This is a genomic window from Streptomyces sp. NPDC006463 (assembly GCF_042870715.1).
Lineage (GTDB): Bacteria > Actinomycetota > Actinomycetes > Streptomycetales > Streptomycetaceae > Streptomyces.
The window spans coordinates 14,648-71,092 of sequence record NZ_JBIAHP010000031.1 but is presented as its reverse complement, the minus strand read 5'-3'; the positions used below and the strand labels follow the sequence as shown (position 1 = coordinate 71,092).

The 56,445-nt window shown below is 70.9% G+C and carries 52 protein-coding genes and 3 pseudogenes (1 of these 55 running past the window's edge); 30 read left to right on the top strand and 25 right to left on the bottom strand.

The annotated features are described in order from the left end of the window. A protein-coding gene (locus tag ACFYOB_RS36725; RefSeq protein ID WP_388568051.1) for a hypothetical protein crosses the window boundary here: on the top strand, positions 1–140 show its 3' end. The gene continues 1,075 nt to the left of window position 1, outside the view; the window shows 140 of its 1,215 coding nt (coding positions 1,076–1,215); its start codon lies beyond the left edge, outside the window; the stop codon is at positions 138–140. 94 nt (positions 141–234) lie between these two features. Here the strand turns inward: ACFYOB_RS36725 and ACFYOB_RS36720 are convergent, their stop codons facing one another. The 4 genes from ACFYOB_RS36720 to ACFYOB_RS36705 all read right to left on the bottom strand — a co-directional run bounded on the left by ACFYOB_RS36720 (position 235) and on the right by ACFYOB_RS36705 (position 4,190). After that, positions 235–1,308, bottom strand: coding sequence for a M14 family metallopeptidase (locus ACFYOB_RS36720; protein WP_388568048.1), 1,074 nt, complete (start codon positions 1,306–1,308; stop codon positions 235–237). 10 nt (positions 1,309–1,318) lie between these two features. Further along, a complete protein-coding gene (locus tag ACFYOB_RS36715) occupies positions 1,319–1,633 on the bottom strand; it encodes a hypothetical protein (protein ID WP_388568045.1) in 315 nt (104 codons plus the stop codon). A 77-nt stretch (positions 1,634–1,710) separates the two neighbouring features. Continuing rightward, positions 1,711–2,454 (bottom strand): TetR/AcrR family transcriptional regulator, encoded by a 744-nt coding sequence (locus ACFYOB_RS36710; protein WP_388568042.1) that lies wholly within the window; start codon positions 2,452–2,454, stop codon positions 1,711–1,713. Between the two features lie 140 nt (positions 2,455–2,594). Further along, positions 2,595–4,190, bottom strand: coding sequence for a hypothetical protein (locus ACFYOB_RS36705; RefSeq protein WP_388568039.1), 1,596 nt, complete (start codon positions 4,188–4,190; stop codon positions 2,595–2,597). Positions 4,191–4,628: 438 nt separating this feature from the next. On the opposite strand from ACFYOB_RS36705, the gene ACFYOB_RS36700 reads away from it, so the two are divergent. Then, positions 4,629–6,170, top strand: coding sequence for a phospholipase D-like domain-containing protein (locus ACFYOB_RS36700; protein ID WP_388568036.1), 1,542 nt, complete (start codon positions 4,629–4,631; stop codon positions 6,168–6,170). Between the two features lie 314 nt (positions 6,171–6,484). Here ACFYOB_RS36700 and ACFYOB_RS36695 read toward each other — a convergent pair whose 3' ends face one another. Together ACFYOB_RS36695 and ACFYOB_RS36690 are read right to left on the bottom strand one after the other, a co-directional pair. Next, a complete protein-coding gene (locus ACFYOB_RS36695; RefSeq protein WP_388568033.1) occupies positions 6,485–7,735 on the bottom strand; it encodes an NAD(P)/FAD-dependent oxidoreductase in 1,251 nt (416 codons plus the stop codon). A 34-nt stretch (positions 7,736–7,769) separates the two neighbouring features. Beyond that, a complete protein-coding gene (locus ACFYOB_RS36690) occupies positions 7,770–9,824 on the bottom strand; it encodes a LodA/GoxA family CTQ-dependent oxidase (protein WP_388568030.1) in 2,055 nt (684 codons plus the stop codon). Positions 9,825–10,093: 269 nt separating this feature from the next. Between ACFYOB_RS36690 and ACFYOB_RS36685 the strand changes: the two genes are divergently transcribed. From ACFYOB_RS36685 to ACFYOB_RS36670, 4 genes are all read left to right on the top strand, one after another. Next, complete coding sequence (locus tag ACFYOB_RS36685) at positions 10,094–10,792, top strand: hypothetical protein (protein ID WP_388568027.1); 699 nt, start codon at positions 10,094–10,096, stop codon at positions 10,790–10,792. Between the two features lie 110 nt (positions 10,793–10,902). Continuing rightward, positions 10,903–11,505 (top strand): TIGR03086 family metal-binding protein, encoded by a 603-nt coding sequence (locus ACFYOB_RS36680; RefSeq protein WP_388568024.1) that lies wholly within the window; start codon positions 10,903–10,905, stop codon positions 11,503–11,505. 150 nt (positions 11,506–11,655) lie between these two features. After that, a complete protein-coding gene (locus ACFYOB_RS36675) occupies positions 11,656–12,243 on the top strand; it encodes a hypothetical protein (protein WP_388568021.1) in 588 nt (195 codons plus the stop codon). 409 nt (positions 12,244–12,652) lie between these two features. Then, positions 12,653–13,108, top strand: a complete 456-nt coding sequence (locus tag ACFYOB_RS36670; RefSeq protein ID WP_388568018.1) for a transglycosylase SLT domain-containing protein — start codon at positions 12,653–12,655, stop codon at positions 13,106–13,108. 142 nt (positions 13,109–13,250) lie between these two features. On the opposite strand, the gene ACFYOB_RS36665 is transcribed toward ACFYOB_RS36670, so the two are convergent. The 4 genes from ACFYOB_RS36665 to ACFYOB_RS36650 all read right to left on the bottom strand — a co-directional run bounded on the left by ACFYOB_RS36665 (position 13,251) and on the right by ACFYOB_RS36650 (position 18,942). Then, positions 13,251–16,535 carry a hypothetical protein gene (locus tag ACFYOB_RS36665; RefSeq protein WP_388568015.1) on the bottom strand — a complete coding sequence of 1,095 codons (3,285 nt, stop codon included), beginning with the start codon at positions 16,533–16,535 and terminating at the stop codon, positions 13,251–13,253. Positions 16,536–16,823: 288 nt separating this feature from the next. Next, positions 16,824–17,057, bottom strand: a complete 234-nt coding sequence (locus tag ACFYOB_RS36660) for a hypothetical protein (protein WP_388568012.1) — start codon at positions 17,055–17,057, stop codon at positions 16,824–16,826. 232 nt (positions 17,058–17,289) lie between these two features. Then, a complete protein-coding gene (locus tag ACFYOB_RS36655; protein ID WP_388568009.1) occupies positions 17,290–17,961 on the bottom strand; it encodes a 4'-phosphopantetheinyl transferase superfamily protein in 672 nt (223 codons plus the stop codon). Between the two features lie 180 nt (positions 17,962–18,141). Further along, on the bottom strand, positions 18,142–18,942 hold the full coding sequence (locus ACFYOB_RS36650; RefSeq protein ID WP_388568006.1) for a BTAD domain-containing putative transcriptional regulator: 801 nt from the start codon (positions 18,940–18,942) through the stop codon (positions 18,142–18,144). Positions 18,943–19,043: 101 nt separating this feature from the next. Here ACFYOB_RS36650 and ACFYOB_RS36645 point away from each other — a divergent pair, with 101 nt between their 5' ends. The 3 genes from ACFYOB_RS36645 to ACFYOB_RS36635 are packed head-to-tail and all read left to right on the top strand — an operon-like array spanning position 19,044 to position 22,550. Then, positions 19,044–20,576: an FAD-dependent oxidoreductase gene (locus ACFYOB_RS36645; protein WP_388568003.1), complete on the top strand. Its 1,533-nt coding sequence runs from the start codon at positions 19,044–19,046 to the stop codon at positions 20,574–20,576. Between the two features lie 13 nt (positions 20,577–20,589). Beyond that, complete coding sequence (locus tag ACFYOB_RS36640) at positions 20,590–21,711, top strand: DUF1611 domain-containing protein (protein ID WP_388568000.1); 1,122 nt, start codon at positions 20,590–20,592, stop codon at positions 21,709–21,711. After that, positions 21,708–22,550, top strand: coding sequence for an SMP-30/gluconolactonase/LRE family protein (locus tag ACFYOB_RS36635; RefSeq protein WP_388567998.1), 843 nt, complete (start codon positions 21,708–21,710; stop codon positions 22,548–22,550). Before ACFYOB_RS36640 ends, ACFYOB_RS36635 begins: the two co-directional genes overlap by 4 nt. 6 nt (positions 22,551–22,556) lie before the next feature. Here ACFYOB_RS36635 and ACFYOB_RS36630 read toward each other — a convergent pair whose 3' ends face one another. The 3 genes from ACFYOB_RS36630 to ACFYOB_RS36620 are packed head-to-tail and all read right to left on the bottom strand — an operon-like array spanning position 22,557 to position 24,791. Next, positions 22,557–23,759, bottom strand: a complete 1,203-nt coding sequence (locus ACFYOB_RS36630; protein ID WP_388567995.1) for an MAB_1171c family putative transporter — start codon at positions 23,757–23,759, stop codon at positions 22,557–22,559. Beyond that, positions 23,756–24,301 carry a toxin gene (locus tag ACFYOB_RS36625; protein WP_388567992.1) on the bottom strand — a complete coding sequence of 182 codons (546 nt, stop codon included), beginning with the start codon at positions 24,299–24,301 and terminating at the stop codon, positions 23,756–23,758. The genes ACFYOB_RS36630 and ACFYOB_RS36625 overlap by 4 nt, the downstream gene beginning before the upstream one ends. A gap of 7 nt (positions 24,302–24,308) precedes the next feature. Further along, positions 24,309–24,791, bottom strand: a complete 483-nt coding sequence (locus ACFYOB_RS36620) for a helix-turn-helix domain-containing protein (RefSeq protein WP_388567990.1) — start codon at positions 24,789–24,791, stop codon at positions 24,309–24,311. 177 nt (positions 24,792–24,968) lie between these two features. On the opposite strand from ACFYOB_RS36620, the gene ACFYOB_RS36615 reads away from it, so the two are divergent. Continuing rightward, positions 24,969–26,150: a sensor histidine kinase gene (locus ACFYOB_RS36615; RefSeq protein ID WP_388567987.1), complete on the top strand. Its 1,182-nt coding sequence runs from the start codon at positions 24,969–24,971 to the stop codon at positions 26,148–26,150. Beyond that, positions 26,129–26,854, top strand: a complete 726-nt coding sequence (locus tag ACFYOB_RS36610) for a response regulator (protein WP_388567984.1) — start codon at positions 26,129–26,131, stop codon at positions 26,852–26,854. Before ACFYOB_RS36615 ends, ACFYOB_RS36610 begins: the two co-directional genes overlap by 22 nt. Positions 26,855–27,030: 176 nt before the next feature. Here ACFYOB_RS36610 and fabG read toward each other — a convergent pair whose 3' ends face one another. Together fabG and ACFYOB_RS36600 are read right to left on the bottom strand one after the other, a co-directional pair. Next, positions 27,031–27,735 (bottom strand): 3-oxoacyl-ACP reductase FabG, encoded by a 705-nt coding sequence (gene fabG / locus ACFYOB_RS36605; protein ID WP_388567982.1) that lies wholly within the window; start codon positions 27,733–27,735, stop codon positions 27,031–27,033. Positions 27,736–27,793: 58 nt separating this feature from the next. Continuing rightward, the gene (locus ACFYOB_RS36600; RefSeq protein ID WP_388567980.1) at positions 27,794–28,849 is read right to left on the bottom strand and encodes a ketoacyl-ACP synthase III family protein; all 1,056 of its coding nucleotides are present in this window, start codon (positions 28,847–28,849) and stop codon (positions 27,794–27,796) included. Positions 28,850–29,127: 278 nt separating this feature from the next. On the opposite strand from ACFYOB_RS36600, the gene ACFYOB_RS36595 reads away from it, so the two are divergent. From ACFYOB_RS36595 to ACFYOB_RS36565, 7 genes are all read left to right on the top strand, one after another. Then, a complete protein-coding gene (locus tag ACFYOB_RS36595; protein ID WP_328923731.1) occupies positions 29,128–29,400 on the top strand; it encodes a phosphopantetheine-binding protein in 273 nt (90 codons plus the stop codon). Further along, positions 29,393–30,628: a beta-ketoacyl-[acyl-carrier-protein] synthase family protein gene (locus ACFYOB_RS36590; RefSeq protein WP_388567977.1), complete on the top strand. Its 1,236-nt coding sequence runs from the start codon at positions 29,393–29,395 to the stop codon at positions 30,626–30,628. The genes ACFYOB_RS36595 and ACFYOB_RS36590 overlap by 8 nt, the downstream gene beginning before the upstream one ends. Further along, positions 30,625–31,776, top strand: a complete 1,152-nt coding sequence (locus ACFYOB_RS36585; protein WP_388567974.1) for a beta-ketoacyl synthase N-terminal-like domain-containing protein — start codon at positions 30,625–30,627, stop codon at positions 31,774–31,776. The genes ACFYOB_RS36590 and ACFYOB_RS36585 overlap by 4 nt, the downstream gene beginning before the upstream one ends. Before the next feature lie 55 nt (positions 31,777–31,831). Further along, complete coding sequence (locus ACFYOB_RS36580) at positions 31,832–32,899, top strand: aldo/keto reductase (protein WP_388567971.1); 1,068 nt, start codon at positions 31,832–31,834, stop codon at positions 32,897–32,899. Positions 32,900–32,954: 55 nt separating this feature from the next. Then, a complete protein-coding gene (locus ACFYOB_RS36575; protein WP_388567968.1) occupies positions 32,955–34,151 on the top strand; it encodes an MFS transporter in 1,197 nt (398 codons plus the stop codon). 27 nt (positions 34,152–34,178) lie between these two features. Continuing rightward, entirely contained in the window at positions 34,179–35,168 is a 990-nt protein-coding gene (locus ACFYOB_RS36570; protein WP_388567965.1) for an AfsA-related hotdog domain-containing protein, read from the top strand. Between the two features lie 115 nt (positions 35,169–35,283). Then, positions 35,284–35,970: an HAD family hydrolase gene (locus ACFYOB_RS36565; RefSeq protein ID WP_388567962.1), complete on the top strand. Its 687-nt coding sequence runs from the start codon at positions 35,284–35,286 to the stop codon at positions 35,968–35,970. Between the two features lie 84 nt (positions 35,971–36,054). Here the strand turns inward: ACFYOB_RS36565 and ACFYOB_RS36560 are convergent, their stop codons facing one another. Continuing rightward, positions 36,055–36,954 (bottom strand): NAD-dependent protein deacetylase, encoded by a 900-nt coding sequence (locus ACFYOB_RS36560; RefSeq protein ID WP_388567959.1) that lies wholly within the window; start codon positions 36,952–36,954, stop codon positions 36,055–36,057. A gap of 301 nt (positions 36,955–37,255) precedes the next feature. Between ACFYOB_RS36560 and ACFYOB_RS36555 the strand changes: the two genes are divergently transcribed. The 3 genes from ACFYOB_RS36555 to ACFYOB_RS36545 all read left to right on the top strand — a co-directional run bounded on the left by ACFYOB_RS36555 (position 37,256) and on the right by ACFYOB_RS36545 (position 41,446). Then, positions 37,256–38,026 carry a hypothetical protein gene (locus ACFYOB_RS36555; protein WP_388567957.1) on the top strand — a complete coding sequence of 257 codons (771 nt, stop codon included), beginning with the start codon at positions 37,256–37,258 and terminating at the stop codon, positions 38,024–38,026. A gap of 881 nt (positions 38,027–38,907) precedes the next feature. After that, on the top strand, positions 38,908–40,041 hold the full coding sequence (locus ACFYOB_RS36550; RefSeq protein ID WP_388567955.1) for a PP2C family protein-serine/threonine phosphatase: 1,134 nt from the start codon (positions 38,908–38,910) through the stop codon (positions 40,039–40,041). Between the two features lie 289 nt (positions 40,042–40,330). Beyond that, the gene (locus ACFYOB_RS36545; RefSeq protein ID WP_388567952.1) at positions 40,331–41,446 is read left to right on the top strand and encodes a right-handed parallel beta-helix repeat-containing protein; all 1,116 of its coding nucleotides are present in this window, start codon (positions 40,331–40,333) and stop codon (positions 41,444–41,446) included. Between the two features lie 137 nt (positions 41,447–41,583). On the opposite strand, the gene ACFYOB_RS36540 is transcribed toward ACFYOB_RS36545, so the two are convergent. After that, positions 41,584–42,087, bottom strand: a complete 504-nt coding sequence (locus ACFYOB_RS36540; RefSeq protein WP_388567949.1) for a hypothetical protein — start codon at positions 42,085–42,087, stop codon at positions 41,584–41,586. Between the two features lie 506 nt (positions 42,088–42,593). Here ACFYOB_RS36540 and ACFYOB_RS36535 point away from each other — a divergent pair. Beyond that, entirely contained in the window at positions 42,594–42,884 is a 291-nt protein-coding gene (locus tag ACFYOB_RS36535) for a hypothetical protein (RefSeq protein WP_388567946.1), read from the top strand. A 327-nt stretch (positions 42,885–43,211) separates the two neighbouring features. Next, on the top strand, positions 43,212–43,736 hold the full coding sequence (locus ACFYOB_RS36530) for a nuclear transport factor 2 family protein (RefSeq protein ID WP_388567944.1): 525 nt from the start codon (positions 43,212–43,214) through the stop codon (positions 43,734–43,736). Positions 43,737–43,811: 75 nt separating this feature from the next. Here the strand turns inward: ACFYOB_RS36530 and fabV are convergent, their stop codons facing one another. Both fabV and ACFYOB_RS36520 read right to left on the bottom strand, forming a co-directional pair. After that, positions 43,812–45,020: an enoyl-[acyl-carrier-protein] reductase FabV gene (gene fabV, locus ACFYOB_RS36525; RefSeq protein WP_388567941.1), complete on the bottom strand. Its 1,209-nt coding sequence runs from the start codon at positions 45,018–45,020 to the stop codon at positions 43,812–43,814. 195 nt (positions 45,021–45,215) lie between these two features. Further along, a complete protein-coding gene (locus tag ACFYOB_RS36520) occupies positions 45,216–46,745 on the bottom strand; it encodes a serine/threonine-protein kinase (protein WP_388567938.1) in 1,530 nt (509 codons plus the stop codon). Between the two features lie 250 nt (positions 46,746–46,995). On the opposite strand from ACFYOB_RS36520, the gene ACFYOB_RS36515 reads away from it, so the two are divergent. The 4 genes and pseudogenes from ACFYOB_RS36515 to ACFYOB_RS36500 all read left to right on the top strand — a co-directional run. Further along, the gene (locus tag ACFYOB_RS36515) at positions 46,996–47,154 is read left to right on the top strand and encodes a hypothetical protein (RefSeq protein ID WP_388567935.1); all 159 of its coding nucleotides are present in this window, start codon (positions 46,996–46,998) and stop codon (positions 47,152–47,154) included. A gap of 394 nt (positions 47,155–47,548) precedes the next feature. Continuing rightward, positions 47,549–48,232 (top strand): VOC family protein, encoded by a 684-nt coding sequence (locus ACFYOB_RS36510; protein ID WP_388567932.1) that lies wholly within the window; start codon positions 47,549–47,551, stop codon positions 48,230–48,232. Between the two features lie 141 nt (positions 48,233–48,373). Next, positions 48,374–48,493, top strand: a pseudogene (locus ACFYOB_RS36505) (IS5/IS1182 family transposase); the annotation flags it as partial. Beyond that, positions 48,460–48,594: pseudogene (locus ACFYOB_RS36500) on the top strand (RidA family protein); the annotation flags it as partial. The pseudogenes ACFYOB_RS36505 and ACFYOB_RS36500, both read left to right, overlap by 34 nt. 290 nt (positions 48,595–48,884) lie before the next feature. Here the strand turns inward: ACFYOB_RS36500 and ACFYOB_RS36495 are convergent. After that, positions 48,885–49,613: a dienelactone hydrolase family protein gene (locus ACFYOB_RS36495; protein ID WP_388567929.1), complete on the bottom strand. Its 729-nt coding sequence runs from the start codon at positions 49,611–49,613 to the stop codon at positions 48,885–48,887. Positions 49,614–49,716: 103 nt separating this feature from the next. Between ACFYOB_RS36495 and ACFYOB_RS36490 the strand changes: the two are divergent. Then, positions 49,717–50,865 (top strand): annotated as a pseudogene (locus ACFYOB_RS36490) (SMI1/KNR4 family protein). 40 nt (positions 50,866–50,905) lie between these two features. Here ACFYOB_RS36490 and ACFYOB_RS36485 read toward each other — a convergent pair. Further along, complete coding sequence (locus tag ACFYOB_RS36485) at positions 50,906–51,856, bottom strand: NAD(P)H-binding protein (protein ID WP_388567926.1); 951 nt, start codon at positions 51,854–51,856, stop codon at positions 50,906–50,908. Next, the gene (locus ACFYOB_RS36480) at positions 51,853–52,281 is read right to left on the bottom strand and encodes a nuclear transport factor 2 family protein (RefSeq protein ID WP_388567923.1); all 429 of its coding nucleotides are present in this window, start codon (positions 52,279–52,281) and stop codon (positions 51,853–51,855) included. The genes ACFYOB_RS36485 and ACFYOB_RS36480 overlap by 4 nt, the downstream gene beginning before the upstream one ends. Before the next feature lie 89 nt (positions 52,282–52,370). Between ACFYOB_RS36480 and ACFYOB_RS36475 the strand changes: the two genes are divergently transcribed. Continuing rightward, positions 52,371–52,976, top strand: coding sequence for a TetR/AcrR family transcriptional regulator (locus ACFYOB_RS36475; RefSeq protein WP_388567920.1), 606 nt, complete (start codon positions 52,371–52,373; stop codon positions 52,974–52,976). A 197-nt stretch (positions 52,977–53,173) separates the two neighbouring features. Here the strand turns inward: ACFYOB_RS36475 and ACFYOB_RS36470 are convergent, their stop codons facing one another. Together ACFYOB_RS36470 and ACFYOB_RS36465 are read right to left on the bottom strand one after the other, a co-directional pair. Beyond that, positions 53,174–53,731, bottom strand: coding sequence for an enoyl-CoA hydratase/isomerase family protein (locus ACFYOB_RS36470; RefSeq protein ID WP_388567917.1), 558 nt, complete (start codon positions 53,729–53,731; stop codon positions 53,174–53,176). Then, on the bottom strand, positions 53,718–54,272 hold the full coding sequence (locus ACFYOB_RS36465) for a hypothetical protein (protein WP_388567915.1): 555 nt from the start codon (positions 54,270–54,272) through the stop codon (positions 53,718–53,720). The genes ACFYOB_RS36470 and ACFYOB_RS36465 overlap by 14 nt, the downstream gene beginning before the upstream one ends. A gap of 332 nt (positions 54,273–54,604) precedes the next feature. Here ACFYOB_RS36465 and ACFYOB_RS36460 point away from each other — a divergent pair, with 332 nt between their 5' ends. Beyond that, positions 54,605–55,555 (top strand): SDR family NAD(P)-dependent oxidoreductase, encoded by a 951-nt coding sequence (locus tag ACFYOB_RS36460; RefSeq protein ID WP_388568072.1) that lies wholly within the window; start codon positions 54,605–54,607, stop codon positions 55,553–55,555. Between the two features lie 46 nt (positions 55,556–55,601). Here the strand turns inward: ACFYOB_RS36460 and ACFYOB_RS36455 are convergent, their stop codons facing one another. Next, complete coding sequence (locus ACFYOB_RS36455; RefSeq protein ID WP_388567913.1) at positions 55,602–56,090, bottom strand: hypothetical protein; 489 nt, start codon at positions 56,088–56,090, stop codon at positions 55,602–55,604. Positions 56,091–56,445: the final 355 nt, after the last annotated feature.

The window sequence follows — 56,445 nt, the reverse complement described above, 5'->3', positions numbered from 1 at the left end:
CGCCCGACCCGGCCAACTTCCCCGAGGGCGTGACGTACCAGCGCCACGCCGACTTCGTGAGCCACCGGTTGCTCGACCTCGACAACGTGACGCAAGTACCCCCGTCCATCGACCCGTTCTTCTATCACCGGGCCGCGTAGCCCGGACGGGATCGACGTGGGACGTCGACGTGGGACCGGGGACGGCTGAGGCGCCCGCCGTACGACGGGCGCCTCGACCACGTGCGGCGCGGCACTAGGTGCGAGCGGTCAGGCAGAACTGCACGAGCCCGGCGTCGACATCGAGGACGATCTTCTTCATCTCCGCCCACGGCGGGTGGAAGCTCTCGCCCCACTCGATCGTGAAGGCCAGGATCTTGCCCTTCTGCGGATCGATGATGTGGCGCGCGTAGGCGTAGTCGTCGCTGGTTCCGCAGGTCGGGTACAGGTCGAAGGCGGACTTCGGGGTGTACTGCTTGCCGCGTACGCCCTTCAGTGCCTTGCAGAACTGCTCGGCGAGCACGGCGGAGTCGTCGGCGTCGGTCTTCGGGACGAACTCCGCGTAGAGCAGGTCCTGCTTCAGCCCGCGCTGGCCGTCGAAGGCGGGGTTCTGGAAGTTCCTGGTCGGATCGTTGGACTGGTTGTCGTCGTCGCCCCACACGTAGAGCATGTTCTGGGTGTAGCTGTGCACGTCGACGAACCAGCGGGTCCGCGGGAACCGGTCGAGCAGCCAGCGGACGTTGCGGGTCTCGGGCTCGGAGAACGGCCCGGGTCCCTGGTACACCTGATCGGGGTCGGCCGGGTCCGCCGAGACCCGGACCGGGGCGTCCGGGTGGAAGGCCGTCCCGAAGTCGAAGAGGTGGTCGTAGTTGCGGTTGAGGTCGACGCCGATCGCGTCCGGGTCGCCGCCGGACTGGGCCGGATTGCGGTTCCTGCGCCACATCGGTTCGACGGTCTGGCTGTAGTGCCGGCCGTCCGGATTGACGAGCGGGAACACGACGACGTCGAGCCCGTCGAGGATGCTGTGCACCTGGGCGGAGGTGAAGCTCGTACCGCCGTAGGCCAGGCCCGTACCGCCGGCGTGGGCGTGCAGCAGGTCGGCCGCGAGGTTGACGAGGATCTCGGGGCTGCCCCATTCCCGGGCATGTGCGCCGCCGATCAGTACGACGGCGTCGTTGGTCCCTCCTTGGGCGGTGCCGATCCGCAGAGCGTGGCACGCCCGGCCCTCGAAGGTCTGCTCGGGCAGGTCGATGAGGTCGCACGTGTCCGGGAACGCAGAGGCAAGACTGGTCACGCCGGACGCGACCTCGGTGATGTTCAGGTACGGCATGGCGTCCCTCCTAGGTGTCCTTCACCTTGAGGGCGAGTCCCTGCGGAACCGCGTCCTCGGGAGCGAATCGGTCTCCCTCGCCGACCTCGGCCTGGCGGGCGCGTCCGGTGGCGGTGGCGTCGTCCAGGGTCGTGACCGTGACGCCGTCGCGTTCGAGGGCTTCGGCCTTCTCGGGGGATACGTAGGCGTCGAAGCTGAGACTGCCGTCTCCGGCCTGGCCGATCCGCCCGCCGACGTCGGGACGGGTCTCGCGCAGGAGCGCGCGCAGGGTGTCGGCGTCCTTCGCCGTGACCCGGACGCGAAGGGTCGTGTACTCGTTGGACATGACGGGCCTCCTTCGGGCGCCGTCGGGCTGATAAAGGCAGAACATGTACATGTATGTTCGATGTGTACCTTGTACTCTCAGCCTGCGCTTCCGCCGTAGAACGAGTCAAGGGGCGCCTCGGGCAACCGGCTCAGCAGGCAGTCGAGGCCCGCGATCAGCTCCTGCTCGTCGTCGTAGTCGGCCAGTCGCGGGACGAGGGCGCGCAGCCGCGGGTACTCGGCGGCGGGCATCAGGTGCAGGCCCAGGCGCAGCATGAGGTCCGGCTCTTCGGGGTTGTCGACCACCTGACGCTTGTCCACGAGCAGGCAGCCGAGGTTCCAGGCCACGAAGGCGCGGTAGATCGTCAGCGTGGTGGCGTCGTCGAAGCCGGCCCGGCCGAGCACCTCGAGGATGTGCTCGCAGAGCTTGAGCACCGGCGCCGGGCGCCGGGCCACCGGCACGCTGAGCGGGCGCGTGGCCACTACGGGCAGGATCTCCGGATGGGCGTGCACCGCGGCGGCGAAGGCGCGGGCGATGCGGCGCAGTTCGGCGCGCCAGGACGGGCTGCCCGACGTGGTCTCCCCGTCGGCGGGGACCCCTTCGGCCGAAGCCCGCAGCCGGTCGTTGACCTCGGCGAAGAAGGCCTCGACCAAGCCGTCGAGCAGGGCGTCCTTTCCGGCGGTGTACCGGTAGATGGCCATCGGCTCCACGCCCAGGTCGGCAGCGAGACGCCGCATCGTCAGCGCTGTGAGCCCTTCCCGGTCGACCAGGGCGACGGCTGCGGCGAGCACCAGCGGGCGGCTCAGGCGCCGCCGCCTCTCCGGGGTGTCCCGCTCATCCATGTTACCACTCCCATCACGGGCGGGCCGGTGATGTAGGGATATCAACTAAATATAATCCGTAATTGTACGAAATATCCGGTTCATCTCACCGGGGCGGCCCCGGGGCCCGCAAAAGTGGGGCCCCGGGGCCGCCTCGCGGGCTAAGGCTGACCGTTGAGCCAGCTCAGCTTGTGTGCGTAGAGCACGCGCTGGCAGTAGTCCGTGCCCGCCGGATCAGCGGGGTCCCGGTTCGCCGTGCAGTCGGACGCCGCCCCGGGACGGTGTTCGGAGAGGGACCACAACCGTCCCGTGCCCCGCTCGACGTAGAGGTCCTCGGCGCCGCGGGCGGTCTTCACGGCCTGGCCTTCCTGGACCAGCTGGCCGTTGCTCCACTTGTAGCGCCACAGGTTGCCCGGCTCGTCCGTGCCCTTGGACTCGTTCACGTACAACGTGCCGTTGTACGCCGCCGCGCCCTGGGCGCCGCCGTTGGGCATGGGCAGGAAGTTGGACCAGCCTTCCGAGGGAACGTCGGCGGAGCGACCCTCCAGGGCCGCGACCGGATAGGAGGCGATGCGGCCCGTGGAGGGATAGCCGCTCTCCGGACGGCAGTACTCACCCATGATCAGGCGGTCCGGGACGGTGCTGCGGTCCAGCGAGATGTAGGAGGCCTTCGGGGCGCCGGTGGAGACACAGGCGTAGGAACCCAGGGGGTTGCTCTGCGTCGCACTGAATTTCCACGCGGCCACCTGCGGCATCACGTAGCGGTAACCGAAGCTGTACCAGACGTTGTCGTGCCGGCCGACCTTCGTCTTGTCCTCGGTGTTGGCGGTGGTTTTCACGCCGTCGGTGTCGGCGCCCATCGCGTCGTGCGTGCTGGGGTCGCCGTCCGGGTCCAGGTCCATGATGGTGCGCATGTCGAAGACGCGCAGGCCGTTGCGGGTGTCCGCGACGTACAGGTAGTTGCCGTACCAGACGATGCCGCCGGCGTGGACGCCCTTTTGGATCGGGTACTCGGACGCGTGCAGTCCGTCGAAGGAGACGTGGTCGGCGGAGTTCACGTAGGTCCAGCCCAGAAGGACGTGCCGGTACTTGACCTCGGGGCTGCCGGTGGCCGGGTTGGTCCGGCTCTGCACGAAGGTGATCCGGACGCCCTTCTGGTTGCAGGCGTCGTTGGCCTCGAGCTCGGCGGTGGTGCAGTCGCCGGTCGCGGGGTTCGGGTCGGTCTCCCGGCCCGGGTCCCAGCCGTCGTAGGACGCGAACAACTGGATGTTCCCGGCGTCGCCCCAGAGTTCGTTGTCCTTGGCGTCGGAGACGCCGGTGAAGCCCTGGGGTACCCACTCCTGAGAGACGGAGTCGTCGTTCTGCAGGCAGTACTTGATGTCGGGGTCCGGCGCGGTGCCGAAGGAGTCGCGCGAGCACCACGGTTGGGCGGTACGGTTGGCGCCGGCCAGCAGGTTCTGCACTCCGGACTTGGGCAGCACCGAGTCCAGGCGGGCGACCCGCTGGGTGGTCTCGGCGTTCAGCGCGCCGGGCGACAGTGTGAAGTCACCGGCCGAGGCCGCGCCACCGGGAGCGGACATGGCGCGGGCGGTGAACGGTGTCGTGGGGCTCTCGGCCGCACGGGGCTCCTGGATCCAGGACGCCGGTATGTCCGGCGGAAGGTCCTCGGCCTGGGCCGGTGCCGCCAGGCCGGTGAACGCGAGCGCGGCTGCGGCCAATGCCGCGTGCCAGGCGCGACGTGTTCGTCGTATGGGCATGCGGGGATTCCTCCGTTACTTGTGCGGCAGGGAAGTTGAACGGAGGGTTCCAGATCATCGACGCGAAACGCAAGCTTGATCGTTTCGGTAACTGTCGTGTATTTCAAGGCGGTTGCAGGTGGTTTAGGGTCTTCCGAGCTGTACCGCTACTTGGCATCCGGGCAGGTTCGGCGTCTGTCCTGCAGGCACACCGGGTTGACCGGCGGACGGGCCATCTCCGGTGCTCGACCGCTTGGCTGAATCCGATATGTGCGGTGATTGCGTCGCCTATCGGACTGATAGCTTCTGCGAGTTGATCTTGCCTGTTGCCCCGTCAGGTCCCGATACGGGGGACGCGGTGACGGCCACCCCTCTTGCAAGGAACCCACATTGCTCCGCCCCAGCCCACTTCGGCCCACTCGTCTCGCCTCCCGAGCCGCAGCTGCCTCTGCCCTGCTCGTGCTGCTGCCCGCCGTCCCGGCGGCGGCCGCTCCGACTCCGCACCTCGACTCCGTCGAACAGGAACTCCGGCGGGTCTCGCCCGGCCTTGAGGGACGCGTGTGGGAGCGCACCGCCGGCAATGCCCTGGACACCTCGACGCCCGGCGGTGGCGATTGGCTGCTCCAGACCCCCGGTTGCTGGGGCGACAGTGCGTGCACGGAGCGGCCCGGTACCGAACGCCTGCTGTCGAAGATCTCCGAGAACGTCGCCCAGGCGAAGCAGACCGTCGACATATCCACTCTGGCGCCGTTCCCGAACGGGGCGTTCCAGGACGCTCTCGTCTCAGGTCTGAAGGCGTCGGCGGCGCGGGGGAACAAGCTCAAGGTGCGTGTCCTGGTGGGCGCCGCGCCGATCTACCACCTCAACGTGGTGCCGTCGAAGTACCGGGACGAACTCGTCGCGAGGCTCGGTGACGACGCGCGGAACATCGACCTCAACGTCGCTTCGATGACGACCTCGAAGACCGCGTTCTCCTGGAACCACTCCAAGATCCTCCTGGTCGACGGCCAGTCGGTGGTCACGGGCGGGATCAACAGCTGGAAGGACGACTACCTGGAGACCGGCCACCCGGTGGCCGACGTCGACCTGGCGCTGAAGGGGCCCGGCGCTGCCTCGGCGGGCCGCTACCTCGACGAGTTGTGGTCCTGGACCTGCCAGAACAGGAGCAACATCGCCAGCGTCTGGTTCGCCTCCTCCAACGGCGCCGCCTGCATGCCGTCGATGCCGAAGGCCGCTGCGGCACCGGCGCCCCAGGGCGACGTGCCCGTCATCGCTGTCGGCGGGCTCGGAGTGGGCATCCTGCGCAACGACCCGATCTCGGCCTTCCGGCCCAAGCTGCCCACCGCACCCGACACCAAGTGCGTCGTCGGGCTCCACGACAACACCAACGCCGACCGGGACTACGACACGGTCAACCCGGAGGAGAGCGCCCTGCGGACGCTGATCTCCACCGCCGGCCGGCACATCGAGATCTCCCAGCAGGACGTCAACGCGACCTGCCCGCCGCTGCCGCGCTACGACATCCGCGTGTACGACGCTCTCGCCGCCAAGCTGGCAGCCGGAGTGAAGGTCCGCATCGTGGTCAGCGATCCCGCCAACCGGGGCGCCGTCGGCAGCGGGGGCTACTCCCAGATCAAATCCCTCTCCGAGATCAGCGACACCCTTCGCGACCGTCTCGCCCTGGTCACCGGCGACCGCGGCACGGCGCGCACGACGATGTGCTCGAACCTCCAGCTGGCCACCTTCCGCAGCTCGTCCGCGCCGACCTGGGCGGACGGCCACCCGTACGCCCAGCACCACAAGGTGGTCGCGGTGGACGACTCGACGTTCTACCTCGGCTCGAAGAACCTCTATCCCGCCTGGCTCCAGGACTTCGGGTACGTCGTCGAGAGCCCCGACGCCGCCCGGCAGCTCACGACCCAGCTGCTGAATCCGCAGTGGCAGTACTCCCGCCAGACCGCCACCGTCGACTACGAGCAGGGCATCTGCCCCGCTGCCTGACCCGACCGGCGCGACTCTTCCACCGAGGCCAGGCCCCTACCGCTCCCGGGGCCCGGCCTGACGGTGACCCCGCCGAACAACGCGAACTCCTGACCACGGTGCGGTTGCCCGGCGCCGAGCCGTACGGACTCGGCGTGCGGCGTGCGGCGTGCGGCGCGCGGACGTGGCCTGCGGCCCGGCGCCGGGCACCAAGCCGGTCGAGGCATGGGCGACCGACGGAGCCGGACCCGGTTTCACCACTTTCTCCCTCACCACCGCCGACGGTAAGCGCCAGCTGGTCCCCGCCGTGAACGTCCACGACCTCGGCGCGGAGCTCAAGAAGAAGACGCCCATCCCGCTCGGTACGGGGCTGGCGAACGCGCAGACGGCAGCCCTGTGCAACTGGCGCAGCACCACGCCGGTACGACCGACCGCACACCGTGCGTGTGCCCGTCCGCGGCCCCCGGGTCGGGCCCCCGCCGTTGCCAGAACGGCAGTTCCGACCAGCGGGTTTCCGCCGCGTATGCCTCCGCGTGGTGGCCTACGTAGGCGGCGGCGATCCCGTCGAGGAAGTCCGTGTACGAGGCCAGGACCGGGCGAGGCGGCGCGCCCGCGAGGCACAGGGCCGCGGCGAGTCCGGCGCGGGCTCCGCCGTGCAGGGCGGTGAGGATGCCCTGCGAGGAGAGCGGGTCGAAGGCCAGCGCCGCGTCACCGGCGGCGATCCAGCCCCGGCCGCCGTACGGCGCGAGGCGCAGGCCGTGGGCGGCGCTCCAGCGCGGAGCCGGCGGGCCGGTGAGGTCCCCGGCGATGAGGCGCGCGCCGATGTGCCGGGTGTGCAGGGCCGCGCGCAGGAACCCGTCGGGGGTGCGCAGACGGGGGTCGGCGATGTCGGGGTCCGTCAGATGGGCGACGATCCGGCCCACGGGGGTCAGCGTCGTGTACCACCATCCGCCGGGCACCGCTTCGACGACGGTCCTGGCTTCCCGGTCCGACTGCCCGCCAGTCGACGGGTCTTGGCGTGCCAGCAGGACGTGGACGGCCACGAGCCGGTCCTGGCGCCGGCGGACCGCCCGACGCCGGGCGAGGACCGCACGCCGTCCCGTCGCGTCGACGGCCCAGGCGCAGCGCAGCTCCCGTGTGCCGTGCTCCTGGCGTACGAGCAGGCGCAGGCCGGGGCCGTCGTCCACGGCGTCCACGGCCTGCCCGCGGAGCGGCTCGGCGCCCGCCGCGTGGGCTGCCTCCCGCAGGAACGCGTCGAAGCGGAGGCGGTCCAGCTGCCATCCCGCGCCGTACGGGTCCTGCACCGGGCCGCGCTCGTACAGCGCGGGCGAGCCCCAGGAGACGTACATCCCGGTGGAGCGCAGGTGGGGCGCGGCGGTGCCGTCGGGCCACAGGCCCAGGTCGCGCAGCAGCGGGGCGGCGGCCGACGGCAGGCTTTCGCCGACCTTGTGGGCGCCCGCTGCGGGCGAGGGTGGGTCGTCCACGATCGCCACGCGCCGGCCGGCCCGCGCAAGCACGAGGGCGGCCACCGCGCCGGCCGGTCCTGCGCCGGCGACGACCGCGTCGTACACCTCGTGGCGCGTCACCGTCGGCCGCCGGGGCCGGACGCCGTGTGCCGGGTCATCGGTTGCCCGGGAAGCGGGCGACCTTCTCGACGTAGCCGGCCGACAGTTCCTCGTCGGGTTCTTCGGCGAGGGCGACGGCGGTCGCCAGGACGGCGTCCCGCAGCCGCTCGTCGGCGGCGAGCGGCACATGCAGGGTCAGCAGGTTGCGGGCGCGCGGCGGGGCCGGTTCGGCGGGGAAGGAGACTTCGGACTCGACGAGCATCTCGGCGGGCAACAGAGGGTCGTTGGTGACGCCCGGACGGCGTTCGACCAGGCCGAGCCGGCCGAAGTCCTTCACCATGGCGTTGATGGTGGCCTTGTACGGCGGGGGCAGCCAGCGGTCCCAGGGGGACCGCCGCGCGAACGCCGCGAGCCGCTCCTCGCGCGGGCGCGTGGTGTCGACGGCGATCCGGTAGTCCTCCTCCATGAGGACGTGGTTGGGCACCCGGGCGGGCCAGAACGTCGGCAGGTACGGGTCGTACCGGCGCTCGTACCCGGAGCGGCAGCTCGCGGTGTCCGTCTGCCAGGGCACGGCCATCCAGCGGGTCAGGCCGCCGGGTTCCTGGGCGTACAGCGGCCCGTCGTACGACAGGGCGGTCTGCGGGGTGAGCACCCTGCCGTAGGAGCGCTCGGGGTTGCTCCGCGGGCGGTGGCGGATGCGGAACGGCGCGCTGTACAGAGTGGTGTGGCGCATCGGCCAGGTGATCTCGCAGCCCGGGTGGAAGGCGTCGGCGATGCAGAACGAAAGCGCCGCGCGGTCCAGGGCGGCAGGCCGGGCGGCGAGCGGCAGCCGGTCGAGTTCCGTGGGCGTGGTGTCGGCACCGAGGACGTGGTCGGCGACGAAATCGCCGCGGGTCCAGCGCGCCAACAGCCGTGTCTGGAGCGGGGAGAGGGCCAGGTGCTGGCGTGCTGAGACGGGGGGCAGGCTCATCGCGTCGCCGTAGACGGGTGGCCAGGGAATCGGTGACGTGCCGTCCCGGTCGGGGTCACGCATGGTCTTCGAGATCTGCCGGCGCAGCTCCTCGTGGCGTGGGCCGGGGTCGGAGAGGGCGGCCAGCAGGTCGGGGTCGAGGAAGTGTTCGCGTCCGCCGTGCCCGAACAGGGTGGCCAGGCCCTGGTTGACCCATTGCAGATCGCACAGGCGGCGCAGGATGGGCAGGATGTCGTGGGTGAAGGAGACCTGCGCCGGTTCGGGGAGCGCTCCGGCCGTGGTGAACGCGTCGCGGACGAGGTCGTACAGCGTGCGTACGGACTTCAGCTCGGGGGCGTAGTTGGGCGGGCCGACCACCACCCAGGCCGGTTCGACCGGCAGCGCGCGGCCGTCGACTCGGACCTCGGCGGTGACCGGGCCGTCGGAGATGTCGTCGTACCAGCCGTCGTTGTTGGCGAAGGTCTCGGCCTCCTTGAAGTCGACGGACTCGGCGACGCCCCGGCCGCCCAGGAAGACCAGCCGCCCGGCCCCGTCGGTGCGCAGCTCGCCGAGGTAGACGGGGATGCGGAGGAACGTCCCGGTGTCGAACCGCAGTTCCGGATGGCCGGCACGGTCGCGGCCGCTTACGGAACGGGAGCCTGGGTCGATGATCAGCTTGGGGCGGTCCGGACCGGCGACCAGGGGGTTGCGGAGTTGGCTCTCGTCCGCCTGGGCGGCCTCGGGGATGTCCAGGGCCAGCTGGAACTGGTACCAGGCGGCCTTCTTGTTGGCGACGTGCACGGTCCAGAGCACCTCGGCGTTGTCCGCGGTGAGTTCGGCCACAGGCTCTCCGGCCGCGTTGTAGCCGTAGATCCGGAACCGGGCGGCCTGCCGCTTCAGGGCGCCGGTCGCGTCCTTGTACGAGCCGACGGGAAGCGGGGGCTCGTCCTCGGTCTCGGGGGCGAGGAAGAACTCGTCGACGCTGTCGCCGACCCGGGCGACGCCGATCGCGGGGTGGACGGCGGCCCGCACGATCAGGGTGTCGCGCCCTGGTGGCTCGGCCGGGGGCCTGGCCGGGCCGGATCCGGCGGCCGGGATGCCGCCCGCTCGGCTGTCGTTCTCGGCGGGTCCTAAGGACGGGGAAGCGGAAATGGCGGCCATGTCTCGATCTCCCGCGATGCGGCGCTTCCGGGCTGTACTGGGGTGCCCAGGGCTCGTGGAGCGTTGTGCAGGGGTGCACGGGTGCATCGTCCGTACAGCTCTCCATGCTGACAAACGAGTGTGCGATGCGCGACCGAAGGCCGGGCCGCGCAGTTCACGCAGGGGCGGTCGCGCGCCCGGCGCCCGGGGTGAGCGCCGACGGGTCGCACGTCACCTGGAACTCCACCAGACTGGAGAGCAGGCTCGCGCGGTCCATGAGAATGGACGCCATGGCGACGGTACGGGCGTGGACGTACGACGGTACGGAGCTGGCGTGGCTCCAGGAGCGGCTTGGCCGGTCCGGTACCGGACCCGGGCACGTGGTGTCCGAATTGGTGCCGAGCGGGTTCGAGGCGTACGTGCGCATCTTCCACCGGTTCGAGGCCGTGGACGGGTCGGGCCGCACTCGCAGGTGGCGGACGTGGGCCGAGGAAGGCGGCATCGCCTTTCACTCCGAGCTGTCCCACCTCTCGCTCCCCGACGAGCACGACGCCGCGGGTGAGCCGGTGTGGCAGACCGAGGAAGGGGACCTCGACGACCGGAGCCGAGGCGCGCTGGCACGCTTGCTCGCCGGCATGACCGGCGACCAGGAGGTCTACTTCGCCTATGACCTGGCGGCGCTCTGCCGGGGTGAGGAAGAACCACTCGTTCGCCGTTCCTGCTTGACCGACCTGGAATCCGTACGGGAAGAGGTCAAGGGCCGGGTGGGGTCGGACGGCCCGGAATTCTGGTGGCCCCAGGACCGCAGCTGGGTGGTCACCACCGACTACGACCTGCTGTCCACCTATGTCGGCTGCTCGAACGAGACCGCTGAGCAGATCCTGGGCGACGACGAGCTCGAAGCCCTGCCCGTCACCTCACGGACACGCGTCGACTGGTACGCCGACCGCCGACAGGGCCGGGCGGCTGTACCGACGCCCCGCCGGTGACGGGTACCGTCCGAGCTGGTCTGCCGAGTGGTTTTCCGGTCCGTGTTGCGATGAGTACGGGCTCCGCTGCCGGTCTACCCTTCAGACCCATCGTCTCGGAGGAACGGCAGATGACTGATACGGCGACTCTCGACCTCGGACCGCAAGCCCGGATCGTGGCCCGTCTCGTGGCGGGCGTCCCGGACGCCCGGCTCGACGGCCGGACGCCCTGTCCCGAGTACGAGGTAGGCGACCTGCTGGGTCACCTCGCGGGCCTCGCCGCCGCTTTCCGTGACGCCGCCCGCAAGGACCTGGGCCCCAAGACGGACACGGCCCCCGGCTCGGCCGCGCCCTCCCTGCCCGCCCGCTGGCGCGAGGAACTGCCCCAGCTCCTCGGCGAACTGGCCGATGCCTGGAAGGATCCGGCCGCCTGGACCGGCATGACCCGCGCGGGCGGCGTGGACCTGCCCGGCGACATCGCGGGTGCGGTGGCCGTCGACGAACTGGTGGTCCACGGCTGGGACCTGGCTCGGGCCACCGGCCAGGAATACGTACCCGATGAGGCCGCACTGCGCGTTTCGCATGCGTTCCTGCTGGCGGCTGCCGAGGACGAGAGCCGAGGCGGGGGCATCTTCGGACCCGTCGTGCCCGTAGCGGACGACGCCCCGCTGCTGGACCGGGCAATCGGGCTGAGCGGGCGCGATCCGGGCTGGACGCCTCCGACGTCCCCGTGACGTAGGCCATCACCCGTCCGTCTGGAGCGGACCCCGGCCGGTAGGCGTGGATGCCTCCGGGCGACTTGGGATACTGCTGGCCGGTGCCGGGACCGCGCCCGTCACCGGCGGGGAGTCCCCAGGCGCTGGGACGACGACCGGGGAGGCTTCGTGACCACCTTCAGGCAGCACATGACGGACCGGACGGTGGAGGTGTTGGCGGGCTTCCCCGAGGCGTCGGAGCAGGGAACGTACGCGGTCACGTTCCGGCTCGACAGCGTCGACCAGGACCCCCGGTTCCCCTATCTGGCGGTCGGGTACACCACCGGGGAGCAAGCCGCCCAGGCCTCCGACGAGGCCGGTCCGACCGATCGGTGGGAGGCCCGCTGGAGCTACGCGTACTTCCCGCCATCCGGCCTCGAAGGCATCCGCGTCCTCGGGCACGAGCCGGAGAAGGATCCCCGGGGTGCCGAGCTGTACCGCCGGGAGGCCGTGGCCGAGGGGCTGTGGCGGGAGGACGACCCGGCCGGGGACGTCGAGTACGAGCGCGCCGAACGGCTCGACTCCGACTTCCGCGGGCTGTGCGTCGGCCTCGCCCGGGAACTGCACGAAGGCGGGCACCTGACCGCCGCTCTGGGCCGCGCCGTGCCCGTGATCCTCTACGACATGTTCGACCCCGAGGAGATGTTCGCACTGACGCGCGCCGCGAACCCGCCCGAGCTGATCGCCGACTTCCTTGCGGGTGAGGACGCTCCCTGACCTCAGGGCCGCGCTCCGCGGCCCTCGGGAACCCGCCGCCTCCGGTGCGCCGATTTCCTTCGATTCGGGGGTTTAGCCCGACTTCGACCACCCTGCAGAAGGGGTATGCATGGTCACGCGGCGTGAGATTCGGGGCCCTCGGTGGTGACTCGCCCCATAGGGCCCACGTCACATACGAGCCGGGCTAGTAGCCTGCAAAAGGCCCGATATCGGCTCCATATACCGGTTCTCACCTGCACGGATCCTCTGCGGCGTGCCGGCGCGGTGTCGGTGGCAGACTCCTGGGGTGCCTAGTAGGCGGGGTCGTTGCCAGGGGGTCGGGGCGTCTGTAGAACTGGATGAGTCGCCGGGCGGCACGGTGCTTGTCCGCCGCTGGTGAATCCCTCTCCTTCGCGTGAGTGGCTCACGCATGTCTTCGGCATGCCGCGACTGTCCCTTGTTGCCTTCGGAAGGTCTGTCTGTGTCCAAGTCCGTCATCCGCCGCATCGCCGCTTCGAAGAAGACCCTCGCGGGTTCCGTCGTCGCCCTGGGTGTCGCCGGTTCCATGCTCGCCACGGTTCCCGCTCAGGCGGCCCCGACGAGCGCCAAGGCGATCGCCCAGCAGATGATCAAGGACCCGGCGCAGTTCGCGGCGTTCAACAACATCGTTTCCCGCGAGAGCGGCTGGAACCACACCGCCACGAACGCCTCCTCGGGCGCCTACGGTCTGGTGCAGGCCCTGCCGGCCTCGAAGATGGCCTCCGCGGGCGCCGACTGGAAGACCAACCCGGCCACCCAGATCAAGTGGGGCCTGGACTACATGAACTCCCGTTACGGCAGCCCGGTCGGTGCCTGGAACTTCTGGCAGACCCACCACTGGTACTAAGCCACCAGCGGACAGCACACGCGCACGCAAACGCCCGGCCGGGAACATCCCGGCCGGGCGTTTTCGCGTACCCGGCCACCGAACTACGCGCGCCGTCGACGGATCGGCGGGGTGTTCGGGGTCCGTGCCGTGGCTACCTCGGTCAGCCGAGGTAGCCGAAGAGGTCGACGATCACGTGGGCGGGGCCCCAACCGAGGTTGGCGATCTCCACCTTGCCATCGGCGCCCACCGGCACCGTCACCAGGTTGGCCACGGTGCTGCCGGTCGTCCAGTTGAGGTTGGACGAGTCGGGGCGGGTGGTGCCCGACGGCCAGGCGGTCAGGTGGCCGTCGGACTTCGGGTCGGTCACCGTCACGTTCAGCACGACCGCCTTGGCACGGCCGAGTTCACGGCTGCCGGAGAGGTCGAGCACGGTGGTCCCGCGCGCGGGCACCGCGCCGGTGGTCCGGCTGTCGAGCATGCGCTTGGGACCGGCGGTGTGGAACGTGGCACCGGCCTGGTCGTCGGAGTAGTAGCCGAAGACGTCGGCGATCAGGTGGGCGGTGCCCCAGCTCGCGTTGAACAGCTTCACCGTCCCGTCCGCGCCGACCGGGACCACCAGGTGGTTGGGTACGGTCTGGCCGGTCGTCCAGTTGAGGCTGGACGAGTTCGGCCGCTCGCTGCCCGACGGCCACACCGTCAGGTGCCCGGCGTCCTTCGCGTCCGTCACCGTCACGTTCAGCACCACGGCTTTGACGCCGCTCTGCGGTACACCGCCACGACCCGCGACCTGCAGCGATATCTCGCCGCGCGCCGGAACCGGGGTGGTGCCCGGCCGGCCCACCGCCGCCCGCGAGTCCAGCAGCCGCGCCGGGCCCGCCGCGGAGTAGGTGCTGCCGCCGGCATCCGCGGAGTAGTAGCCGAAGACGTCGGCGATCAGGTGCGCCGTGCCCCAGCCCGCGTTGCGCAGGTTCACCCTGCCGTCCTCACCCACCGGAACCACGACCTGGTTCGCTACGGTCCGCCCGGCCGTCCAGTTCAGGTTGGAGGAGTCCGGCCGGGTGGTGCCCGACGGCCAGGCGGTCAGGTGGCCGTCGGACTTCGGGTCGGTCACCGTCACGTTCAGCACGACGGCCTTCACTCCGGACTGCGGCACGCCCGCCCGGCCCGCGACCTGGAGCGACACCTCGCCGCCGGCCGCCACCGGGTCGTTCCCCGGACGGCCGAGGGCCTCTCGGGTGTCCAGCAGCCGCGCGGGGGAGAGCGCGCTGAAGCGGTCGCCGGCCCGGGCGGCCGAGATGCCGTTGTTGGCGACGTGGATGCGCTGCCCGTCGCCATCGGTCCAGACGATGTTCGCGCCGGTGCGGTCGACGGCCCAGGACCGGTTCGGCTGGCGCAGACGCTTCCACTCCTCGCCCTGGGCGAGCGTGCGGACCTGCACGGTGTTCTCGCCGCCGGAGGTCTTGATTCCCTCGTGGAAGTCGAGCAGCAGCAGCCGGCCGGTGGCCAGGTCCTGACGTACCAGGTAGCCGTCGCCGAGCAGCGACTCCCGGCCCCAGGTCGTGTTCAACCAGCCGACGGACTGCACCGGCACCGAAAGGGTCTGGCGGGTCACCGTGTCGTACACCCCGCTGGTACGCACGGTGCCCTGGTCGTCCTGGCAGGCCCAGCTGACGTAGCGCCCGACGGCCTCCAGCAGGGTGGCCGGGCACGGGGTGGTGAAGGTGCCACGGTCCATCTCGCCGCGCAGGTCACTGGCGTAGACGGTGTTGTCGCCCTGCCTCGACGTCCAGAGCGTGTCGCCCTGTACGGCGACGCCCGTCGCCTGTGTCTGGGACACCTGGGTACGGGTGTCGAGATCGCCCACGATCACTTTGTGGTTGGACGTCCAGTTGCCGTACGCGGTCTGCGCGAGCACGACGTAACGGCCCGAGGCGTCCGCTGTCTGCAGGCCGTCGACGCCGCCGGTGGGTATGGTGCCGGCCCAGTCGCGGTAGCCGACCTTGCGGAGGACGGCCGCGTTGCGGACCACCGGCTCGTGCTCGAGGTAGCGGTCGTCCCCGGTGGAACGGAGCCCGACGCAGCCGGGGTTGTGGCTGAAGCAGTTGCTGATGGAGTGCGTGCCGTCGAGGTTCTCGAAGGTCTTGACCGGAGTCGCGTCGTTCGAGATGCGGTAGCTGCGGAACGAACCGGTGATGTCGCCCGGCTGGAAGTGGACGGTGTCCGAGGCGGCGGTGAGCACGCCGCCGCCGATCGACAGGCCGAAGACGGTCGCGGGCGCATGAGGGACGTCGACCAGCTTGCCGGCCAGTGGCTTGGCGGCGCCGTCCGCCGTGAGGCGGTGGACGGCGGTCTGCGGCTGTGCGCCGTACTCGGGGACCTTGGGGCTGCCCACCGCGATGAGCGAGCCGTCCGGCGCGGGCAGCAGTTGGGTGTCGGCCAATTCCAGCAGGTACTCGAAGATTCCGGCGTTCGGGCCGATGCCGGCGAAGTGCAGCGGACGGCCCCGGTTGTCGCCGCTGGTCCCCGAAACGGACTCGGTGCCGATCAACCAGTCGCCCAGCAGCCGCAGTTCGCCCTTCTCCGGGTCGAAGGAGGCAGAACCTGAACTCAGCACGGTCTGCGGCTGCGCCCGGTCCAGCACGTCCACCGGGCGCTGGTAGCCGGTGTGGAGCACCTTGCCCTTGGCCAGCCGGAAGGCGTTCGTGTGCTCGTACTCGCCTTCGTCCGGTAGCCCGGTGGTCTGCCCCGTCACGACGTCCACCAGGGTGGAGTGGGTGAGGTCGTTCAGGCGGTGACGCAGGATCAGCGACTTCTGGTCGCCGTCGTGCACCGAGGTTGCGAGGACCGCGTCGGCCGGCAGCGCCACCTTGGTGCAGACCGTGGAGCCGCCGTCCAGCCGGTTCAGGAACCAGCCGGAGACGGTGGTACCGCTGCCCTCGAACGTGAGCACGGTACGCCCGTACGTGCCGGAGTAGGTCTGCCCGGCGGGGATCGTGACGGTGCCCAGTGCGACCGGCCGGCCGGTGGCCAGGTCGTACAGGTCGACCTTGGCGGGCGCGTTCGCCGTGGCCGCGGTGTGGATCGCCGCGGTGTCGGAGGAGGTTCCGTAGCGGTGGTCGGGAGCTCCCCGGTATCCGCCCGGAGGCTCGCCCTGGTCCAGGTCCGCGCTGACCGGGGCGGGCAGCCGCAGCCCGGTGTCGGTGGTGGCGCCGGTGTCGTACCGGGTCCACAGCAACTGGTCGCTGCCCTCGCGGGCGTGCAGCAGGCCGGTGTCGCCGGCCACGAAGAGCTGGTCCCTGGCCGGGAGGCCCCGCGGGGCCGGGGGCAGCACCAGCTCGGCGGGGGCGTCGGCGATCGGCGCGGCGACCGCTTCGGGCGCGGCCACGGTCAGCAACGCAGCGCCGGTGACCAGGGCCAGCGTGGCGGCTCCCAGCCCTCGGCGCACTCGCGACGGTCGTCTTACGGTCGGTTCCACAACCACCCTCTCAAGGCGAGCGAAGGAGGAAGGGGACACCGTGGAGCCGGCCCACGCAGCCGCTTTCGCGGGCCGGTCGGCCTGACTCTCCGTGATCGGCCCCCCTCCGATCGTGTCGGAGCATAACAACGGTGATCACCCGTCCGCACGGGAGTTCCCGGCGCGGCCGACGGCCCTGACCCGAGACCGACCCGCTCCCGACGGCGAGGGCTCGCAATCGTCCGGCGCCGTGGCGGCAGTACCGCGACGGCGTGGGCGTCAGCTCACACTCATGCCGCGCTCCGGCCAGTGGCCACGTTCTGCGTGCAACGCGTTGATCTTCCTCGATGCCTTCAGGAAGGCGTAGTCCACCAGGTCATCGTCGGCGACTGAGGTGCGAGGAGCCTTTTTCATGGTCAGTCGCCGCGAGAAACTGTCGGGATCATCCCCGAAGTCGTAACGAACCACTTCCGAATCTTCGAAGACCTTCCGGAAATAGACGAGCCCGGCCACTACCGTTCACCTTCAAAGTTTTCGCGCGCGTTCAGCTGGCTGTGACGACCTCTCAGGGACCGTGCGCCTTCGCGGTTTCCCTGACGATCATGGTGCCAGTCAGGCGTACGCAGTCCCCTGGCAGGGTCCAGCCCGCGTACTGACCTGCGGTATGAGTGGCGCCGCGACGGCCGCTGACGCTCCGCCAGGACCGTTCAGGTGCACCAGGGCGTGCCAATTCGTGGGCCGGCGTTCAAGGGTCGGCCTGGAGCAGTACCGTCGTCCAGACGTACGGGCCGACGGACCGGACCTGGCCCCGGACGGTGTATCCGTCGGGGAGGAGCCCTGCGGCGGGCGTCAGGCAGAGCCCGTTGCCGTTGCCGTTGCCGTTCTCGTGGCCGGGAGCCGGGAGGACCTCCAGGTCGTGGAAGACCGGCTCGCGGGGGAGGTCCAGGGCGGTGGCCGCCTTGTAGAAGGCCTCCTTCGCCGAGAACATCACCGTGAGGAGCCGTCCGCCCTGGTCGCCCCCGGCCACCAGGGCGCGCTCCGGTGGTGTGCAGACGAGGCCGGCGGTCTCCGGCGAGAGTCGGCCGACGCGTTCGACGTCCACACCCACGGCGGCCACGTCCGTCCGGGTGGTGGCCAGACAGGTGGCGACCGCCCCCCGGCAGTGGCTGATGGAACCCCGTACCCCCGTCGGGAAGCGGGGGCGCCGGGCCTCGCGCAGGACCGGTCCCGACCGGCCCAGCAGCCGCAGGGCGTCGGCGGCCGCGGCGCGTCCCGCGGCGAAGTCACGGCGGCGGGCCGGTGAGTCTCCCCGCATCAGGGCCCGCTCCGCCGGATGCATGCCGTCCCCATCCCCGTACCCGTACGTGTCCCCGTCCGCCATGCGCAGGACGGCGATCACGTCCCGCGCGGGGCGCACGGCAAGGACGGGCGTCCCTGTGCCCCTCAAGGAGGGGCCGCCCGTGCCTCCAAGGTGACAGATTCCGCCCATCCGGCAGTCCTCCCCCTCGCTTTTATCCGGCTTTCATGGCGGCGCCCCACCATCAGCACTCCAGGCAGAGCGAGGAGGAGGTCCATGTCCAGAGCGTCCACGAAGCCGTCACGCAGGCACGCTCCACGACGGAACGTCGGCGGGTTCGAGACCCAGCTCGTCCCGGAGCATGGTCCTGAGAGCCTGGAAGGCGCTCAGCGCCTCACCGCGTCGGCCCGACTCCCGCAGGGACTCGATCAACGAGTGGTGGAACCACTCGTTGAAGGGGTGCGCGGCGACCAGGTCGCGCAGTTCGGGTACGAGGTGGGTGTGGCGGCCGCGGCGCATCTCCGCCTCGACGCGCACCTGGTGGGCCCGTACGCGCAGCTCCTCCAGGTACTGGACGTGACCGGTGAGGACCCGCCCCGGGCGCACCGTGGACAGGGCGCGGCCCTGCCACAGCGCCAGCCCCTCGCGGCAGGCGGCTACGGCCTCGTCAGGCCGGTCCCGGGCGAGCAGCCGCTCGCTGTCCCGGAACAGCCGCGTGAACCGTGTGGCATCCAACTGCTCGGGGTCGATGTCCAGGAGATAGCCGGACGCACGGGTGTGCAACAGCCGTTGGGCCGGGAACTCCAGGACCTCGTCGAGCTGGCGGCGCAGATGGTAGACGTGCGTGCGCAGGGTGCTGAGCGCCCAGCGCGGGGGCCGCTCGTCCCACAGCTCGTCGATGAAGGTGTCGACCTCCACCACCTGGCCCGCCCGCAGCAGGAGCAGGGCCATGACCTTGTTCACCATCGGGCCGCGCAGGGTGTGTGGGGTGGTGCCCGTGGAGACGCCAAGAGCTCCGAGCACCGAGAAACAGATCTGGCCGGCCACTGCTGCCAGCACCTCCGTCAGTCCGTCGGCGACACCGTGCGCATCGCCGTTCAACGGCTGGAATACAAGCACGCACGCGGGCCGTGTCCGGCGGCTCTGCCCCGCAAGAAGCGCATGGCTGCGCCTAAAGAGACATCCGCACAGAAGGTGGAATCATGACCGAATCGTCGCAGGTGCTCGTCGTCGGAGCGGGCCCGGTCGGGCTCGTCACGGGGATCGAACTCCTCAGGCGCGGCGTGCCGGTGCGCGTCGTCGACCGCTCCGAGCGTCCCAACCCCCATTCCAAGGCGATCGCTCTGTGGCCACGGGGTATCGAGGCCCTCGCCCGGTTCGGTGCCGCGGACGAACTGCACCGGCGCGGCGTGGTGTTGCGCGCACAGAACTACCACTCGCAGGGGGAGCGTGTCGCCCGTCTGGCGTTCGGCGGAATGCGCCGCACGCGCTACCCGTACGCCCTGTCGATTCCGCAGCAGGAGACGGAGGCGGTCCTGCGGGACACCTTCCGAGGGCTGGGAGGGACGATCGAGTTCGGGACGTCCCTGACCTCCTTCACCCAGGACGGCGCCGGGGTGAGCGCCGAGCTGGAGACGGCGCGGGGCCGGGTGACGGAACGCGTCGGCTGGGTCGTCGGCTGCGACGGCGCGCACAGCAGGGTCCGCGAGGTGCTGGGAGTGCCCTTCCGGGGCAGTTCGTATCCGCAGCAGTTCCTGCTCACGGACGGCCCGGTCCGTACCTCGCTGGCCCATGACGAGGTCCACTACTTCATGTCGGCCGCCGGAGTGCTGGTCGTGGTGGGGCTGCCGGGCGGCATGTACCGGACGTTCGTGAGCGCGGCGCCCGACCTGGCGGTGGACGACCCCCGGGATGCCGTGCAGCGCGCGGCCTCGGAACGGTGCCCGGTGCCGATCGAGCTGATCGGCGAGCAGCGCACGGGGGTGTTCCGGGTGCACCGCAAGATGGCCGACCGGCTGCGGGTCGGCCGGGTGCTGCTGGCGGGCGACGCCGCGCACATCCACAGCCCGGCGGGCGGCCAAGGACTGAACACCGGTATCGAGGACGCGGCTTCGCTGGCCTGGCGCCTCGCCGGGGTGCGCGAGGGCCGGTGGGGCGACGAGGCGCTGTCGCAGTGGGAGGAGGAGCGGCTCAGGGTCGCGCGGGCCGTGGTCGGCGACACCGACCTCCAGACGCGCATGTGGACGATGAGCGGCTGGCGTGCGCGGGCCCGGGACGCGGCGCTGGGGGCCGCGGGACGCAGCGGTGTCCTGAACCGCGTCGTCGTGCCGCGCCAGGCGCAGTTGTCATTCGCGCATCCGGGACCGCGCCAGAGGGCCGGCCACCTGCGGACCGGAATGCGACTGCCGGACGTACCGCTCGACGCGGAGCGTGGGCGCTGGCTGCGGGACGAACTGGGCGCCGCGGCACCGCTGTTGCTGCTCTTCCCCGGAACGGGAAGCCACCGCAGGGACGTCGAGGATCTGGCCGATATCTTTCGGAAGGCGCACGAGAACATTCGCGTCACAGTGATTTCCGATACGAACAATATCGGCCACTCGTTGCTCCGGCTGAGCCGCCCGTGTGCCGTTCTCGTACGGCCCGACGGGACGGTCGCTGCGCTGAGCGACCCGTTTCGTGACGAACTCCACTCGGCAGTGCGGGATTTGGCCGGGCGAACTGCCCCGGCTCGGTAGTTAGGATGACACGGTGCTTCTTTCAGAATTTTCGCAATTGCCGATCCCTGCTGTTCTGTTCGCCGACGGAGTATTCGCCCATCCCGAGGGAAAGACCGTCCAGGGGGTGATCCGGCACGGTACGGTGCTCCGCCCCGTCGCGGTCGTCGACCGCTCCCACCCCCACCCGACCTCGGCATCTGTGGTGCCGGGAACCGACATCCCGGTCGTCGGGTCCGTCGCCGAGGCCTTGAAATACGGCCCCGAGGCGCTGGTGGTGGCGCTGACCGAGTCAGATTTCGGTGAGTCGCTGGACGGCAAGTTCCTGCACACGCCGAGAGATCCGGGCGACCTGCCGGATCTCTGGTGGGACGAGATACGCACCGCCGTTCGCAGTGGCCTTCACGTCATTTCCTGTCTCCATGTTCAGCTGCTCGGCACGGAACTCGCCGGGATGCTCTCGGAAGGGCAGCGCATTGTCGATGTGAGACGTCCGCACGACGTGTTGCCCAAGTATTCCGGACGGGTTCACAGGAGGCGCGCCAAACTTATTCATGTCGCCGGAAGTGACTGTGTCGTCGGAAAGCGGACCACCGCCCTCCAGATACATCGGGAAGCTCTTTCCCGCAAGATCGACTCTGGCTACGTGGGAACCGGTCAGACCTGTCTGCTCGCCGGATGCACCGAAGGCGCGATCATCGACCGGACACCGGTGTTCCAGGCGGCGGGCCTGGTCGAGCATCTGGTCCAGCAGGCCGACGCCCGCCACGACCTACTGATCATCAAGGGTCAGGCGTCCGTCATGCACCCGGCGTTCGGCGGCCTGGCCAGTGCGATCCTTCAGGGTTCGCAGCCCGACGCGGTCGTCTTCGCGCACGACGCCGAGCGCGTCTCGCGCTATCACTGGGACCATCTGCCCCTCGCTGACCTGGAGACGGAGATCCGCATGGTCGAAGTCCTCGGCGGCGCCCCCGTCGTGGCCATCGCCACCCGCGGCCGGGACAACGTACGCCGGCTCCGCCATCTGGGACTCCCGGTCGCCGACGTCCTCGACGGTGACGGTGCGGCGGTCCTACTGGACGCGGCCGAGGCCGTGTGGTCGCCGGCGCAGGACGCCAACCGGGCGGGGGCCGGTCTGGCCGGGGCCGTGCGGTGAGCGTGGAGGTGGTGCTGCGCGCGGTGGCTGCCTTCGCCGAATGCCCGACCTGGGACACGGCCGACGGAACGCTGCTGTGGGTCGACATGAACCGCAGCGAGGTGCACCGGCTGTGCCCCGCGGACGGCACCGACACGGTCCTGCGCTTCGAACAGCCCGTCGCCGCCGCCAAGCCGCGGGCCGGCGGCGGCCTGGTGCTCAGCATGCGCGACGGTGTGGCGGTGCGCGAGCCCGACGGGTCGCTGCGCTCGCTCGCCGACTGGTCGGCAGAAGGAGTACGGGGCAACGACGCGGGCGTCGACGGGCGGGGCCGACTCTGGGTCGGCACCATGGCCGGCCCGTCCGCCCCGGGCTGGCTGGGCTGCGTCTCCGCCCAGGGCGTGACGCACCGCGCGCTCTCAGGTGCCCGCCTGAGCAACGGCATCGCCTGGAGCCCGGACGGCCGCCGGATGTACTTCGTCGACACCCCCACGGGCCGTATCGACGTGCTCGACTACGACCTGTCCACGGGGGAGGCCTCCAGCCCTCGTCCGTTCGCCGAAATGACCGGCACGGCCGGCGTGCCCGACGGTCTGTGCGTCGACACCGACGGCGGCGTGTGGGTGGCCCTCTTCCGCGGCGGCGCGGTCCGCCGCTACACGCCCCGGGGCACGCTCGACCGGGAGATCCGTTTCCCCGCCGCGCTCACCACGGCGTGCGGCTTCGGCGGGACGGAGCTGACCGACCTCTACGTCACCACGGCGCGGCGTGCGCCCGAACACGACGAACCGCTCGCGGGCAGCGTCTTCGTCGTGCCCGGTGCGGGCCAGGGTCTCGTTCCCACGGCGTTCGCCGGCTGAGGACGCTCACGGCGCGGTCGCGCGGTCGGGCTCCGGCCGCGCGACCGGAGCGAGGGCGAAGGCCTGGGAGACCTGGACCAGCCACCGTACGTCGGCGGAGTAGTCCAGGTCGTCCGGGCTCATCACCGACACGGGGTCGGCGTCGTCCACCCGCCCGTCCTGCCCGTCCCGCCCGTCCCGCCCGTCCTGCCCGGGCCGCGCGGCCAGGGCGGCCGCGATGCGCGCCGCCTCCCACCGCGCCCGCTCCTCCTCGCTCCCGTCCGGCCCCGGGGCGGGGGCGAGTCCGGGGGAGACCTGTCCGCCCAGGGCCAGGCAACCGTCCCTGATCTCGATCACCCGCCGGTGCAGACGGAAACGCAGGTCCCACAGGGCGAAGAGATCGCTGCGGGGAGCGGGCTGCAGGGACGTCTCGGGGTGGGCCCGGTACAGGGCGTACCAGAGCGGGCGCAGTCGCCGGAAGCGGCGGAAGTCGGCCCACCAGGCTTGTACCGCCTGCACCCGCGAGCCCCACAACGGCGCCGTCCATCCGACGGTGTTCAGGGTCAGCCCCACCGTCAGACAGGTCCGCGTGACGTCCGCCCAGGCGGACGGGTCCCATCCGCGGTGCACGAGGAACACGTCGGCGAACCGCCCCAGGGAGTAGACGAGGTCGAGGCACGCACCGACCGCCGCGGTCCGCAGTCCACGCCTTACCCAGACGTCCTCGGTCAGCCGGGCGTAGAACCAGCACGCCTTCGCCACCACGGCCTTCCCGAGGGCGAAGGCCGTGAGGTAGACGACCTGGTAGGCCACGAAGTACGGCTGTTCCCGCGGGTGTACGAAACTGTTCCGGGGAGGTCCGTGCAGTACGGCCAGCTCGAAGAGGACGGCCATCGCCAACGGCACACAGGCCATCAGGGCCAGCCGGCGGCGCGCGCGGACGCGGGCCTCCTCCCGAGGGTGCAGCCAGTGGATGAGCAGCACCTGCTGGCAGGCGATCGCCGCGATGATCCACATCTGGACGGAGACGTTGTACCAGGTGACCGTTCCGAAGAGCTTTCCGGTCAGGTGGCTGGGGGTGGACATGGCGAGGTACATGCCCTGGCAGCCGAAGGACGCGCACAGGGCGACGAGCGCCGGCTGCGGTCCGCGCCGCAGGACCGGCGGGAGGGTGCGGGCGAACGCCAGCCAGCAGACCAGCGCGCCCAGCGGGTAGCGGACACTGTTCATGTCCGGTCCCGGCGGCGCCAGTCGAGCGAGCCCTGGATGCGGCCGAGCACCCCGTCCGTCTCGGCGGTGGCCGCGCCCCGCTGCGAGCGCAGGCCTTCACCGAGGAGGAACGCCATCACCTCCGCCTCCCGCTCCTGGGTGTCGGAGTAGTTGTCCCGGCACAGCAGGTCCTGCACCAGCGACGGGTCGAGGTCGGGGAAGAGCGTGGCGACGGCCGGCGAGTCGGCGGTCCCGCTGCGGTGGCCGCACAGCATGTGCGCCAGCTCGTGGGCGATGATGTGCTCCTGGTGGTGCCGGCTGGTGTGCTGCTCGTAGACGACGTAGTCGGCGTCCGAGAAGGCCAGCCACAGTCCGCACGGACCGGACGCGTCCAGGGGCATGGGCAGCAGATGGATGGGCCGGCCCCGGGAGTCGCTGAGGTGGTCGCACAGGGTCATGAGGTCGTAGGACTCGGGCAGTCCGAAGGAGGCCAGCCGCTGCCGGCTCTCCCGGCGCAGCGTCTGGAGGTCGGACCGGTGCCGGTGCCGCTGTAGGAATCGCATCAGCGGTCTATTCCCCGGTACCCGCCGTGCCGTCGGTGTCTCTGCCCTCCGGGTCGCCGCCGGCCGTCCCGTCGCCGCGGCCCGCCTGCCCGCGGGAGGATGCCGCCGAGTGCAGCAGACTGACCTCGCGGATGATGCGCGCCAGATGCTTGCGGCCGGAGTCGTCCATGCTCATGGCCCGCAGGGCGATGTCACGGACCTCGGCGTTGCCCATCGCCGAGGCGATGGCGAGCTGCGCGTCGACCCGCTCGGCGGTGTCGTCGTCGAAGAAGTACGCGGCGGGCACACGGAAGAACGCCGCCAGCGCCTCCAGATGCCGCTTGGTGGGGTTGTCGCGCTGTCCGGTGCGCAGCTGCCAGACGTACGTCTTTGAGAACGTGCCGCCGCTCAGCTGGCTGCAGCCGCGCGCGACCTCCTCGTAGGTGTACTCCCGGCCGTTGGTGCGGATGGTCCTGAAGAGTTTGTCGACCTTGTCGGCCAAGGGGGGCATCAACACTCCTTCTGTCCGCCAGCGTGAACCAGCAGGGTGATGGCGACCAATCGTAGTTGACAGCCCGAAGACCCGCACCTACGGTCGGATCGTTAGCTGAGATGAACAAGCGGGTGGATGTCGGCAGCCGTCAGCAGTCGGCCGGTCGGTACCGGGGCCCGATTCGGGGAGGCTTGGGTGGGAAACATCTCTGCGCCGGAACACGGCGACGCGCACCGTGCGGCGGACTGCGCGGATCCCGCCCCGGACCGGCCCGGCCCCCGCCTGAGGAGGGCCGCCGCCGACGTGCTGGCCCGCTACGCGGACGCCCTGACGGCCGAGGGCCATCCGCTGGTGGAGCTCCCGGAACTGTGGCGGGACACCCGAGCCCGGGCCGAACTGGTCCTCGCGGAGTGCGCCCGCGCCCTCGACGCGACCGCCCGGCCCCTGACACCCGGACACCTGGACCGCGTACCGCCCATGGAGGCGTCCTTCCGTGAGCTCGGCGCCCGATGGGCCGCCGCGGACCTCGGGCTCGCCGACTGCCTGTCCGCCATGGACCTGCTCACGGACGCACTCGTCGCGACGGTGGAGGCGGCGGGCCGCAAGCCCGGCGTCGAACACGCGGCGGACATCGTGCGGCGGGTGTCCGCCCGCCACACCCGGGCCGCGGCCCACGGCTACGAGACCCAGCTGCGGACGCCCCGACCGGCCCCGGGCGACGACTGCTGCGGCCGCCTGGCCCGCGACGTCCACGACCACCTGGGCGGCAGTCTCGCCCTGGCCTTCCGCCACCTGGAGCTCCACCAGCTCAAGACCCGGACCGCAGGCGCGGACGACCCGGGAACGCAGCGGCACCTCGCGGCGGTCCACGACGCGCTGCAGGAGGCCACCGACCTGACGCGCGGCCTGGTGAGCGGACTGCGCGAAACCCGCAGCACCGCACAGGACGGCCTCGGGGAATCGCTGCGCCGCCACGCGGACCGGCTCAACCTGGCCGGACTTCCCGTACGGCTGACGGTGGAGGGTGACGAGTCGCGGGTGCCGCTCGCGCACCGCCGGGAGATCGTCCTCGTCGTCGGGGAATTCCTGCGCAACTCCTTCGCCCACGCCGATCCGCAGGCCGTCACGATCGGTGTACGGATCTCACACCACCGCGTCGAGGTCCAGGCCAGCGACGACGGGCGGGGCTTTCGCCACGACTCCCTGCGCGAACACGGAGGCGGGCTGACGGCCATGCGCGAGCGGGTGACACAGATGGGCGGGCACTGCCTGCTGCTCAGCGCTCCGCAAAAGGGCACCCGGCTGCTGCTGTGGGTGCCGCTGACCAGCGGCCACGGGCCGCATCCGGGGGAGACATGGAACTCATTCGCATCCTGATAGCCGACGACCACACCCTGCTGCGTGACGCGCTGGCGGAACTCCTCGACGCGGAGGAGGACTTCGACGTGGTGGCCGTGGCCGGCAACGCCGCCGAGACCGTGCGCCTGGCCGCCGAACTCCGACCCCACGTACTCCTCCTGGACATCGAAATGCCCGGCAACCAGGACCCGGCCGCCACCGTCAGGCACCTGCGCCAGGCCGCGCCGGAGACCCAGGTGATGGTGCTGACCATGCACGACGACCCCGGGCTGGTCCAGGCGCTGCTGCCGCTCGGCATCCGGGGGTTCCTGCACAAGACCGTGAGCCACCAGTCCCTGGCCGGAACGGTGCGCGACGTGTGCGCCGGCGGCAGCCGGGTCACCATCTCGCTCTCCGCCCGCAGTCTGGCCGCTCCCGCACCCGCTGACATCGCGCCGCTCTCGGTCCGCGAGACGCAGGTCATGGAGCTCGCCGCCAGCGGACTGAGCAACTACCGCATCGCACGCCGACTCGACATCGCCGAGGGGACCGTGAAACGCCATATGCGAAACATCTTCGACAAGCTGGACGCGGGGTCCCGGGTGGAGGCGGCCAACAAGGCGGTGCAGCGCGGTCTGATCGCTCCTCCGGTGACCGCCCCTCGCGGACTACGGGACACCCGCAGCCTGCCGGACGTCGTACTCCGGGGCCCGCACAGCCTGCCGGACGCCGTCCTGCGGTAGATCCGGGCCGGGCGCCGGCAGCCGGCACCGGGCCCCGGCACGCGCTCCGGGGCCCGGCCCGGCAGTACGCCCGCGCCGCGGGCCCTGCGAACGACGCCGTGACGCGCGACGGCACGTACCCCTCCGCGGCCGCCCGAGACGGCCGCGGAGAGGCACACATGAGGGCCACGGACGGCTCAGATGCCCATGCCGATGCCGCCGCCCACGGGCAGGACCGCGCCGGTCACGTACCCGGCCTGCTCCGAGGCGAGGAAGCGGACCGCAGCGGCGACCTCCTCGGCCGTACCGGGCCGGCCGAGCGGAGTCATCCCCATGACCTGCTTCATGCGCCGCTCGGTCAGCCCGCTCGTCATGTCCGTGTCGATGATCCCCGGCGCAACCAGGTTCACGGTGATGCCACGGGAGCCCAGTTCCCAGGCGAGCGAGCGGGCGAAGCCCAGCAGTGCGGTCTTCGCCGCGGCGTAGTTGGTCTGCCCCGGGGAGCCCAGGAAGCCCAGCGCGGACGACACGAGCACGATCCGCCCCCGGCGGGCGGCGAGCATGCCGCTCGCCGCGGCCCGCACGGTACGGAAGACGCCCTTCAGATTTGTCTCCAGCACTTCGTCGAACGTGGCGTCGTCCATCCGCAGCAGCAGAGTGTCCCGGGTGATACCCGCATTGGCGACCAGAACCTCAACGGGCCCCTGTTCCTCCGCGACGGCGGCGAAGGCGGCCCTGACCGAGGCGTCGTCCGTCACGTCGCAGTGCACCCCCAGAAATCCGTCCGGGGGCGTCCCGGTCCGGTGGCCGACCGCCACCCGGTCGCCGTCGGCGGCCAGGGCCCGCGCCACGGCCAGACCGATCCCCCTGTTGCCGCCGGTGACGAAGACGGAACGTGACATGTGTTTCTCTCCTTCTGGGACACCGGGCGCTCGCCCGGCCTCGTGAACGGCGCGAAGGTCATCGCGCCGGGGACTCCACCAGCAGGCACGACCAGGTGAAGCCGGCCCCCGCGCTGAAGACGAGGGCGCTGGACCCGGGCGCGGGCAGGCCCCGCGCCACCAGGTCGGCGAGTCCCGCGACCGCGTCGCCCGCGCCCAGATGCCCGGTCTCCCGGCCGAGGTCGAGCAGTTGCGCCCGTCCCACCTGCTCCGCCAGGACCGGGATCCACGACTCGGCCAGCGTCTTGGCACCGAACCGGGGCAGCACGACATGGGTCAGCCGCGGGTCGCGTCCGTCCATGCCACCGTCGGCCAGCGCCTGCGCGACGACCGTGCGGATGGCCCGGCGGTTGGAGGAGGTGAACGGCAGCGTTCCGTGAGTGCGCAGGTAAGCCCGCTTGGTGGCGCGCATGTCGACCTGGTCGCGATGTCCGCGGGCGACCGGCGAGAAGGGATCCGTGCCGCGGTGCATCTCCTCCAGCAGGGGGTCCGCGACCGTCGCGACCGACCGCAGCAGCAACACGTCGCCGTCCGCGGCAGGCCGGCGGAGCAGCACGGCCGTACCCGCGTCGCCGTACGCCACTCCGTAGTCGCCCGCCCAGCGGTCGAAGCCGGGCGCGGCGAAGCGGTCTCCCGTCGTCACCAGGCCCAGCCGCGACCGCGCCGAGGGGGCCGGGTCCGACGAGGCGAGCCACGCCATCACCAGCCCCATGGCGGCGGCGCCGCCGTTGCAGACCTGCTGGATGCCGACCGGCAGGGCCCGCAGGGCGTCGAGACTGCGGGCGACGTAGTGGGCGGGCGACCACAGGTCGTGCCCCTGGTAGTACATCCACGCATGCGCCAGCACATCCAGCCTGTCCGCTTCCAGGCCCGCCGCGTCCAGCACCCCGCGGGCCGCGAGGACCGCGGCGTCGGGCGGGGCGACCTCCTCCGCGTCCGGGACGCTCTCATGGCCCAGGGCCGCCGCGTCGCGCTTGCGCAACCGTCCCGCGGCGACCGCGTCCGAGGCGCGGGACCGCCCCTCGGGCAGCCACATCCCGGCCGTCACTATGCCCACCGGCTCGGTCGGTCTCATCCCCCGCACCACCTGTCCGCACATCGGATCGTCTTCATCGCCGGGATGCTCGGGCGCCCCGATGAAAGTGCGGGCAAAAGCCGGCCGGAAACCCCCGCATCCGGTGCCGACCACCCCCATGGGTAGACGGCACGGACCCCGCCGGAGGCAACACCCATGTCACTTTCGGAGTGCTTGCCGCTGCCTCCGGACCTGGGATTGGCTGGTTCAGGCCGAACGGGGGATGCGTAGACGTCCGGTTCCGGCCTCCCACAACCAGTGAATCGAAGGGCAATCAAATGAGTGACATCGCGATATCCGAGGACCGGCGCGCGCAGGTGCGGGCCATCGTCGCGGACGTCCTCGAAGTGGACGTGGACGCCCTGACCGACGAGAGCAGCTTCGCCGACGACTTCGACGCGGACTCGCTGCTGATCATCGAGATCTTCTCGCGCTTCGAGCGCGACCTCGGCATCCGGATTCCGCAGGAGGACCTCACCGAGCTCGACGAACTGCCGAGCGCCTACCTCCTGGTCGAGAAGCACAGCACCCCGGAGGCGCTGGGTGTCTGACGAGGCCTCCGCCACCGGGCGCCGGGTCGTCGTCACCGGGCTCGGCGCAGTGAGCAGCCTCGGGCTCGGTGCCCGCGCGCTCACTGCGGCGATCCGGGCCGGGCGCAGCGGCATCGGCCCGATCGGACAGTTCGACGGCACGGGCTTCGACCGCACCCTCGCGGGTGAAGTGCGCGGCTTCCACGCGGAGATGCACCTGCGGGGAACCGATCCCGCGCAGTGGGGGCGCAGCGGCCGCTTCGCCGCCGCAGCAGCACGGATGGCGGTCACCGACGCCGGAGTGAATCCGGCCGCGCTGTCCGCGGGAACCACCGCGAGCTGCTTCGGAACGACCAACGGTGAGTCACAGGTGCTGGAAGAGCTGACCCGGCAGTGGGTCGACGACGGCCTCGGCGCGCTCGACCCGGCGCTCGCCGGTCAGGCCGACGCCGGCCGGATCGCCGCCGCCGTCAGCGCCGAACTCGACCTGAGCGGCGAGTCCATCACCCTCGGCACCGCCTGCGCCGCCGGCAACTACGCCATCGGCTACGGCTTCGACCTGGTCCGGACGGGAGAGGCGGACGCCGCACTGTGCGGCGGATCCGACGCCTCCAACCGGGCCACCCACGCAGGCTTCCACCGCCTCGGGGCCCTCGCCGCCGACGTCCCCCGCCCCTTCGACGAACACCGCGACGGCATCGTCACCGCCGAGGGCAGTGCGGCGCTGCTCCTGGAACCCCTCGACACGGCACTGGCACGCGGGGCCCGGATCTACGCCGAGGTCCTCGGGTACGGCATGACCTGCGACGCCCGCCACATGACCAACCCGGACGCCGCGTCGATCGCCGAGTGCATCCGGCGCGCCCACCACCATGCCGGCATCAAGCCCGGCGACGTGGACTACATCTGCGCACACGGCACCGGCACCAAGGCGAACGACTCCACGGAGACGGCCGCCGTGCGCGAGGTGTTCACCGACGGCCCCCCGCCGATCAGCTCGATCAAGTCCATGCTCGGGCACACGATGGGGGCGGCGGCCGGCTTCGGGGCCCTGGTGTGCTGTGCCGCCCTGTCCGAAGGCTTCCTTCCGCCGAGCGCCACGCTCCGCCAGGTGGATCCGGCGCTGGGACCGGGACTCGACTGCGTCCAGGGGCGGGCCCGGGCGGCCCGGCCGCGCATCGTACAGAACCACGGCTTCGCCTTCGGCGGGAACAACGCCGTCACGATCTTCGGAGAGTTCACCGTATGAGCATCGTGGACCAGCAGTGTCCGGCCGTCACCTCGCGGACGGTGGTCCCCCTGGCACTGGACACCGCCGGCGTGGTCAGCAGCGCCGGCGTGGGACTGCAACCCCTCGCCGACGCCCTGCGGCTGGGCACGGCGGGCGGCGGACAGCCGCCCGCCGCCCGCGAGGCAGAGGACTACCCGCCCCTCACCCTGCGCCCGGCGGACTTCCCGGCCGCCGACCTCCTCGGCACCAAGGGACTGAACCGGCTGACGCGGGCCGAACAACTGGGCATGGCCGCGTGCACCCTGGCACTGGAACCGGTCTCCGACCGCTCCGGGACCGGCGTGGTCCTCGGCAGCGCCGTCGGCAGCAGCGGCGGTGTCGGCCGCTTCACCCGGGACACCTTCGTCCAGGAACGCCCCGACATGGTGAACCCCTCGGCCTTCCCGGGCACCCTGATGAACGCGACGGCAGGCCGCACGGCCATCCGCCACGGGCTCACGGACGCGAACGCCACCGTCTCCGGCGGACCACTGGCCTCACTGCACGCCCTGCGATTCGCCCGGAACACCCTGGTGGCCGGCCACGCACACCGGCTGCTGACCGGCGGCGTGGAGGAACTGTCGCCCCAGAGCGCCTGGGCCTGGCACAGGGCAGGATCGCTCGCACCGGGCACCGCACTCGGCGAAGGCGCCGCGGTGTTCGCCCTGCGGACGGTCCCGGACGGCGCCACCGGCGAGAGCCCCCTCGCCCTCGTCATGGCCGTCGAGACCGGGTTCGCCGCAGGCGGGCCCCTCGCCGTCGCCCGCCGCCTCACCACCTGCGTACGGCACGCCCTCGCCCGCAGCGGTGTCGGCGCCGCCGACGTCGCCGTGGTCGCACCCGGTGCGGCCGGCCGGCGAGGCTGGGCGGGCGTGGAGGAACGCGCCCTGCGCGAGGCGCTCGACGGCCCCGACGGCAGCCCGGACGGCCGGCATCTGCTCCGCGTGCAGGAGGTGCTCGGCGAGACCCACGGAGCGGGCGTCGCCCTCCAGGTCGCCGCCGTCGTCGCCCGCTGGCACGACCCCCACCTCGACACCCGCGGCGAGCGGGCCGCCCTCGTCACCTCCGTCGGCCCGGACGGCTCGGTCGGCTGCGCCGTCCTGCTGCACCCGGACCGGGGCGTCTGAGGCTCCCGCCCCCCGCCCCCACCGATCCACCACCACGTAAGGACATCCCCTCCCCATGCGTTACCGCTATCTCGGCCGAACCGGCCTCCAGGTCTCCGAGCTGTCCTTCGGGGCGGCCACCCTCGGCACCCCCGGCGCGTTCGGCGGGCTGCCCGGTGCGAACTGGTCCCAGTTCGGCGTCAACGCGGGCGACGACGCCGTCCGCCTCGTCCACGCCTGCCACGACGCGGGCGTCAACTTCTTCGACACCGCCGACGTCTACCGGGACGGCGAGTGCGAGGAACTGCTCGGCCTGGCACTGAAGGACCGCAGGGACAAGGCCGTCATCGCCACCAAGGCCCGCTTCTGCACCGACCCCGACGACATCAACGCGGCCGGCTCCTCGCGGCACCACCTGATCCGTGCCGTCGAGGCCAGTCTCCGCCGCCTCGGCACCGACTACATCGACGTCCTCTACCTCCACGGCACCGACCCGCGGACCTCCCTGGAGGAGACCCTCGGGGCCCTCGACGACCTGGTGCGCGCCGGAAAGCTGCGCTACATCGGCTGCTCGAACTTCCCCGGCTGGCAGCTGATGAAGGCACTCGACATCTCCGACCACCGCAACCTCGCCCGCTTCGCCGCCTACCAGGGCTACTACAACCTGGGCGCCCGCGAACTGGAGCACGAGATCGTGCCCGCCGCCGCCGACCAGGGCGTGGGCATCACCGTCTGGAGCCCGCTGGCAGGCGGCTTCTTCAGCGGGAAGTACCGGCGCGGGCAGGAAGTCTCCGCGGACTTCCGTCTGGCGCACGAGGGCCCCGCCTCCATCGCCCCGCTCACCGATCGCGAGCAGGCCTACGACGTGGTGGAGGTTCTCGACGGCATCGCCCGCGAGCGGGGCGTCTCGATCGCCCAGGTCGCCCTCAACTGGGTGCTGAGCAAGCCCGCCGTGACGTCCGTGGTCTTCGGTGCCAGCCGCCCCGGCCAGCTCCAGGACAACCTCGGCACCGTCGAGTGGGAGCTCACCACCGAGGAGCGGCAGCGCCTGGACGCGGCGAGCGACAGGCCCGCGCCCTACCCGTACTGGCACATGCGCGCGATCGCCGGCGACCGCAACCTGCCCGGAGACATCCAGCCCTGACCGCGGCCGCTCCCACCCCCCCAGTTCTGCCGAAGCCCAACCCAGGAGCACAGCCGTGCCCATTGCCGTCATCGCCCTGTCCCTCAGCGGTTTCGCCATCGGAGTCGCCGAGTTCATCATCGCGGGAATCCTCCCCGACATCGGAGCCGACCTCTCCGTCTCCATCCCCACCGCGGGACTTCTGGTGTCCGGGTACGCGCTCGGCGTCGTCATCGGCGCCCCCGGCCTCACCGTTCTGTGCGCCCGCACCGAACGCAGGAGCCTGCTGATCCGGCTCATGCTGCTCTTCCTCGGCGGAACGGTTCTGTCCGCCCTCGCCCCCACCTACGGGCTGCTCATGGCGGGCCGGGTGCTCTCCGCCCTCGCCCACGGCGCGTTCTTCGGTGTCGCGATGGTGGTCGCCTCCGATCTCGTCCCCGAAGACCGCAAGGGCCGCGCCGTCTCGATGGTCGCCGCAGGTCTCACCCTCTCCACGATCCTCGGCGTCCCGGCGGGCACCTTCATCGGCCAGCACTTCGGCTGGCGCTGGGCATTCTGGATGGTCGCCCTCTTCGCCGCGGTGGGCCTCGCGGGCATCGCCTCGCTCGTGCCCCGGACCCCCGCACCCGAGGGCACCGGGCTGCGCTCCGAACTGAGGGTGTTGCGCCGCCCGCAGGTACTGCTGGTCCTGCTCACCACCGTGCTCGGCTTCGGCGGCGTGATGACCTCGTACACCTACATCGCCGAAATGGTCACCCAAGTCACCGGGTTCACCGACAACGCCGTCACCCTGATCATGGTGCTCTTCGGCGTCGGCATGTTCGTGGGCAACCTGATCAGCGGCCGGATCGCGGACCGCGCCCCAAAGAGCGCCATGTGCGGTGCGCTGGCGCTGCTCACCCTCGTCCTCGGGGCCTTCACCTTCACGGTGCACGACAAGGCGGCCACCTGCGTGACCGTCTTCCTCTTCGGCGCGGCCACCTTCGCCACCATCTCCCCGCTCCAGATGCGGATCATGGCCAAGGCCGACGGCGCCCCCACGCTCGCCTCGGCGTCGAACATCGCCGCCTTCAACCTGGCCAACGCCGCAGGCCCGCTGCTCGGCGGCACGATCATCGACGCCGGCCTCGGCTACCCCGCCCTCAACTGGGCCGGAGCCTTCGTCACCCTCGCCGGACTTCTCCTCGCCGGCCTCGGCGTGGCAGCGGAACGCAAGGAGCGCGCCGCCAGGCCCGCCGTCGCCTCACCGAGCGGCAGCGCCGCCGCGCACTGAACGCCATTGATATGAAAGGAAGTCATCGTGGAAGCCTCCTCCGTCCTGGACGCGCCCCACAGCCCCACCCCCGCCTACGACCGGACCGTGTCCCGCTCGCTCGTCCACCGCTGGGCCCTGTCCGAGGTGTTCCTCACCGACGCCGTCACCACCGGCGAGGGTGTCTTCACCGCCGCCGCACAACTGCCCCTCTCTCACGCATACTTCCGCGACCACGTACCGGGGCGCAGCTTCCACGACCCGCTGCTCGTCCTGGAGAGCTGCCGCCAGGCAGTCACCTACGCCGCGCACGTTTATGAGTCGGTGCCCCGCGACACCACGTTCATGGTCACGTCCTGGACGCTCGACATCACCGAGCCGGAGGCGCTCCGATGCGGTGAACGGCCCGGGGAACTGCGCATGGACGCCGAGGTCACCCAACGCAGCCGACGCGGCGGACGGCTGCGCCGACTGGCCTTCGCCATGGACCTCACGCTCGACGGCCGCCCCCTGGGCCGGCTCACCATGGACACCAACTGCACCCCCACCGACCAGTACCACGCACTGCGCCGCATGCAGCGCGGCACCACCGTCCCCACCGCGTTCACCCTGCCCGCCGAGCCCGCCGGAGCACCGGTCGACCCGGCCCGGGTGCGCCGACTCGACCCGGTGAACACCGTCCTCGACGCCGTACAGGTGGACCCGGCGACCCTCACCAGCCTCACCGCTCGTCTCAGCCCCCGTACGTACCGCAACCGCAGCATGTACGACCACCCCTACGACCACGTCCCGGCCATGGTCTTCAGCGAGGCGGCACGCCAGTGCGCCCTGCTGCTCGGCCCGCAGGACACCACCACGCCGGAGACGGACGCCGCACGCGTGCTGCGGCTGCACGGTCGATTCCTGAAGTTCGCCGAACTGGACGACCAGGTGCATCTGACCGCCGCACGCGAGGAAGACGGCAGCCAGGGGGCCTTCCGTATGAGCGCCGTCCAGCAGGACGAGACGGTGGCCGAGGTGTACGTGGCGCTGGGCTGAGCCTTCGTCTGTCCGCCCTGTCGGCCCGCCAGGCCGTCGTCCCCTCCACCTTCCCCTTCCCCTTTCCCTTTCCCCTCTTCCTTTCCCCTCTTCCTTCTCGCTCCCGGAGTTCTCCGTGACCACGGCACTGCCGACGACCACGCACGCCGTCGCGTTCTTCGACGTCGACGAGACGCTCACCACCGTCAAGACCATGTTCGACTTCTACGAGTTCTTCCTGAATGCCGTCGGGCACACCCCGCAGGAACAGCAACGGCTCCACCAGGACGCCCGCGACCTGCTGCGCCCCGGGATGCCCCGGGAACAGGGCAACCGGCTTTTCTACCGGCGATTCGCCGGCTACCGGGCCGAGCAGACGGAGTCCATCGGCCGGGCGTGGTTCGCGCAGCACCTGCGGCAGGGCGGCTTCTTCCACCAGGACGTCCTCGGCGCGCTCAAGGCCCACCAGGACCGGGGGCTGGCCACCGTCCTCGTTTCCGGCTCCTTCGCCGCCGCTCTGGATCCGGTGGCCGCGCACGTCGGTGCCGACGTGGTGCTGTGCACGCGCCCCGAGATCAAGGACGGGGTGTACACCGGGGAAGTGCTGACGACGATGATCGGCGACGCCAAGGCCCGGGCCGCCCGAGAGCTCCTTTCCGAGCGCGGCATCGCCTCTGAGGAGTGCCACGCCTACGGCGACCACGTCTCCGACCTGGGGCTTCTCCGCCTCGTCGGTCACCCGGTCGTCGTCGGCGACCATCCGGACCTGCTGGCGGAGGCCGCCCTCCACGGCTGGCACCACCTGGCGGGCGTCCCGGCCTGACCCATATGAGGCCCACCGCAGACGGGGTCCGTGCGATACATCGCACGGACCCCGTCTGCGGTCCCGGCCCTCAGCTGAGCTGATTCAGGCCTCCGCCTGGCCGTCGACGGGGATGTTCAGCCGCTGGGCCAGGGTGGTGAGGGTCGTCCCCAGGGGGAGCGCGACCCGAGTGACGGAGTGCCGGTCGCCCCGCGTCGGGTCCCGGTTGACGATCAACACGGGCTTACCGGCCTGGGCTGCCTGGCGGACGAACCGGAGCCCGGACATCACCGTCAGCGAGGAGCCCAGGATCAGCAGTGAGGTCGCCTCGCCGACCAGTTCGCGGCAGAGTTCGACCCGCCGCGGGGGAACGGCTTCGCCGAAGAACACCACATCCGGTTTGAGGATGCCGCCGCACTCCGTGCAGGGCACCACGGAGAAGTCCCCGACCTGTTCGTCGGTGAGGTCGGCGTCACCGTCCGGGTTGAGTCCGGCGGCCACCGGCTCGAAGCCCGCATTGGCCTCCTCCAGCCGCCGGGCGAGTTCACGGCGCGAGCCGTAGGCGCCGCAGGAAAGACAGAGGACCCGGTCCAGGCTTCCGTGAAGTTCCACCACGCCCTCGCTGCCGGCGGCCTGATGCAGACCGTCGACGTTCTGGGTGATCACACCCGAGAGCAAACCGTGCCGCCCGAAAGCGGCCACGGCCCGGTGCCCGGCGTTTGGCCGGGCGCGGCCGAACGTGCGCCAGCCGAGGTGACTGCGCGCCCAGTACCGGCGCCGGGCCTGAGCACTGGCGGTGAATTCCTGGTAGGTCATCGGGGTGTGCCGACGCAGGCTCCCGCCCTCACCCCGGTAGTCGGGGATGCCCGACTCCGTGGATATGCCCGCCCCGCTGAGCACCAGCACACCGCCGTTGCTCAGCGCATCGGCGACCGGCCCCGGATCCGTGGTGCCGGGGCGCAGGTCCTCGGTAGGCGTCCAGCTCAGAGTGGGGCGCATGCGCATGCCGCCAGCGTACGGAACAGACAGGACACCGGCACAGGACCGTTGCGGACCTGGATCGGCCGGTCACGACCGCCGCCGCCTCGTCCTCCACGGCGGCGCCCGGTACCGGGGGAGTAGCGGTTGGTGCGGACGGCGATCCGGCTGGAGCGGTCGATGCGCGGCCTGAACACACGCCCGGTCTCGAACGGTTCCTCCGGCAGCGGTGGCAGCTGCTGAGGGCGCGCACTTCGTCGGTACTGTTCCGCTGCTGGGGAGCACAACCCGGCTGTCGGGCGTTGGACTGTCGAAGGGAGCGATTTCGTTGCACACACCGCACTACCCGAGCGATGAGGAGGACCCGATGGGCGCGGCCGACGAGGGCCGGCAGTGGCCGGACGAGGCGAGTGTCGACAACGCGAGGACGACACTGCTGCAGCTCCTCGCGCGGGCGGGGGTCCCTTCTGACGACGCGCGGCAACTGATCGGGCTCCTGGAGGCGGGAGCGCTGACTCTCGCGCACCAGGAGCTGAGCGGCGGCGTCCGGAGCGCGCCGGGGGACAAGGGGGAGCCGTACGAGTCGGGTTGGCTCGACGGCGCCGGGTACCTCCTGGAGGAGCTCGGTGCCCTCGCCGAGCGGACCCTGGTAGGGGTGGTGGGGGCGGACGCCCAGCCAGGTCCGGCCGGCGAACGTCCTCGGGCCGGGCGCATGGAGGTGGAGCGGGTCCGAGTGGCACTTACGCCTCTTTACCTGTCGTTCGCCGCGGTCTCGGAACTGGATCCGGAGGCGACCGACGAGGTGCTCGTCGCCGTCCTCGGCACGATGAGCCCCCGGCAGCGGGCCGGGTACGCCGGGCGGCTGACCGAGTTCGCCGCGACCCACCGCACCCGGCTGGAGCGACTGTTCTCGACGTTCGGACCGGGCAGCGCCATCACGGTGCACGGCCGCTATTCGCTCCTCCACTCCGCCACGAGCATCGCCGTGCTGGAGCGGCTCCTCGTCGCGTCGCAGGAGCTGCGCCAGGAGTGGGACGCCGCGGAGCTGCCTCCCGCCTGGCTGGACGGGCTGACGAACGCCTGGAATGCCTCGGTCTGACCGCAGGCCTCGGAGTCCGGAGTCCTAGGCCTGCGAACGCCGCCCGTCGTGATCGAACCGAAGGAGGGATCACGACGGGATGCGAAGCCGAAGCCGAAGGACGTTCTGTCGCCGTCGAGTTGACGGCTTCTCTATGAACCACGGCAGGGTCCGGCCCGCCCCGTTGATCAGCGGCACCGTCCGCTCGCGGGCCCGACCGTCGGCGGGCTCCATCTCCCGGCCGGCCGGCCGGCCGGCCGAACCGGTACCGCACCTGCTCCAGGTGACCGACATCCCCGCGGATGGTGCCCTCCGTCAGCCCGGCCAGCAATCCGCGCGAGGACGAACCCGGCCTGCAGGGCTCACGGCCAATGCGGTAGACCCTGAACTCCTCCGGCCGACACGCCGACCTGGTGTCTAGCACATCGGTGCGGTTGGACACACTCTGTAGTCGACCGCTACACCCAGCTACTTCACCAGGAGAAGCGGCATGGAGAATCAAAACGAGGAAATCCCTGCTGATCGAGTCCTTTCCGCCGAGGAGGGGGGCCGAAATCAAGCGGCGCATTGCTGCGCAAAGATCACTCAAGCGCTGGCGCTGGATGGGCAACTACGGAGACCCGACCCAGGCGGCCGCTGCCGCGAATGAAGACCCGCCCTGCGTGGCCGGGGAAGTGATGTTCACTTTCACCGGCAACTTGATCCCGGCCTGGATGTTCTACTGACCGCGACCCGCACGATCCGCAGGGCACTAAGGGGTGGCAGTGGAGCCCCGCAGGGAGGCTCGGCTCGTCGCACATCCGGGTGACGGGCCGCGCCGTGGGGCTGACGTGGCGCAAGCAGCTGATCGCCGAACGTGAGCAGCAGGTTCAGTCGTGACCCGACGATGATTTTGCCCCGATATGATGCATTCTGTGATCAGGTCAAGACGGGCGGGGCGCCGTCGCCCTCTCTACGGCGGCCGGTGGGACGCTGCCCTGCTGTCACCGGTGATCGTTACCGTGCTCATCACCGCTCTGGCGTTCTCCACACCGAGGGAGTTCGCCTTCAGCCGCCTCCTGCCTGCCGCACCTGCCCTCGCTGCCGCGATGTGGCCCGTGATCCCCACGATCATGCTGGGGACGTTCTGCCTGCTGGTCATGATCGGCCTGAGCTTCGCCTACACCGACCTGGGGACGCCCTACACCGCGGCTGCGATCATCGCGGTCACCTTGGCGGCCGCATACGCGAGCCATGTCCGCCTCCAACGGGAGGAGACGCTCCTCCACGTCCGGCTCGTCGCCGACGCAGCCCAGAAGGTACTGCTGCGCCCACTGCCGCGCCGCCTCGAGAACGTCGAGATCGAGTCGCTGTATCTGGCGGCCCAGGAGCAGGCCCGGATCGGCGGAGACTTCTACGAGGCGGTCGACACACCGTTCGGGGTCCGGCTGCTCATCGGCGACGTACGCGGCAAGGGGCTGTCCGCCGTAGGGGCGGCCTCAGCGGTGATCAGCAGCTTCAGGGAGGCCGTGTACGACGAGCCTGACCTGCGGGGCGTCGTACATCGCCTGGAGGCCAGCATCTCCCGACACAGCGCCGCGTTCCCCGCTCTGGACCTGCCAGAGCGCTTCGCGACCGCTCTCATCGCCGAGATCCCGCATGGCGGAGGCCGGCTCAGACTTCTCAACTGCGGGCACCCCCCGCCCCTGCTCGTGCGCCGCGGCGAGATCCGGGTCGTGGAGCCCACCACCCCCTCTCCGCCCCTCAACCTCGCATCGCTCATCGGAGACCACTACTGCGTCGACACCCTCATCTTCGCTCCGGGCGATCAGCTGCTGCTCTACACAGACGGTGTCACGGAGACCAGGGGCCGTGACGGCGAGTTCTTCCCACTGCCGGAGTGGATGCGTCAGCAAAGCCCGACGCCGCCCCGCGAACTGCTCGACCAGCTTCATCGGGCCCTGATCCACTACAGCGGCGGAAGACTCGACGACGACATCGCGGTTCTTGCCGTGCGGTGCTCGAGCACCCGGGCTCAAGAGCAGCCCGCTGCCTGAGGTGGCTGAAGCACCGTTCCACGACGGTGCGGCGCGTGTAGACCTGCCGACCACTCGTAGCGCCCATGGCATCCGCTCGCGCCGGGGCTGCCTGGCGGGATGCGCCGGAGCGGTTTGGGGGCCGGTCCCGTCGATAGGCCGGCAGGGGGAAACGGAACCCGTGTCGGACATCCGGGAGCCTTTGCGCGCACAGCCGTCAATAGGTTTGCGGCGCGGCCGGGCCTCCGGCAGGCGGGTCACGGGGACCCCCGGATCCACGGTGTGAGCAGCGCGCGAGAGCGGAATCGGAATGACAATCCCACTGATCAGGACGGCCGTCCGTCTGGGCCTCTGCGTCGTCACGGCAATCGCCGTGTTTCCGCTGGTGCCGACGTCGGCGGCGGCCGACGGGTCGCACAACCTCGTGGTCCCCAAGGACTATCCGACGATCCAGGCTGCGGTCGACGCGGCCAACCCCGGTGACCGCATCACCGTCCGCCCGGGTGTCTACCGCGAGCAAGTGGTGATCGGCAAGAATGTCTCGCTCACCGGCTCGGGCGACCAGAAGACGACCATTCTGGCTCCGCAGACCCTGACCCCCGGCGACGACGGCGAAAACTCGATCGTCGAGATCCACAATGGCGCGTCCGTCTCGCTGTCCCGGCTCTCCGTCAGCGGACCGGGCTCCGGCACGTGCGAGGACGGCGCACTCAACGCCGGCATTCGTGTGCTCGGGGGTGCTCATCTCGCCCTCCGCCACGCCGCCGTCACCCACATCACCGACACGCCCGCCGCGCCCTGCTTCCGCAGCGCGACCGCCGTCCTCATCGGGGACCTGACGGCCAGCACGGGCTCGGCGACCATCCGCGATACCAAGATCACGGACTACCAGGGCGCGGGCGTGGTCGTCCTCAACGAGGGGTCCACCGCCACCATTGAAGGGAACACCGTCACCGGGCACCCGAAGGTGCCGACCGACGGCATCGAGTTCGTGGCCGGCGCGGTCGGCCGCGTCACCGGGAACACCGTCAGCAACAACGAGTGCCGGGAGCCCGACCCGGACTGCGGCCCCGACTTCTTCAACGAGTTCCAGCACGCGGGCATCGTCGCCGACGCGCCCGGCACCGTCGTGCAGCACAACCGGATCGTCGGCAACCAGGTAGGCATCTACGTTGCCGGCAACGAGATCGACGTCGCCCACAACGACATCCAGAGGAGTTCGTACGTCGGAATCGCCCTCCAGGACGGTACTTTCACGGTCCGAAAGGATCGGATCAAGGGTGGGGTGCACGGTGTCGCGGTCATCGCATCGGCGGTCGACACGAACGCGGTGCTCGAAGGCGTAAAGATCACGCAGACGTCGGGTGCGCCGGTACAGACCTTCGAGTGCTGCGGGTTCACCGCCACGGCGACCGTGAAACCGTAATGGCCGGACGGCGGTGAGGCCCGCGGCGGCCGGTGCCGTGCATTGCAGAGCGGAGGGCGCCCGAGTACCGGATGTACTGGACGTACTCGGGCCCCCGCCCACTCTGGGGGCACCTCCCGGCGCAGTGGTACGGGCTGTCAGTGCTTGACCAGGACCTTCGCGGCTACGATGACCAGCCCCAGGAAGAGGTTGACCGCACAGGTCACGGCGATCATGCGGCGCGGGGCGCCGAAGCTGAGGAGGCCTGCGGTGGCCCAGACGACCTGCCCGGCGAGGGCGACGCCGAGCGCTACCCATGCGGTCGCTTCGGGCCCGAGGCCCAGGGCTGTGCACACCATCACGGCGGCGATCGGCGGGAGCGCGGCCCCGATGATCGGCAATTCCCTGTGCGCCTCGAAGCGGATCGCCGCCCACGACAGCGTCTGATGTGCCAGCCGGTCGCCCACGATGCGGACGTAGACGTGCGTGATCCAGAAGACCAGGCCGGTGGTGAGCAGCATGACCACGAGCTGGAGCCGGGGGAAGGGGCCCACCGCCCCCGCGGTGGCGATGACCGAGGCGGCAAGGAGCGAGCCGTAGACCGCGCCGGAGTAGTCACGGGCCGTTGGCTCTGCCGTTCTTTCGGGGCTGCGACGATCCATGCCCTCAGCATGCCGAGCGGTCCGGCGTGTGCGACGGCACCGCGCCCGGCAGGAGCCGAGAGGATCATTGTCGCGACGGTGGAGCCGATGCCGACCAGCCAGTCGACGTTCGGCCGAGGACGTCGCGGTGCTGTCGGTCGTCCGGCCTCCCTGGACGAAGGCGACGCAGGCGAAGGGGGACGCCGCCATGCGCCTCGCCGCAAGCCCGGCCTCGCCGACGGGCCCGTGCGCTCCGAGGCGTCCAGGATCCGTACAGCGAGCGCAGAGGACCGGGGCAACAGGCAGCGTGGTGGCTGTTGCGAAGCAAGGAGTCCCTGACACCTGGGTCCCCGCTTGGCGTCGCCCTGGCTCTGGCGGGCGGTACGGACGGCGCGGCGCCCCGGCCGCCGAGGAACAACTGATACACGCGCACACCGAAGTTCGTTCCGCTGCTGCTGAGACTGCTGATGACGCTGAGCGGCTGCGGTCTTGCCGGGGACGACCGGGGACCCCGTCCGCTGACGCCGATGCCGAGCCGGGTGCCGACCGGTCCCGAGTACGCGACGGTCGATGACGTGATCGCCGCCATGGCGAAGGGTGGCTTCGACTGCAAGGTGACCCTGCGGACTGAGAACGAGTTCGGCTCGGACGCCACCTGCGAGGTGCAGCACCGCGGGACGACCGTCGTGAACGAGATCGCCGTGCTGAGCACGTCCCGGTACAGCCGCGACGAGGTCGGCGTTCGATTGCGGCAGGGCGTCGGGCCTACCGGCAGACCATCATCGCCGCCGTGGCGGCCACACTCGTTGACCGGCTGAGCCACGGACGTTGCGGGGGACTTGCCCACGGCGCCGGACGGGACGTGCGTCGTCGGCAGGACCCGTGGACAGGCGTGGACAGTGTTGGGCAGTCACCGACCTTGCAGGGCCTGGAAAGTGGACAGCGCCTGACACGAGGCTGTGTGCCATGAAGGTTGCACCACAGACGGACGAGGCAGCGCGCCGATGTCCTCGGCCGGGAGCGGGCCTGCCGTTTGCCCGGCCCGCCCAAGCCCCGAGCCTTGCCTGACCGGGCACCGTCGCCGACAAAGCCGCATCCGCACACGCACCCACACCCGCACGCCCGCCCCCGAAGGAGTAACAACCATGACGTCCCGCCCGCTCCGCGCCATGACCGTGCTGACCGCCGCAGCAGCCCTCGGCGTCACTGCCCCCACCGCCTCCGCCGCCTCCGCCGCCTCCGCCGCGCAGGACGGCAACCGGCGCCCGCCGAGGATCGTCACAGCCTGGGCCAGTGCCTGGAACGGCACCGCTCCCCAGGCCCTCGGCGCCCTGTTCACCGCCGACGGCACCTACACCGACGAAGCCGTGGCAGTCACCTTCCGTGGCCGCGAGGAGATCGCAGGGTGGAAGGCCCGTGCCGACAGCCTCATTGACAACGTCCACGTCACCATCGGCGCCACCCACCTCGAAAGGGACCGCGTCACCGTCCGGGCGGTCTACTCCGGCCATCTCAAGGGCGCGCCGAAGCCCTTCGCCGTGCCGATGACCACCGTCCTCGACCTCGACGAGAACCACTGCCGGATCACCTCCGACCAGGACCACTACAGCCTGGCCACCGTCCTCAGCCAGTCCGGCCTGCCCGCCGACTGGACCCCGCCCGGCAGCTGACGGGAGCCCGAGCGCACACCGCACACACACTGCCGGCTCCTCTCGTGGCCGGCCGGTGATGGGACGGGGGTGCGGTCAGATGGTGGGAGTGGGCCAGGGGACGTCGGTTTCGACGGCGGCGGTGTAGTCGAAGCCGGGGACGGAGAAGCCGTAGAGGCGGCGGACTTCGTCGCTGAACCAGTCGAGGTCGGCGAGTTCGGTGATGGTGTCGCTGGTGGCGGTGCTCCAGCGTTCGGCGACGGCGTTCTGCACGGCGGGGTCGAGTTCCCAGGTGTCGAGGCGGACCCGGCCCTCGTCGTCGAGGTCGAGGGGGCGGGCGCCGGTCAGCTGGTCCCACAGCTCCACCAGTTGCCCGATCGGGGCCACCATGGCGTCCCCGAGGACGCCGCGCAGCAGCCCGGCGTACAGGGCGATGCCCGGGATGGCGGTGGAGGACTGGGTGACGGCAGCGGCGTTGACCGAGGTCACGGCCCGGCCGCCCAGGGTCTTGCCGAGACGCTCGTCCAACGTGCGTGCGGTGGCTTCCAGATGGGACTTTGCGGCGCCGATGGTGCCCTGCCGGTAGATCGCCGCGGTGAGCGGCGAGCCGATGTAGGACAGGGCGGCGGTGGTGAAGCCGTCGGCGAGCAGGGACCGGTCGGCCAGGAACGTGATCCACCGTTCCCAGTCCGTGCCGCCCATCACCGCCACGGTCTGCTCGATGTCGTCGCCCTCGGCCGGCGCGGTGGTGACCTCCTTAACCTCCGGGGCACCGTTCTCGTCGAAGACGAGGGTCTTGGTGGTGTACGGCGAGCCGATCGGCTTGAGGGCCGAGGCGTACACGTCGCCGGTGTCCGGGTCGGTGCGGCGAGGCGCGGCCACCGAGTAGACCAGGAAGTCGAGCCGTCCCCCGAACCGCTCGGCGAGGACGTCGGCAACCTGCTCCTTCACCGCGTCGCTGAACGCATCGCCATTGATGAAGACCATGTCCCGCCCGTGCTGTTGGGCGAGCCGGGCGGTGGCGGCGGTGCGATACCAGCCGGCCGTGCCGGTGCGCCGCGCGGGCGCCTTCTCGAAGCACACGCCGATGCCACGGATACCGACTCGGGCCAGGCCCGCGATCGTAGCGGCCAGGCCATACCCGGCGGACGAGCCGATGACGAGAGCCACCGGCCCTTCGCCCTCGGCGGTGACCGGGGCAGGGACTGCCTGCCACATCTCGTCCACCAGCTGTCGGCAGCCGCCAGGGTGGGAGTCGAGGAACAGGAAACCCCGGCTCTTGGGCGCAATGACGCGTTCGCTCACGGTGTGGTGCCCCAGGTGTCGTCACGGACAAGGACGCGGCGGCCGCCTCGGCCACCCCGTCCTGCAAGTCTGCGGCCGTGCGGATGAACATCTTGATCTTGACCGGTACAACGATGCCCAGCCGGGCTTGGAGGGTTCCCACTAGCTCTACCGCGGGCAGCCGCCGGTTCCCGAGCCGCGTTCTGAAACGATCGGTCAACGGCTGCGGACGACGGAGAGCAGTTCACCGTCGTACGAGTAACGCTCACCAGCGCAGTGCAGCAACGCCTCGTGGAGCCGTGTGATCTCCGCTCGCGCCAGATTCTCGTTGCGGAATCGGATGGTGGTGACTGCCGCCCTACGGCCGGGACCGACAGGCTGGAAGCGTTCCCAGACGATGTTCTTCGTCGCCCCTGGCGCCAGTTCGCCAACCACGACGAACTCCTGCAGCAGGCCCCAGCGCGTCGCCTTCAGGGTGACCCGGCTCAACTCCTCCCAGGTCGCACCCCATTCATGGCCCTCACGCAAGAAGTAGAGCCCGTCACCCGCCACTCGTACACGAGCCGCGTCCCCGCGCGCCATTGCCAGACCTCCCAGGCTGAACAGCGCGAGCGCGACGATGCTCGCCAATGCGGCCGGGACGGGATGGTCCACGAAGTAGTACACGGCCACGCCGAGCGGAACGGTCCCGGCGAGCGTGGCCGCGACGGCGACGCGCATGTGCCCCATTGAGTACCGCACCTCTACTGGCGGCCCCGATTTCCGATCCACAACAGTCGGGACAGGAACCCCATCCACGACCGCGTCCTCAACCGGCACTGCAGGCGGCGGCCCGGGCCTGCCGAGCGGCCGAGGCGGAGACGCGAACGGCAGGTCCGGCGGAGCCGCAGGCGGACGCACCGGACGCACCCCCGTGTCCGCATCCGTCATCGAAGGCGCCACAGTCACCGCACCACCCTCGCTCAGCGCGGACAGCACCTCCTCCGCGGAGGGCCGCCGCTCCGCCCTCTTCTCCAGGCACTCGCCCAGTACCGCACGCAGGCCCTCCGGCACGCGTCCCAGGTCCGGCACCTCGTGCACGACCCGGTAGAGCAGCTCCGCCGCACTGCCCTCCCCGAACGGCATGCGCCCAGTGGCCGCGAAGCAAAGAACCGTACCGAGCGAGAAGATGTCGCTGGCCGTGCCGACACTGCCGCCCTGTGCCTGCTCCGGCGACATGAATCCGGCGGTGCCGATCGCCACGCCCGTCCGGGTGAGCATGGTCGCACCGTTCAGCGCCTTGGCGATCCCGAAGTCGATGAGCCGCGGCCCGTTCTCCGTAAGCAGGACGTTCGCGGGCTTGAGATCCCGGTGCACGAGCCCCGCCCGGTGTACGGAGTGCAGCGCCTCTGCCAGTCCCGCGCCGAGCCGCCACACCGCGTCTTCCGCCAACGGCCCGCTCTCCCGGACCCGTTCGGCAAGATTGGGTGCCGGAATGTAGTCGCTGGCCACCCAGGGAGTCTCCGCCTCCGGATCCGCGTCGACCACGGTCGCCGTCCAAAATCCTCCGACCGCCTTCGCCGCCTCCACCTCGCGCCGGAACCGAGCCCGGAAGCCGGGGTCCGAGGCGATCTCCGGCCGGACGACCTTCACGGCCACCCGCCGACCACTGCGCGACTCCCCGAGGTAGACCTGCCCCATGCCGCCTGCGCCAAGCCGCGCCGTGATCCGGTACGGGCCGACGGCCGCCGGGTCACCGGCCTTCAACTGATCCACGATTCCCCCGAGTTCAATCGCCTACAGGAGAACCTAGAGCCGGCCCGCACCCGGTGTCAGCCCAACAACCGGCACCGGCCGATGGGCGGTTGGGCGCCTGGACCGCACCTGCGGGCACCGCCACGAGCTTGGCCAGGGACGAGCAGGTGGCCGCTGCCGTGACCAGGGGCAACGGCCGGCAGGTTCCTGGGGCTTTCGATTCCGCTGTACGGATCCCGCCGGGGTGGGTGAGGGTGGGGTCATGAAGATCCGGAGTGCCAGCGTGAACCGCTTCCTGAAGCATCCCGGCGGCCAGTTCGCAGTCGTCACCGTACTGATGCTGATCCTCTTCGCGCTGGTCGGTCTAGGAGTGACGTTCGTGCTCCACGTGCTCTTCGGCGGAGCTTGGATGGTCTTCTGACCACGCTCACTCCGGCTCCGTGCCGTTCGGGTGCCGACGGCTGGGCGGACGGCACCCGAACGGTAACTGCTGCTCGGCGAGCCGACCGTAGGACGTCGAACGGACTGGCGGCTCGGCTGTCGAGTCGTTTCGGGAGGCACCCCCGGCCCCGGCCAGCCGCACCTACACCTACACCGTCGCCGCAGGCGAGAGCGAACCGGCGCTCACCTTCACCTCGAAGGTCACCAGCACGCGCACCCACATCACCTGCACCCCATGATCGCCGCGTTCCGCGTGGCCACCGCCGTCCCTCCCCACCGAGTATCGAGTCGCGGGTCTTGTGCTCGGCGATCTTGGTCGGCAGGGTGTCCGGAGTGCGTGCTGATTTGGTCCGGACGACCTGTGGGAGGGACGGGTGGCTCCGCTGCGGCCGCCTGCTCCCGAATGGCACGCCGACAGCGGCGGCGGCAATGAGCAGGCGACGGGTTCGACGGCTTGGGGGAACGGGATGCTGACCGGGATCGTGATCGACGCGCTGGATGTCGCGCTCATGGACCGCTTCTGGCGGGACGCGACGCAAGGCCGGACGGACGGCTTGCAGCTTCGGTTCGTGCCGACCGCGGAGCCGAAGGCGCACAAGAACCGACTCCACATCGACCTGGCCGGGGGGCCGGATTGGGAGACCGAGGTGGCGCGCCTGCTCGCGCTCGGTGCGGCGCGGGTGGACATCGGCCAGGGGGACGTCCCCTGGGACGTGCTGGCCGATCCGGAGGGCAATGAGTTCTGTGTGCTGCGTCCCGGCCACCCCGGCGTGCTCGCCGACTCCGGCCTCGTCGCGATCTGCCTCGACGTGGCCGAGGAGGACGGCGATGCGCAGCGGGCCTTCTGGCAGTCCCAGGCCGACTGGCACGCGGTCGAGTCCCACGACTGGGGCGTCCGGCTTCGCCGGCGGCCCACCAGCACGGTATCGCTGGTGATGGGGCCGCCTGCGGCGCCGAAGACGGCGCGGAACAGGCTGCGGCTGGAGGTCACCCATCGCGACGGGGAACCCGGCGAGTTCCTCGACGCCGGAGGGAACGAGTTCCACGTCACGGGTTGACCCACGGTTACCCCCCGACCAGGGCCTGTTGTAGCTGATCGCTTCACCGCAGGTCGAGCCGACTGCGGGGGACCGGACCGAGGCCGGCCTCTGGCCGCGTCTGCACGCCGCCCCGCTGAGCGAGTTGCGCGCGGCGCTGGCCTGCTGGAGGCGGTCTCGCCGATCCGGGCCTGCGGGGGACGGCCCCGCCGCGAGCCCCGGCGCCTGTATGCCGACCGGGGCTACGACTTCGCCAGCACTACGGCGTGCTGGCGGCGCGGTTGGGCGGCGCCAGGGTGGCGCCGACCACCACGATGCTCGGGGTGACGCGGCTGGCGATCCCCGGCCAGATGGTCGAGCTTGAGGGGACCACCGTCGCGTGATGCGACCTCGCCGCCTCTGCTACTCGTGCCGCTTGAACCGGTACGAGCGGGCCGCACGGCGGGCCCGTATGCAGCGCAGCAGGCGCGTGATGCCGTAGCCGAGCAGTCGGGGCAGCACCGGACCCGAAGGCCCGCGTGGCTCGTGCCGTCGACCACCCCTCGACGACCAGGAAGTCGGCCGACTTGGCCTGGCTCCAGGTCGAGAACGGCAGGCCATGACGGACAGTCTGGCCGAACGCGCTGGCCGGCAACCGGTACCGGACGGCGCGTTCGGCCATTGTGATGTCGTGTCAGCTCAAGTGCCGGGTGAAGAACCTCAGCGAGCTGTCCACTTCGAAGGACGGCACAGCGCCGTGCTTGCCGGGGTTGGCGTGCAGCGTCTTCTCAGTCGAGGCCAGGGCGTCGAACAAGGCCAGGCTCTGGTCCCGCGACACCATCTGGTCGTCCCACTGGACCAGAAACTGCACCGGCACGGTTATCCGCGCGGCGTCTTCGGCCAGTCCGTGCACGCCGAGCAGGCCCAGTACCGCGGCGCGGATCCGGGGCTCTGTGGCGATGAGCGGGATGCCGAGCCCGCAGCCCATCGACAACCCGCAGTAGCCCACCGGGCCGACGCCGACCTGGTCGAGGCGCTGGACTGCGGTCAGGACCGCCTGCCAGTCCGCGACGGCCCGACCGGCCAGATGGTTGTGCATGCCGGCGACCAGCGCGCCCGGATTTTCACCGGCTGCCATGCCCGCCCGCATCTCGGCCGCGATCCGGCCGAACTCCTCGTCCTCGGGCCGGTCCCCGTGGTTGGGCGCGTCGATCGCGACGACCGCGAAGCCTTCGGCGGCGTAGCGACTCGCACGGGACACGTTGCCGGGGGCCGTCTTGTGCTGCCCGCCGCCGTGGCCCAGCAGAATGAGGGGACGCGTGCCGCGGGCCTCATTCGGCGTCCACAGCACGCCGGGGATCTCGTCGAGAGTGAAGAACTGTTCGGTGACGCCGTCCGACGACGTCTGGGAGGTGAAGCGCATCAGCGTTTCAAGCCTTTCGGGATGCCTTGTGCGGGCGCTCCCTAGACCAGGCAAAGGAGGGAGACCCGACGTGTCACAGCGTTGATCGGTCTCACCTCCTCGAATGCGCAGTGGTGCACGGCGGCGTCGAAGTTATCACAAGGATCCGGCGGCAATACCGGTGCGGTGCGTCGACGCCGTTTCGTTCGCGGTGGAGATCGAGCCGGCGGGGAAGGCTCTGCTTCACCTGGTCGAGCCCAGCCCGGCCGTGGAGCCGGGCATCGCTCCGCATCCCGGGGCGCTCGTCCTGGTCGAGGGCTCGCTTCCCGAGCCCTGGCATCGCCTTCCCGATCCGGCACCGGAAGCGGTGCCGGCGCCGCCGGCGGAGCCCGTGCTGCTGGAGCGGACGCTCCGCGAACGGCTGCCCGGCGCCGTCGCCGCCACGGAAGCCGAGATCTACGGGCGAAGTGGGAGGACTGGCGCGGCGACTACGAGGCTGCGCGCCGCCATTTCGGGGCGGTCCGCTGCGAACTCCTCGGCTTGGACGACCTGTACGTCGCCGAGGCGGCGACCCGCTACTCCCCCTGGGAGTTCGCGGCGATGGACGCGGTCGACATCCGGCCCGACGCCGTAGTGCAGGGGCTGGTCGGTTCACCGGGCTGGATCGTGTTCGGGGACAACGGAGGCGGTGACCGGTTGGCCGTCGATCTGACTCCCGGCCCCCACGGACACACTGGACAGATCATCGTCCTCTCCCACGAGGAGAGCGTCGGTGCCGGACTCGTCGCCGACTCCCTCACCGACCTGGTCCTGGACCGGCCCGGCGCGGAGCCCGGTAGCGAGGAGGTCCGACAGTCACCTGCCGTGGCTTGGGTCAACGCATCGAGCCTCCGGAGCCTTGAGGCAGCCGTTCACCCTGGCCTGGAGGTTCTGTCGATCGGCGTGTGGGACGGTCCGCCGCTCAGCCTGACGCCCTTGACCGGGCTGCCGAGGCTGCGGACCCTCAGCGCTTACCCCGGCACACTCGCCGACCCCCTGGAGATCGCCGAGCTCATCGGACTGGAGTTCCTGGAACTCGGTCCCCGGGAATGGCGAGTCCTCCTCGATGCCGGAGCCGTCCCCCGCTGCCTGCCTGCCTGCCGCCGCCCTCATGGTGCACGGTGACCAGGACGCCTTGTCCATCGTGGCCATCGCCAACGAGCTGCTGGCCCTCTGGGACCGGCCTCAGATCATCGAGACCGTGCTCGAAGGAGACCTGGGCCCCGTGGCATAGCCGACGGGGCCACCGACGGGTCACACAGCACGACGCCCAGTCACACGCCCTCCGCCGCAGGCTGCGGACTCGGACTCGGACTCGGACTCGGACTCGGGCTCGGGCTCGGAGTCGGAGTCGGAGCCGGAGTCGGGGCCCGGTGCCGGCTGTCGCGTGCCAGCTCCCGTTCGGCGACCAGCCGGAAACTGCGCGGCGGGCGGCCGGTGAGGCGCTGGACGGTATCGGTCGTACGGTCCTCGGCTCCGTCGGCGATGGCGCGGTCCATGCCGGCGAGCATCGTGGCGAACTCCAGCGGCATCACTGCGGCCAGGCGGTCCCGCATCTGTTCGTATGTCAGGTGGTGGTGGACCACGGGGCGGCCGCTGACCTGAGTGGCGATCTCGGCGATGTCGTCGTGGCTGAGCGCATCCGGTCCGGTCAGGACCAGGCCGGCATTGGGTGCCCGGTCGTCCGTCAGGGCACGGGCGGCTACGGCGGCGATGTCGTCGGCGTCGACGAACCCCACCCGCCCGTTGCCGGCTGCGGTCCGGATGACGCCTTCCGTCCGGATGCTGTCGGCGTGGGCGTGCGCGCCGGTGAAGTTCTGCATGAACCAGGACGGCCGGAGTACCGCCCACTGGTCGAACAGGCTGGGCAGGGCCTGGTGCACGGCCCCCACGGCCGGGCCGCCTTCGGGGATGGCCGAGGAGCTGAGGAGCACCGACCGGTGTACGCCGGCGGCCCGGGCCTGGTGGAGGAAGGGCAGCATGACCGCGGCCGGGTCCGGGTCGCCGAGGGGCGGGATGAGATAGAGACGGTCGGCGCCGTTGAGGGCGTCGGCGAAGGTGGTGGGGTCGTACCAGTCGAAGCGGACCGGTTCCGCGCCCGGGATCGGGGCGCCGCGACGGCCGGCGGCCTTGACGCGGTGGCCCGCCGCGACCAGCTGCGCGGCGGTGCGGCTCCCGGTGGTGCCGGTGGCTCCGATGACCAGGATGGCGCCGGTGGCGGTCATCGGAGACTTCCCTTGGCGAAGTCCGTGCCGGGTTCTTCGACGGCAAGGGGGTTCCAGTAGTCGCGGTAGGAGGTGAAGCGCCCCGCCTGGACGGTCACGACCGCGATGTAGGTCATGTCGAAAGGGCGCCCTGTCCCGGTCAGGCGGCCCACACCGCGCATCTCGACCACGATGGTTGCGGGATCGGTGGTCTGGTGGATTTTCAGATCCGGGAAGTCGTGCAGGTCGATGTGGTCGGGATAGTCGCGCATGTAGGCGGCGATGGCCTCCCGTCCCTCCAGCCTCCCGGGCCACCCTGCGGGAGCGAAGGGGAACTCCATGACTCCGCCCTCGGCCCACAGGCCGACCCAGGCGGGGATGTCCTTGTCCAGCAGGAGGCGCAGGCTGTGGCGGAACAGATCCGTCGGTGAGGTGTTTTCGGACATGAGGCTCTCCCTCCCATATGATGCGGACCAGTGGTCCGCTTTGATGAAGATACGGACCTCCGGTCCGGATCGCAAATGGAGGAAACCGCATGCCCGAGCGAAAGCCACGCAAGGACGCGGCCCGCAACCGGGCAGCCGCCCTTGCGGCCGCCGACACCCTCTTCGCTCAATGCCGCAGCCCCGAGGGCGTGACCATGGCCGACATCGCGGCCGAGGCCGGCGTCGGCAAGGCGACGCTCTTCCGCGCCTTCGGGGACCGCACCGGGCTGATCCGCGCGCTGTACGAAGCACGGCTCGAACCGGTCAGGAACGCCGTCGAAGAGGGACCATCACCGCTTGGGCCCGCCACCCCGCCGCTTCAGCGTGTACCGGCCCTGCTCGACGCCGTCCTGTGCTTCAAACTCGACAACCACCACCTCGCCCTGGCCCTGGAAGGCACCGGATCGGACAGCCCCTATCGGACGGATCACTACGAGCGATGGCAGAGCCTGCTCCGCGACCTGCTGGACCAGATCCCCGGTCTGACCGACAGTGACTTCGCCGCCCATGCACTGCTCGCTGCCACCCGAGCCGATCTCGTCGAGTATCTGGCCGGCGAGAAGGGCATGGCCCGCGGGGAGATGCGCAGGCAGCTGGCGAGCTTCACCGCCCGAGTCCTCGGCGGTCCCGTACGGGAGTTGGCGGCCGAGGACTGATCGCGGACCCCGACGGGACGAAGGAGGCGGTCCGAGTGAACGGGCTGCCCGGTGCCGCTGCGGGCGACACGGGCCGGTGAAGGGGCGAAGGCCTGTGAGCAATGCCGCCCGCCCGGCACGCAGGGCGGCGACCGGCCCGGCCGTCTCCTCGTACGGGTGGCCGGGTGGCCGGGCCTGCGGACCCAAGGTGCCCGCGATCAAAGCGCGCCCGGCGGCGTAAGGCTCAGGCAATACGGTCCAGTGAGCCAGATCGAGTTCGCCCTCGCCACGGCAGCAGCTCGTACGCGATCGACGACGGCCTCCGGTGCCGGGTAGACCCCGCTCAGGGCCATGCTCTGCTCGCCGAGTCCCTCCAGCAGGCTGCCGCTCGTCGCCGCGGCACCGACGGCGGCTTTCGCGGCGGCGATCTGCTCCGGACGCAGTGCGGCGATTCGCCCGGCGAGGGCGTCGGTGAAACCGTCGAGTTCCTCGGCCGGTAGCGCGCGGTTGATCCAGCCGTACCTCTCGGCCGCCTCCGCGTCGAACAGGTCTGCGCCGAGGATCACCTCCAGGGCCCTGGCCCGCCCGACCAGCGGGGGCAGCGGCTGCGTGCCGCCGCCTCCGGGGATGATGCCCATCCTGGTCTCGGGCTGGGCGAGCCAGGTCTGCCCCCGCGCGACTGCGGAGTGCTGAATTCCGGGATGACCACCCCCGCCACCAGCACGAATGATCGGCTTGAGTGATGTCGGGGTGATTGTCGGCTCAGTCCTCCCCAACCTGGATCAGGATCGCGAAGTACTCACCGTCGCTTCCGGCGACCACGCCATCGAAAGTGCACGCGGTGACGGGATCCCAGGAATTGCCTTGCCGGTTGGTCCACCAAGTCGCGCCGGGCCCGAGCCTCTTCACAATGCGCGTCACGGTGTGGTGGGCGATCTCACGGTTCATGAGCTTCGAGCTGGGCCATACGAGGTTGTCGACGGCGAGCGCGGTCATCAGTTCGACGGCCGCGTCGGCGCTGAGCGGCTCCAGGAGAGCCTCGATCTGCGAAGCGCTCGGGGCCTCGGCCCCGCTGGGGAGGTATCGCTTCCACTTCGGGTGAAGTTCGGCGACGAGGCTGTGGACTTGGCCGGCAAGGGGCCCCAGCCCGCGACCAGGGGTCGCGCCATCCGGGAATCGGCCGTACCGCACGGAGACGACGGGCTTGTTCGACAGCGATGTCAGCAGGTCGCCGAGCTCAGACAGGCTCTCTGCACCTTCTCTACTCTCCACCCCGGCATCGTGCCATGCCGTGGAGTGGGCGAACGCGGCGGTCACGGGCACCCCCTGGCTCGCCCCAGCTCCACGTCCTCGGCCGCCACGAGGAGACGGGGCGGCCGGCTGCGCGTGCGGCCGGCCGGACAGGATCCTCGCTTTCCGGAGGGCCGTAGCTTGACCTGCCGTTTCGGGGTTGTATCCGCGCTCGCTCTCAGTTCTGCGCCGGTCGTGGTGTAGCGGCGTCTTGCTCTATGCAGTTCTCCGGAGGGGTGCCGGGCGGCTGTCGGCGGCAACCGTGATCTGTCGGTGGCATGTCGGCGGAGGTTGCGACCTTGGGCGGGTCGGGTGCTTCCGATGAGCATGCCGTCCCAGAGCGCAAGGAGTCTGTCATCTTGTCTTCCGCATCCCCGAGTCGGCCTTGGGACGTTCGCCGACTGCCTTCTGCCCGGGGCAGGATCTTCCTGGTCACCGGGGGTAACGCCGGGATCGGCTACTTCGCCGCGGAGCAACTCGCCGCCACTGGCGCCGTCGTCATACTCGGCAGTAGGGACGCTGCGAAGGCCGACGCCGCGATGGCCTCGATCCGCTCGCGCGTATCCGGCGCGCGTGTGCGGCACCTTCAGCTGGACCTCGCCGACCTGTCGTCCCTGAAGACCGCCGTGGACAGGCTGGGCCTGGATCATCTCGACGCGGTGGTCTACAACGCTGGGGTCATGCTCGACGACCCGCCGCGTCGAGAGACCGAGGACGGCCACGAGCTGATGTTCGGCACCAACCACCTCGGCCACTTCGCACTCACTCAGTGGCTGGCCCCGCTGCTGTCCGCGGCGCCGACGGGCCGCATCGTGACGGTGGGAAGCTTCGCGGCGCGGTCCGAGCGACTGGACCTGGACGATCTGCAATCGACCCAGGACTACCGGCCCAAGCGCACCTACGGCCGATCGAAGCTGGCGCAGATGTGCTTTGGCTTCGAACTCGATCGCCGTCTGCGTGCCGTCGGCAGCACGGTGCTCAGTGTGGTGGCCCACCCCGGCGGCGCGCTGGATTCCCTCACCCCGTCCCGGCCGCCGGTACGCATGACAACCCCCGGCGAGCGGCTGCGAGCCCTGCCCGCCGGGCTCTTGGTGCAGGGCAAGGACGCCGGAGCATGGTCCGTCGTCCGTGCCGTCCTCGACTCGGAGGTGCAGGGAGGGCAGTTGTGGGGGCCGAGGGCCTTCGGCCTGCGTGGCAGACCACGGCGTGAGCCCCTCCCCTCTCATATGGCCGACCCGGCCGTGGCCGCTCGTCTGTGGGCCGCCAGCGGTGAGCTGGTGGGCACCGATCCGCACCTTGGCTTTCGGTAGGCGCAAAGCCGCGGCAAGGAGCAGCCATCCGGTGGGCCAATTGCTGCTACGACGCTGCTTCACTCCAGCGGTTGAGTGTTTCGCTGCTGTCGTCGTAGGTGAGCCAGGTTCCATCGCCGAGCGGGCGCACGGGGCTGTCGACCGGGCCATTCGGGTACACGACGGTCCCGCGTGTCTTGAGGGTGCGGGCATCGAGCAGCCAGTGGCGGGCCCGATCCGGGTCCTCGTCGGATTCGACCGTCGAGGCGATGACGGTGCCGGCGTCGACGAAGCCGCAGCCGTAATTCCAGCAGGGCGGCTCCTCGTCGTCGGCCGACTCGGGCGCCTCCTCGGCGAGCACGGTGCCGTCCAGGGCGTGCAGTTGCAGGTCAGCGCCGTAGTGCTCGACTGTCAGAAAGCCCGGAAGCCCCGAGTGGACGTCCACCAGGATGCGGTCCATGGTCTCGTTGAGGTCCCAACTGGTCAGCGTCTCGCCGTCCCAGCGTGCCCAGCGGAGCAGGATGCCGTCTTGGCCCATGCCGATGCAGAGACCCATGTGGATGCCGTCAGGGTGGGAGAGGTGATGGGAACCAGAGGCTGCGCTGTCCAGCGGTAGCCGGGCCAGTTCTCGTCCGTTGCGGGCGTCCAGGACGACCCAGCGTTCCTGCCAGTCCTGCGCTCCGGCTCAATCACGACATGCGCCCAGACGAGCCGGCCGTCATCGAAGACCCGGCAGGATCCGTACTCAAGTCCGCGGCACACCTCCTGCTCGTCCCCCGTGTGCGCGTGTCCGATCTCGTGACTCCACGAGTGGGGGGGGGGGGGGGGCGCCCGCCCCCCCCCCCCCACCCCCCCCCCCCCCCCCCCCCCCCCCCCCCCGCCCCCCCCCCCCCCCCCCCCCGGGCCCGGGC

Bases quoted from the DNA above. Each gene is read 5' to 3' on its own strand.
- ACFYOB_RS36630 (WP_388567995.1), bottom strand. From the start codon at position 23,759: ATGAACAGTGTCCGCTACCCGCTGGGCGCGCTGGTCTGCTGGCTGGCG.
- ACFYOB_RS36580 (WP_388567971.1), top strand. From the start codon at position 31,832: ATGCGTTACCGCTATCTCGGCCGAACCGGCCTCCAGGTCTCCGAGCTG.
- ACFYOB_RS36690 (WP_388568030.1), bottom strand. From the start codon at position 9,824: ATGGCCGCCATTTCCGCTTCCCCGTCCTTAGGACCCGCCGAGAACGAC.
- ACFYOB_RS36680 (WP_388568024.1), top strand. From the start codon at position 10,903: ATGACTGATACGGCGACTCTCGACCTCGGACCGCAAGCCCGGATCGTG.
- ACFYOB_RS36600 (WP_388567980.1), bottom strand. From the start codon at position 28,849: ATGAGACCGACCGAGCCGGTGGGCATAGTGACGGCCGGGATGTGGCTG.
- ACFYOB_RS36480 (WP_388567923.1), bottom strand. From the start codon at position 52,281: ATGTCCGAAAACACCTCACCGACGGATCTGTTCCGCCACAGCCTGCGC.
- ACFYOB_RS36540 (WP_388567949.1), bottom strand. From the start codon at position 42,087: ATGGATCGTCGCAGCCCCGAAAGAACGGCAGAGCCAACGGCCCGTGAC.
- ACFYOB_RS36610 (WP_388567984.1), top strand. From the start codon at position 26,129: ATGGAACTCATTCGCATCCTGATAGCCGACGACCACACCCTGCTGCGT.
- ACFYOB_RS36475 (WP_388567920.1), top strand. From the start codon at position 52,371: ATGCCCGAGCGAAAGCCACGCAAGGACGCGGCCCGCAACCGGGCAGCC.
- ACFYOB_RS36560 (WP_388567959.1), bottom strand. From the start codon at position 36,954: ATGCGCATGCGCCCCACTCTGAGCTGGACGCCTACCGAGGACCTGCGC.
- ACFYOB_RS36685 (WP_388568027.1), top strand. From the start codon at position 10,094: ATGGCGACGGTACGGGCGTGGACGTACGACGGTACGGAGCTGGCGTGG.
- ACFYOB_RS36720 (WP_388568048.1), bottom strand. From the start codon at position 1,308: ATGCCGTACCTGAACATCACCGAGGTCGCGTCCGGCGTGACCAGTCTT.
- ACFYOB_RS36515 (WP_388567935.1), top strand. From the start codon at position 46,996: ATGAAGATCCGGAGTGCCAGCGTGAACCGCTTCCTGAAGCATCCCGGC.
- ACFYOB_RS36645 (WP_388568003.1), top strand. From the start codon at position 19,044: ATGACCGAATCGTCGCAGGTGCTCGTCGTCGGAGCGGGCCCGGTCGGG.
- ACFYOB_RS36620 (WP_388567990.1), bottom strand. From the start codon at position 24,791: ATGCCCCCCTTGGCCGACAAGGTCGACAAACTCTTCAGGACCATCCGC.
- ACFYOB_RS36625 (WP_388567992.1), bottom strand. From the start codon at position 24,301: ATGCGATTCCTACAGCGGCACCGGCACCGGTCCGACCTCCAGACGCTG.
- ACFYOB_RS36535 (WP_388567946.1), top strand. From the start codon at position 42,594: ATGCCGAGCCGGGTGCCGACCGGTCCCGAGTACGCGACGGTCGATGAC.
- ACFYOB_RS36715 (WP_388568045.1), bottom strand. From the start codon at position 1,633: ATGTCCAACGAGTACACGACCCTTCGCGTCCGGGTCACGGCGAAGGAC.
- ACFYOB_RS36485 (WP_388567926.1), bottom strand. From the start codon at position 51,856: ATGACCGCCACCGGCGCCATCCTGGTCATCGGAGCCACCGGCACCACC.
- ACFYOB_RS36550 (WP_388567955.1), top strand. From the start codon at position 38,908: ATGATGCATTCTGTGATCAGGTCAAGACGGGCGGGGCGCCGTCGCCCT.
- ACFYOB_RS36710 (WP_388568042.1), bottom strand. From the start codon at position 2,454: ATGGATGAGCGGGACACCCCGGAGAGGCGGCGGCGCCTGAGCCGCCCG.
- ACFYOB_RS36455 (WP_388567913.1), bottom strand. From the start codon at position 56,090: ATGGGTCTCTGCATCGGCATGGGCCAAGACGGCATCCTGCTCCGCTGG.
- fabG (WP_388567982.1), bottom strand. From the start codon at position 27,735: ATGTCACGTTCCGTCTTCGTCACCGGCGGCAACAGGGGGATCGGTCTG.
- ACFYOB_RS36705 (WP_388568039.1), bottom strand. From the start codon at position 4,190: ATGCCCATACGACGAACACGTCGCGCCTGGCACGCGGCATTGGCCGCA.
- ACFYOB_RS36545 (WP_388567952.1), top strand. From the start codon at position 40,331: ATGACAATCCCACTGATCAGGACGGCCGTCCGTCTGGGCCTCTGCGTC.
- ACFYOB_RS36585 (WP_388567974.1), top strand. From the start codon at position 30,625: ATGAGCATCGTGGACCAGCAGTGTCCGGCCGTCACCTCGCGGACGGTG.
- ACFYOB_RS36530 (WP_388567944.1), top strand. From the start codon at position 43,212: ATGACGTCCCGCCCGCTCCGCGCCATGACCGTGCTGACCGCCGCAGCA.
- ACFYOB_RS36670 (WP_388568018.1), top strand. From the start codon at position 12,653: ATGTCTTCGGCATGCCGCGACTGTCCCTTGTTGCCTTCGGAAGGTCTG.
- ACFYOB_RS36495 (WP_388567929.1), bottom strand. From the start codon at position 49,613: ATGCGCTTCACCTCCCAGACGTCGTCGGACGGCGTCACCGAACAGTTC.
- ACFYOB_RS36595 (WP_328923731.1), top strand. From the start codon at position 29,128: ATGAGTGACATCGCGATATCCGAGGACCGGCGCGCGCAGGTGCGGGCC.